The organism is Flavobacterium sp. AK-301, from assembly GCF_058310215.1.
The window spans coordinates 1-48,064 of the sequence record NZ_JBZEES010000017.1 but is presented as its reverse complement, the minus strand read 5'-3'; the positions used below and the strand labels follow the sequence as shown (position 1 = coordinate 48,064).

General features: G+C 33.2%; 40 protein-coding genes, 1 tRNA gene and 1 pseudogene. 15 read left to right on the top strand and 27 right to left on the bottom strand.

Annotation, left to right across the window (positions count from 1 at the left end):
- Window positions 1–299: 299 nt before the first annotated feature.
- The 6 genes from AC4FQX_RS14700 to AC4FQX_RS14675 form a co-directional block, all read right to left on the bottom strand.
- A complete protein-coding gene (locus AC4FQX_RS14700; RefSeq protein ID WP_491168477.1) occupies window positions 300–1,460 on the bottom strand; it encodes an aminotransferase class I/II-fold pyridoxal phosphate-dependent enzyme in 1,161 nt (386 codons plus the stop codon).
- 65 nt (window positions 1,461–1,525) lie between these two features.
- Window positions 1,526–1,807, bottom strand: a complete 282-nt coding sequence (locus tag AC4FQX_RS14695) for a FoF1 ATP synthase subunit delta/epsilon (protein ID WP_491168476.1) — start codon at window positions 1,805–1,807, stop codon at window positions 1,526–1,528.
- A 76-nt stretch (window positions 1,808–1,883) separates the two neighbouring features.
- Window positions 1,884–3,395, bottom strand: a complete 1,512-nt coding sequence (gene atpD / locus AC4FQX_RS14690) for a F0F1 ATP synthase subunit beta (protein ID WP_491168475.1) — start codon at window positions 3,393–3,395, stop codon at window positions 1,884–1,886.
- Window positions 3,396–3,748: 353 nt separating this feature from the next.
- Window positions 3,749–5,596 carry a glutamine--fructose-6-phosphate transaminase (isomerizing) gene (gene glmS, locus AC4FQX_RS14685; RefSeq protein WP_491168474.1) on the bottom strand — a complete coding sequence of 616 codons (1,848 nt, stop codon included), beginning with the start codon at window positions 5,594–5,596 and terminating at the stop codon, window positions 3,749–3,751.
- Window positions 5,597–5,604: 8 nt separating this feature from the next.
- A complete protein-coding gene (gene bamH, locus AC4FQX_RS14680) occupies window positions 5,605–7,161 on the bottom strand; it encodes a BamH family beta-barrel-assembly machinery protein (protein WP_491168473.1) in 1,557 nt (518 codons plus the stop codon).
- Between the two features lie 21 nt (window positions 7,162–7,182).
- Window positions 7,183–7,989, bottom strand: coding sequence for a glycogen/starch synthase (locus AC4FQX_RS14675; RefSeq protein ID WP_491168472.1), 807 nt, complete (start codon window positions 7,987–7,989; stop codon window positions 7,183–7,185).
- 109 nt (window positions 7,990–8,098) lie between these two features.
- Between AC4FQX_RS14675 and panC the strand changes: the two genes are divergently transcribed.
- The 7 genes from panC to AC4FQX_RS14640 all read left to right on the top strand — a co-directional run bounded on the left by panC (window position 8,099) and on the right by AC4FQX_RS14640 (window position 16,176).
- Window positions 8,099–8,947 carry a pantoate--beta-alanine ligase gene (gene panC / locus AC4FQX_RS14670; protein ID WP_491168471.1) on the top strand — a complete coding sequence of 283 codons (849 nt, stop codon included), beginning with the start codon at window positions 8,099–8,101 and terminating at the stop codon, window positions 8,945–8,947.
- A 13-nt stretch (window positions 8,948–8,960) separates the two neighbouring features.
- Entirely contained in the window at window positions 8,961–9,311 is a 351-nt protein-coding gene (gene panD / locus AC4FQX_RS14665) for an aspartate 1-decarboxylase (RefSeq protein ID WP_491168470.1), read from the top strand.
- Window positions 9,312–9,320: 9 nt separating this feature from the next.
- Window positions 9,321–10,283: a lysylphosphatidylglycerol synthase transmembrane domain-containing protein gene (locus AC4FQX_RS14660; RefSeq protein ID WP_491168469.1), complete on the top strand. Its 963-nt coding sequence runs from the start codon at window positions 9,321–9,323 to the stop codon at window positions 10,281–10,283.
- 89 nt (window positions 10,284–10,372) lie between these two features.
- Entirely contained in the window at window positions 10,373–11,524 is a 1,152-nt protein-coding gene (locus tag AC4FQX_RS14655) for an alpha/beta hydrolase (protein WP_491168468.1), read from the top strand.
- A gap of 1 nt (window position 11,525) precedes the next feature.
- Complete coding sequence (gene radA / locus AC4FQX_RS14650) at window positions 11,526–12,890, top strand: DNA repair protein RadA (protein ID WP_491168467.1); 1,365 nt, start codon at window positions 11,526–11,528, stop codon at window positions 12,888–12,890.
- A 185-nt stretch (window positions 12,891–13,075) separates the two neighbouring features.
- Window positions 13,076–14,182, top strand: coding sequence for a serine hydrolase domain-containing protein (locus AC4FQX_RS14645; protein WP_491168466.1), 1,107 nt, complete (start codon window positions 13,076–13,078; stop codon window positions 14,180–14,182).
- 359 nt (window positions 14,183–14,541) lie between these two features.
- The gene (locus AC4FQX_RS14640; RefSeq protein ID WP_491168465.1) at window positions 14,542–16,176 is read left to right on the top strand and encodes a DUF4139 domain-containing protein; all 1,635 of its coding nucleotides are present in this window, start codon (window positions 14,542–14,544) and stop codon (window positions 16,174–16,176) included.
- A 190-nt stretch (window positions 16,177–16,366) separates the two neighbouring features.
- Here AC4FQX_RS14640 and AC4FQX_RS14635 read toward each other — a convergent pair whose 3' ends face one another.
- Window positions 16,367–17,326, bottom strand: a complete 960-nt coding sequence (locus AC4FQX_RS14635; RefSeq protein ID WP_491168464.1) for an OmpA family protein — start codon at window positions 17,324–17,326, stop codon at window positions 16,367–16,369.
- 17 nt (window positions 17,327–17,343) lie between these two features.
- Window positions 17,344–18,105, bottom strand: a complete 762-nt coding sequence (locus tag AC4FQX_RS14630) for an exodeoxyribonuclease III (RefSeq protein WP_491168463.1) — start codon at window positions 18,103–18,105, stop codon at window positions 17,344–17,346.
- Between the two features lie 220 nt (window positions 18,106–18,325).
- Here AC4FQX_RS14630 and AC4FQX_RS14625 point away from each other — a divergent pair, with 220 nt between their 5' ends.
- Both AC4FQX_RS14625 and AC4FQX_RS14620 read left to right on the top strand, forming a co-directional pair.
- Window positions 18,326–20,134: a GNAT family N-acyltransferase gene (locus AC4FQX_RS14625; protein ID WP_491168462.1), complete on the top strand. Its 1,809-nt coding sequence runs from the start codon at window positions 18,326–18,328 to the stop codon at window positions 20,132–20,134.
- A gap of 478 nt (window positions 20,135–20,612) precedes the next feature.
- Window positions 20,613–20,972: a DUF805 domain-containing protein gene (locus AC4FQX_RS14620; RefSeq protein WP_491168461.1), complete on the top strand. Its 360-nt coding sequence runs from the start codon at window positions 20,613–20,615 to the stop codon at window positions 20,970–20,972.
- A 47-nt stretch (window positions 20,973–21,019) separates the two neighbouring features.
- On the opposite strand, the gene AC4FQX_RS14615 is transcribed toward AC4FQX_RS14620, so the two are convergent.
- Together AC4FQX_RS14615 and AC4FQX_RS14610 are read right to left on the bottom strand one after the other, a co-directional pair.
- On the bottom strand, window positions 21,020–21,331 hold the full coding sequence (locus tag AC4FQX_RS14615; RefSeq protein ID WP_491168460.1) for a TM2 domain-containing protein: 312 nt from the start codon (window positions 21,329–21,331) through the stop codon (window positions 21,020–21,022).
- Window positions 21,332–21,598: 267 nt separating this feature from the next.
- Window positions 21,599–22,552: a 2-hydroxyacid dehydrogenase gene (locus AC4FQX_RS14610; protein ID WP_491168459.1), complete on the bottom strand. Its 954-nt coding sequence runs from the start codon at window positions 22,550–22,552 to the stop codon at window positions 21,599–21,601.
- 283 nt (window positions 22,553–22,835) lie between these two features.
- Between AC4FQX_RS14610 and AC4FQX_RS14605 the strand changes: the two genes are divergently transcribed.
- Entirely contained in the window at window positions 22,836–23,324 is a 489-nt protein-coding gene (locus AC4FQX_RS14605; protein ID WP_491168458.1) for a DUF4265 domain-containing protein, read from the top strand.
- Between the two features lie 88 nt (window positions 23,325–23,412).
- Here the strand turns inward: AC4FQX_RS14605 and proC are convergent, their stop codons facing one another.
- The 12 genes from proC to namA all read right to left on the bottom strand — a co-directional run bounded on the left by proC (window position 23,413) and on the right by namA (window position 37,229).
- Window positions 23,413–24,189: a pyrroline-5-carboxylate reductase gene (proC, locus tag AC4FQX_RS14600; protein WP_491168457.1), complete on the bottom strand. Its 777-nt coding sequence runs from the start codon at window positions 24,187–24,189 to the stop codon at window positions 23,413–23,415.
- Window positions 24,190–24,257: 68 nt separating this feature from the next.
- A complete protein-coding gene (locus tag AC4FQX_RS14595; RefSeq protein ID WP_491168456.1) occupies window positions 24,258–24,920 on the bottom strand; it encodes an ATP-binding cassette domain-containing protein in 663 nt (220 codons plus the stop codon).
- A 291-nt stretch (window positions 24,921–25,211) separates the two neighbouring features.
- On the bottom strand, window positions 25,212–25,604 hold the full coding sequence (locus tag AC4FQX_RS14590; RefSeq protein WP_491168455.1) for a hypothetical protein: 393 nt from the start codon (window positions 25,602–25,604) through the stop codon (window positions 25,212–25,214).
- A 915-nt stretch (window positions 25,605–26,519) separates the two neighbouring features.
- Window positions 26,520–27,872 carry a magnesium transporter gene (mgtE, locus tag AC4FQX_RS14585; RefSeq protein WP_491168454.1) on the bottom strand — a complete coding sequence of 451 codons (1,353 nt, stop codon included), beginning with the start codon at window positions 27,870–27,872 and terminating at the stop codon, window positions 26,520–26,522.
- Complete coding sequence (gene rsmA / locus AC4FQX_RS14580; RefSeq protein WP_491168453.1) at window positions 27,862–28,674, bottom strand: 16S rRNA (adenine(1518)-N(6)/adenine(1519)-N(6))-dimethyltransferase RsmA; 813 nt, start codon at window positions 28,672–28,674, stop codon at window positions 27,862–27,864. Before rsmA ends, mgtE begins: the two co-directional genes overlap by 11 nt.
- A gap of 60 nt (window positions 28,675–28,734) precedes the next feature.
- Window positions 28,735–29,046, bottom strand: coding sequence for a DUF4286 family protein (locus AC4FQX_RS14575; protein ID WP_491168452.1), 312 nt, complete (start codon window positions 29,044–29,046; stop codon window positions 28,735–28,737).
- 38 nt (window positions 29,047–29,084) lie between these two features.
- Window positions 29,085–30,860, bottom strand: coding sequence for a tetratricopeptide repeat protein (locus AC4FQX_RS14570; protein ID WP_491168451.1), 1,776 nt, complete (start codon window positions 30,858–30,860; stop codon window positions 29,085–29,087).
- Between the two features lie 105 nt (window positions 30,861–30,965).
- Window positions 30,966–32,237 carry a serine--tRNA ligase gene (serS, locus tag AC4FQX_RS14565; protein ID WP_491168450.1) on the bottom strand — a complete coding sequence of 424 codons (1,272 nt, stop codon included), beginning with the start codon at window positions 32,235–32,237 and terminating at the stop codon, window positions 30,966–30,968.
- Window positions 32,238–32,539: 302 nt separating this feature from the next.
- Entirely contained in the window at window positions 32,540–33,766 is a 1,227-nt protein-coding gene (locus AC4FQX_RS14560) for an MFS transporter (protein WP_491168449.1), read from the bottom strand.
- Window positions 33,767–33,937: 171 nt separating this feature from the next.
- Window positions 33,938–34,888 (bottom strand): aldo/keto reductase, encoded by a 951-nt coding sequence (locus AC4FQX_RS14555; protein WP_491168448.1) that lies wholly within the window; start codon window positions 34,886–34,888, stop codon window positions 33,938–33,940.
- A gap of 85 nt (window positions 34,889–34,973) precedes the next feature.
- Window positions 34,974–36,038 (bottom strand): Gfo/Idh/MocA family oxidoreductase, encoded by a 1,065-nt coding sequence (locus AC4FQX_RS14550; RefSeq protein ID WP_491168447.1) that lies wholly within the window; start codon window positions 36,036–36,038, stop codon window positions 34,974–34,976.
- A gap of 120 nt (window positions 36,039–36,158) precedes the next feature.
- The gene (gene namA, locus AC4FQX_RS14545; RefSeq protein ID WP_491168446.1) at window positions 36,159–37,229 is read right to left on the bottom strand and encodes an NADPH dehydrogenase NamA; all 1,071 of its coding nucleotides are present in this window, start codon (window positions 37,227–37,229) and stop codon (window positions 36,159–36,161) included.
- A 344-nt stretch (window positions 37,230–37,573) separates the two neighbouring features.
- On the opposite strand from namA, the gene rseP reads away from it, so the two are divergent.
- From rseP to AC4FQX_RS14530, 3 genes are all read left to right on the top strand, one after another.
- The gene (gene rseP, locus AC4FQX_RS14540; RefSeq protein WP_491168445.1) at window positions 37,574–38,917 is read left to right on the top strand and encodes an RIP metalloprotease RseP; all 1,344 of its coding nucleotides are present in this window, start codon (window positions 37,574–37,576) and stop codon (window positions 38,915–38,917) included.
- An 84-nt stretch (window positions 38,918–39,001) separates the two neighbouring features.
- Window positions 39,002–39,075, top strand: a tRNA-Asn gene (locus AC4FQX_RS14535).
- 147 nt (window positions 39,076–39,222) lie between these two features.
- Window positions 39,223–39,801 carry a DUF2971 domain-containing protein gene (locus tag AC4FQX_RS14530; protein WP_491168444.1) on the top strand — a complete coding sequence of 193 codons (579 nt, stop codon included), beginning with the start codon at window positions 39,223–39,225 and terminating at the stop codon, window positions 39,799–39,801.
- A 321-nt stretch (window positions 39,802–40,122) separates the two neighbouring features.
- Here the strand turns inward: AC4FQX_RS14530 and AC4FQX_RS14525 are convergent, their stop codons facing one another.
- The 5 genes and pseudogenes from AC4FQX_RS14525 to AC4FQX_RS14505 form a co-directional block, all read right to left on the bottom strand.
- A complete protein-coding gene (locus AC4FQX_RS14525) occupies window positions 40,123–40,533 on the bottom strand; it encodes a Fic family protein (RefSeq protein ID WP_491168443.1) in 411 nt (136 codons plus the stop codon).
- A 397-nt stretch (window positions 40,534–40,930) separates the two neighbouring features.
- A pseudogene (locus tag AC4FQX_RS14520) lies at window positions 40,931–41,835 on the bottom strand (virulence RhuM family protein).
- Window positions 41,836–42,045: 210 nt separating this feature from the next.
- Complete coding sequence (locus AC4FQX_RS14515; protein WP_491168442.1) at window positions 42,046–43,782, bottom strand: bifunctional metallophosphatase/5'-nucleotidase; 1,737 nt, start codon at window positions 43,780–43,782, stop codon at window positions 42,046–42,048.
- A 146-nt stretch (window positions 43,783–43,928) separates the two neighbouring features.
- Window positions 43,929–44,411 carry a septal ring lytic transglycosylase RlpA family protein gene (locus AC4FQX_RS14510; RefSeq protein ID WP_491168441.1) on the bottom strand — a complete coding sequence of 161 codons (483 nt, stop codon included), beginning with the start codon at window positions 44,409–44,411 and terminating at the stop codon, window positions 43,929–43,931.
- Window positions 44,412–44,486: 75 nt separating this feature from the next.
- On the bottom strand, window positions 44,487–44,924 hold the full coding sequence (locus AC4FQX_RS14505) for a hypothetical protein (protein ID WP_491168440.1): 438 nt from the start codon (window positions 44,922–44,924) through the stop codon (window positions 44,487–44,489).
- 205 nt (window positions 44,925–45,129) lie between these two features.
- On the opposite strand from AC4FQX_RS14505, the gene AC4FQX_RS14500 reads away from it, so the two are divergent.
- Both AC4FQX_RS14500 and AC4FQX_RS14495 read left to right on the top strand, forming a co-directional pair.
- A complete protein-coding gene (locus AC4FQX_RS14500) occupies window positions 45,130–45,522 on the top strand; it encodes a hypothetical protein (RefSeq protein WP_491168439.1) in 393 nt (130 codons plus the stop codon).
- Between the two features lie 85 nt (window positions 45,523–45,607).
- Window positions 45,608–47,851, top strand: a complete 2,244-nt coding sequence (locus AC4FQX_RS14495) for a cation:proton antiporter (protein ID WP_491168438.1) — start codon at window positions 45,608–45,610, stop codon at window positions 47,849–47,851.
- Window positions 47,852–48,064 lie beyond the last annotated feature (213 nt).

The following is a 48,064-nucleotide window of genomic DNA, read 5'->3' as shown; positions in this document are numbered from 1 at the left end:
TAAACTCAAGGCTGAAAATAAAAAACAGCTAACCAATAGTAGTATTCTTTTCATACGGTAATCGACTTTAAGTGAAATTTTTCTTAAAAAACAAACTTAAGTCTTTTGAAGCAAACTCCTATAGGGCTATAGCCGTTTTTTTACAAAAAACACAAATTAATTAAGAATATTATACTAAAAAACACCTTAAAGCAAACAAGTATGCTTAAAAAATACAATTTTGTTAAAGAATTATCGGTTATAAATTATTGTTTTTTCGGTTTAAAGTTCTGATAAGTTGAAAGTCTAATGTCAAAAGTCTAAAAATTGGCGGAGCGACTAAAAACACTTAATAAACCCAACACCTCAACTATCTCTTCGTTAGAATTATAACTATGTAAACAAAAACGCAGTCGTTCCTGACCTTGGGGAACTGTGGGTGACAGGATAGGCTTTACATTAAAACCTTTACTCTGAAGTGTTGCTGCTATCGCTTTTACGGTATCATTTCCGGGTATAATCATACAATGAATTGCAGAATTACTACGAACAAAAGCAGGTGAAAGACATTGTAATTTTATTTCCTGCTTAAAAGTTATAGTATTTTCTTTCAGCCTGGTTAAAGGGCTGTCTTTTATATCAAAAGCATCCAGATATTGATAGGCTTTTAAAATAGTGGCAACGGAATGCGGTGGCAATCCTGTGGTATAAATAAAACTTCGTGCAAAGTTAATCAGATATGACTTTAGTTCTTCTGAACCTAAAATCGCAGCGCCGTGGCACCCCAAACCTTTTCCAAAGGTCATTATTCTTGCAAATATTCTGTCTTCTAAATGTAAAAACTGAATAAGCCCTTCTCCTTTGTCTCCAAAAACACCTAAGGCATGGGCTTCGTCAACAACAAGATAACAATTGTATTTTTCTGATACTCTCACTAATTCTTCCAGATTAGGGGAATCACCATCCATAGAGAAAACAGATTCGGTAACAATATAAATAGTCTTATCAGGATTGCGGTGCAGGATATTTTCTAAATCTTCAAAATCATTATGTTCAAATTTATATGCTTTTGCATGTGACAACTGAATTCCGTCTCGTATGGAAGCATGGATCAATGCGTCATAAAGGATAATATCGCCTCTTTGCGGAACGGAACTAAAGAATCCAAGGTTTGCATCGTATCCGGAATTAAAAAGCAACGCAGCTGCTGAATTGTGAAAACCGGCAATAAAAGTTTCCGTTTCAGTATAAAGGGAATGATTTCCGGATAATAAACGAGACCCTGTTGCTCCGTTCTGAACCAGACCACATTCTGTGAGATACTGATAAGCGGAATGAAAAACAACTTCTGACTGGGATAATCCCAAATAATCATTAGAAGCAAAATCAATCTTATTATCAGATACAGGCAACTGACGAAAAGTATTAGATTCTTTTCGAACTTGAAGTTTATTAATTATAGTATCAGGTATCTTTTTCATATTTCCAAAAATAAAAAAAACGCCGAACAAATGTTCGGCGTTTTCTAATTTATAAAGAAACTATTTTAGTCAACTAAAATAATTATTCTATTATCTTTCATTTCAAGTGTACCGGATTGGATAGCCAACGTATATCTCTGATCATCAGACTTTTTAAATTTTGCTTCAAACTCTTTATTCGGCTTAAAATCAGGAGTAGCAATTTTGATATTCCCCACTGTTAATATTGAAATAATATTAGCATGGTGATCTAACATTTGAAACTCTCCGTTTATTCCGGGAACGGCAACTGAAGTTACATCTCCTGTGAATAAAGTGGCTTCTGGTGATACGATTTCTAAATGCATAATTAAAGGTTTTAGATATTTAGTATTGAGATCTTAGATATTAGTATTGAGATGGTTATACCTTCAATTCTAAATACTATGATTCTGCAAGCATTTTCTCTCCGGCTTCAATTGCTTCTTCAATTGTTCCTTTTAAGTTGAATGCTGCTTCTGGTAAATGATCTAATTCACCGTCTATAATCATATTAAATCCTTTGATCGTATCTTTAATATCTACTAATACTCCTTTTAAACCTGTAAACTGCTCTGCTACGTGGAAAGGTTGTGATAAGAATCTCTGAACACGACGTGCGCGTGATACGGATAACTTATCTTCTTCGCTTAACTCTTCCATACCAAGAATTGCAATAATATCTTGTAATTGTTTGTATTTCTGTAGAATTTCTTTTACTCTTTGTGCACAATCATAATGCTCAGCTCCTAAAATATGTGGTGTCAGAATTCTTGAAGTAGAATCTAACGGATCTACTGCAGGATAAATACCTAACTCAGCAATTTTACGAGATAATACGGTTGTTGCATCTAAGTGAGCAAATGTTGTTGCGGGAGCCGGATCTGTTAAATCATCCGCAGGAACATAAACTGCTTGTACTGATGTAATGGAACCTCTTTTTGTAGAAGTAATACGTTCCTGCATCGCACCCATTTCTGTTGCTAATGTAGGCTGATACCCTACTGCAGAAGGCATACGCCCTAATAAAGCGGATACTTCAGAACCTGCTTGTGTAAAACGGAAAATATTATCTACGAAGAATAACACGTCTTTTCCTTGTCCTTCTCCTGATCCGTCACGAAAATATTCAGCGATGGTTAATCCGGATAAAGCTACACGTGCACGTGCTCCCGGTGGCTCATTCATCTGTCCAAAAACGAAAGTCGCTTTTGATTCTTTCATTAGTTCTTTATCTACTTTAGATAAATCCCATCCTCCATTCTCCATAGAGTGCATAAAATCGTCACCATACTTAATGATACCGGATTCTAACATCTCACGAAGTAAATCATTTCCTTCACGTGTTCTTTCTCCTACTCCTGCGAATACTGAAAGACCTCCGTGTCCTTTTGCTATATTGTTAATTAACTCCTGAATCAACACTGTTTTACCAACACCGGCACCTCCGAAAAGACCAATTTTACCTCCTTTTGCATAAGGCTCAATTAAATCAATTACTTTAATACCTGTAAATAAAACTTCTGTAGAAGTTGATAAATCTTCGAATTTTGGTGCCTGACGGTGAATCGGCATTCCGTTTGTTCCTGTTTTTGGTAAATCTCCCAAACCGTCGATTGCATCTCCAATAACATTGAATAAACGACCGTAAACTTCTCCGCCAATAGGCATCTGGATCTGAGTCCCGGTACCTGTAACTTTCTGACCTCTGCTTAATCCATCAGTAGAATCCATAGAGATAGTACGAACAGTATTCTCACCTACGTGTGACTGTACTTCAAGTACTAATAACGAACCATCTTTCTTTGTGATTTCTAATGAATCATAAATTTTTGGAAGTTCGGCATCTTGTGTATTGAACACTACGTCAACCACAGGACCGATGATCTGTGCAACTTTTCCTATTACTTTAGACATTACTTATGTATTTATTAAACAGCTTATTAAGATTATAAAAAATAACCCTTTTTCTCAAAGCGCAAAGATAGTTTTTAAAATGAAAAATTAATAACTTTTCCGGTTTTTTTTATCAATACATTACAGCATTGATATATCTCTGATTTAAAGAAATCTGAATTTCAACTGATAAAAGCGAAAACGTTGTAGAGATGCACAGTTTTGCATCTCTACAACGTTTAATTATTCAATTTTTGACAATCAGATAACCGTATTACATCTGTAGAGACACAGCTGTGTGTGTCTACAGATGTAATACGGTTCCATTATCCGGTTATACAATTATTCGGTTCTGCCGTAATTCCAAAAATCAATTACTCAACAGTAACCGATTTTGCAAGGTTTCTAGGCTGATCTACATTACAACCTCTCATTACCGCAATATGATAGGATAATAATTGCAATGGAATCGTAGTTAACAATGGTGATAAAGCATCACTTGTTTCAGGAATCTCAATAACATAGTCTGCTAATTCTCTTACCTGAACATCTCCTTTTGTTACTACGGCTATAATCTTTCCGCTTCTTGATTTAATCTCCTGAATGTTACTAACCACTTTTTCATAATGTCCTAATTTCGGAGCAATTACAACTACGGGCATGTGTTCATCAATTAAAGCAATTGGACCGTGCTTCATTTCTGCAGCAGGGTATCCTTCTGCATGGATATATGAAATTTCTTTTAATTTTAGAGCACCTTCTAGTGCTACGGGAAAATTATATCCTCTTCCAAGATATAAGAAATTCGTGGAATCTTTAAAAACGGCTGAAATTTCTTTTACATTATCATTTGACAATAAGGCTTCTGATACTTTTTCCGGAATCAGTTCCAGCTCTCCAAGATATCTGTGAAAATCAGAACTTGAAAGTGTTCCTTTTGCTTTTGCTAAACGTAAAGCAATCATTGTTAAAATAGTAATCTGAGTCGTGAATGCTTTTGTTGATGCTACACCTATTTCCGGTCCGGCATGTGTGTAAGCTCCTGCGTGTGTTTCTCTTGAAATAGAAGAACCAACAACATTACAAACACCAAATACAAACGCTCCTCTTTCTTTTGCCAGCTTAATCGCCGCCATAGTATCTGCTGTTTCACCGGATTGTGAAATTGCAATCACAACGTCTTTCGGTCCGATAATCGGATTTCTGTATCTGAACTCAGAAGCATATTCTACCTCTACCGGTATTCTTACAAACTCTTCAAATATATATTCTGCTACTAATCCTGCATGCCATGAGGTACCACAGGCAATAATAACAATACGTTCTGCGTTTAGAAACTTCTCAAGATTATCTTCTACACCGGACATCTTCACAATACCCTGATTAGCAAGAAGTCTTCCGCGATAAGTATCTTTTATTACATTCGGCTGCTCATAAATTTCTTTAAGCATAAAGTGTTCGAAACCACCTTTTTCAATTTGCTCTAAATTCAATTGCAACTGCTGAATATTAGCATCTACTACACTGTCATCTTTAATTTTTCTGATTCTCAGTTCTTTATTAAGTCTGACAACTGCCATTTCTTCATCTTCTAAATAAACAGCATTTGAAGTATATTCAATAAAAGGTGTAGCATCTGAAGCAATGAAGTATTCTCCTTTACCAATCCCTATTACTAAAGGACTTCCTAAACGAGCCACAACTATTTCATCTGGTTTTTCTTTATCAAAAACAACAATAGCATAAGCACCAATCACCTGATTTAATGCTACTTGTACTGCTTTTCCTAACTTAAGATTCCCTTGTTTTTTTACTTCTTCAATCAGATTCACCAATACTTCTGTATCTGTATCGGACTTAAAAGTATATCCTCTTTTAATTAACTCCTGTTTTAACGAATCATAATTTTCAATAATACCATTATGAACGATAACTAAATTACCGGAATTTGAAACATGGGGATGAGAGTTAATATCATTTGGCACACCATGTGTAGCCCAACGTGTATGCCCTATACCTATATTTCCGGTTGTAGTAATTTCTTTTGCAACTCTAGCTTCAAGATCGGATACTTTTCCTTTTGTTTTAGACAGTTTTAAATCCTTACCATCATATAAAACAATACCCGCACTATCATATCCTCTGTATTCCAGTCTTGTTAACCCGTTTATAACAACCGGGTATGCGTCTCTATGACCGATATAACCAACTATTCCACACATATCTTTAACTAATTAGGTTTTGTGTAATAAATCTTCAATTTTAATTTTTTATTTTCCGGCACTGCAGCTGCGGAACCGTACAATACTGTTCCTAACTGATTAATAACCGAATAAGCCGGAAGCTGAGTAATTGTTCCGAAAGGTGTCTTTAAATAAGCATTAGATATCTGATTAATATCTTCTGTAACAACTAATCCCAATCGAACATTAGCAGAATCTTTATTAACAATAGCATTAATATGTTCTGTTAATCTTATTTTATATTTTGTGCCTCTTCCATCACTGTCTTTCTCAATAATACCACCTAAAATCGTTTTATTAAATTTTGTTTTTACATTAGTGGTTCCATCATAATAATAATCCACTATGGGCGTATTCTTCTTAGTATCGTATAAATAAATTCTGATCGGCTCTCCTTTATCCTTATCATTGCCGGCCATTGCTGTTTTATCTATATAAAACTCCAGATTTGCTTCATTTATCAGCCATTTTTTTGCTCTGATTTCTTCTAACTGAGTAGCATCAAATAAATCGATATAAGCCACAGAGCCTTCTCCTCCTTTTAGATATAATTTATCATCTCCTAATGATGGATTTGATCCTGCTAAAGCACTTGTATATTCTGATTTATAAGTATTATCAAATAAGTTTACTGAGTTACCGGTTAGATTCAGAACCATGGATTTTTCAACTTTCGGATCTGTTGCTACCACTGCATCTACTTTATATTTAATCGTAACTGTTCCTCCTGAAAAATTAATCTTGTTCATTGCATTACCGTCCAAAGCACCTGCTGTATTTTCAACCTGAAAATACAATCCTCTTAAATAATCATGAAAAACATTATTATTAGCCAATTTCCCTGCTGCTGCTGCACCAAATATTTTTTGCTGAAAAAACGCTTTATTTAAGATTAAACGCATTCCCGGCTTTACTGTTTTTTCTTCTTCTCCCTCTTTTATTATCTTATGTTCAGCAGAACTAAAGACAAATTGTTCGTTCTGAGCTTTATCAACAGCATCATTTAGTGGTTGTCCTAACTTATTAGAATTAATCATTACATTCTGATCGGAATAATAACGTTGTTTATCGAAAGTATTATTCGGATCAAAATCTCTTAAATAATACCCGGATTCATAAACACTTAACTTAATAGGGGAATTGCCATATATAGAATCTAACTTATATTGTTTAGAACCATCTTCTGTTGCTGGTTTTAATGTACTGAAATAGGGAATATACAATATAACCTCTTCAATAACAGGATTATTACCAATTGTAGGCGCTACTTCTGCCAGCGTTAACTGCGTTACAAAATTAGCTGCTGTTTTTCCAAATGCGGGATTATTATAAATTCCAAGTGAATTAAGCGGAAGGTTATTGGTTTGTACCGGTCCTGTTGCTGCATTAAAAGCGACGATCTTATAAGTCGAATCTATATCAAATTTAAAATGATCTTCTCCTACAACATTAGATCCAACTGAATTAAAATCTTTATCGCAAGAAGCGAAAAGAGCAATAACAGCGACTAAAACTAACTTCTTTATAAATGAAATATTATTCATATAAGTATGTAGATAAATTTATTATAAAACTTGGTTTTTATAGAAATTAGTATATGCTTCTGCGAATTTATCTTTCTCCATGTAAGGCAAGAAAGGTTTTCCTGATGTTTCAATCATCTTTAAAAGAGAATCGGACAAATCTTCAGAAGCAATAATTATAGCATCTGAATGCTTTAATGATGCCTTCATTATATTTTCATAATTTGGTTCTTCCAGATCAGCGACTGCATCGGCAGGAATATGATCAAAAAGTACTTTTTTAATCATATTAATATCCAGTATCCCATCAAAGGACTGACTGTAAACAGAGGTAACTATTTTTGTGTCTGAAAACAATGCTTCATCTTTATAATAATGTTTCAGATAAATCGGCAACATTGCTGCTAACCAACCATGAACATGAATAATATCGGGAACCCAATTTAATTTTTTTACAGTTTCAACTACTCCTTTTGCAAAGAAAATAGCTCTTTCGTCATTATCAGGATACAAAACTCCTTCTTCATCTGTAAAGGTGGCTTTCCTTTTAAAATACTCATCATTATCAATAAAATAGACCTGAATTCTTTCTTTTGGTATGGAAGCAACTTTTATAATAAGTGGCATATCTAAATCATTCACAACCAAATTCATCCCGGATAACCTAATAACTTCGTGTAACTGATGTCTTCTTTCATTGATGTTTCCATATCTGGGCATGAAAATTCTTATTTGTCCTCCTTGATCATTTATCATCTTCGGCACATCATAAGACATTAAAGAAACCTCATTCTCAGCTAAATAGGGCACCACTTCAGATGATACATATAATATCCTCTTATCCTCCATATCGTATTTTAGTTTTACTTATTGTCAACAAAAAACACGCAAAATTACAAAATTTTATGCAGTTAATAACTAATATCTTAGTTTTGCAGTCAATTTTAATTAATAGCACATGCTCATTTTCAATAATCAAGCAGGTTTAAAAGAGCATTTAAAATCTGTATCTACCTCAAAATCAAGCATTGGATTTGTTCCAACAATGGGAGCATTGCACAAAGGGCATCTCTCACTAATCGCACAATCCACAGAGGAGAATACGATAACTGTAGTCAGTATCTTTGTAAATCCAACACAATTTAACAATTTAGAAGATTTAGAGAAATATCCCAGGACACTTGAAGCGGATATAGAAATCATAAAAACTCTGAATCCAAATGTTATTGTTTTTAATCCGAGCGTTGAAGACATTTATAATGGAAATACAAAATCAGACCTCTTCAACTTTGACGGACTGGAAGACCAGATGGAAGGAAAACATAGACCGGGACATTTTGACGGTGTCGGAACTATTGTTAAAAGACTTTTTGAAATTGTAAAACCGGACAAAGCTTATTTTGGCGAGAAAGATTTTCAGCAATTACAGATTATAAAAAGAATGACTGCTAAAGCAAATCTTCCTATTGTAATCATTGGTTGTCCGATCTTAAGGGAAAAAAGCGGACTGGCCATGAGTTCAAGAAATGAACGCCTGACAAAGGAAGCCAGAGAAGAGGCTGCTGTAATTTACAAAATACTATTGCAGGCAAAAGAGCGTTTTAGTACTGAATCTGTAAAGGAAACGGAAAATTGGGTAGAATCCGAATTCAAAAAACGCCCTCATTTTCATCTGGAGTATTTTGAGATCGTTAACGAATCTGATCTACTACCTTATACTGAGAAAAAGAACAAAGAAAAGGCACGTGCCTTTATTGCTGTTTTCTTGAACAATATTCGATTAATAGATAATATTTCATTAAATTAATTACATTTGTACCATGCAAATTGAAGTTGTAAAATCTAAGATTCACCGTGTTACGGTAACGGGAGCCGATCTAAACTACATCGGAAGCATCACTATTGACGAAGCTTTAATGGAAGCCTCAAACATCATTGAGGGGGAAAAAGTAAGTATTGTAAATATCAATAATGGTGAACGTCTTGAAACCTATGCGATCAAAGGAAACCGAAACAGCGGAGACATTACTCTGAATGGTCCTGCTGCAAGAAAAGTTCAGAAAGGTGACATCATCATCATTATTTCGTATGGACTTATGGAATTTGAAGAAGCAAAATCCTTCAAACCTGCTATTGTTTTTCCTAACGAAAAAAACAACTCTCTGACATAAAATAATCTTTTGAAAAAAAAAATATCAAAATGGTTATCAATTCTACTCCCACTTTTACTGGGAGTTTTTTTAATATTCTACAGTTATCAGAAATTCACTCCTGAACAAATCGAAGAAATAAAAAGTCAGTTCAGAAACGCAAATTACAATTATATTTACCTTTCTCTGGTTATTGGATTCATGAGTCATTTTTCACGTGCTTATCGTTGGAAATACACGCTTGAACACTTAGGCTATCAGTCCAAGATTTATAATAATTTTATGGCAGTCTGGATTGCTTATCTAATGAACATGACCATTCCCAGATCGGGTGAGTTTTTTCGTGCTTTAGTTCTGAACAAATACGAAAAAATCCCTTTAGACAAAGGATTTGGAACTATTGTTTCTGAAAGAATTGTAGATCTCCTATTTTTGTTATTATTTATTTCTACTGCATTATTATTACAATTCAATACTCTTAAAACTTTTTTACTGAAACAGATACCTGTTCAGAAACTAACTATCTTACTGATAATAACACTCTTCACCGGAATTGCTTTTATTCTGATATTCATGTACTCTAAATGGAAAATCATAATAGTAATAAAGCAGAAGATCACAGGGCTACTGGAAGGATTATTAAGTGTTTTTAAAATGAGGAAAAAATGGCCTTTTATTTTACATTCTCTGTTTATCTGGGCTTCTTATATACTGATGTTCTATGTTACTATTTTTGCTCTTCCGGAAACAAGCAATATTAGCTTTGGAGTAATCATAACTTCTTTTGTTGTAGGCAGCTTGGCAGTGTCTTTTACTAATGGAGGTTTTGGCGCCTACCCTTTTTTGATAGCGGAAATATTGTTCCTTTATAATGTTCCTGAAACCGCAGGAACCGCTTTTGGATGGATTGTATGGGCTTCCCAAATAATTATGGTTGTTGTTTTTGGCTCTTTGTCTTTTTTACTTCTTCCTGTTTTTAATAGAAATAAATAATTTCTTATCTTGCTCCTCTAAAATTTATTTCATTGGTTATTAAACTATAGCCAATCAAAAAATTAATGAATTACTAAATAAAAAGCCACATGAAATCCTTAGTTTTACTTTTCGCTTTTCTGTTTTCTTCTACTTTATTTGCTCAGAAAACAACAGAAGTTTTTTCTTCTAAAAAATTAAATGAAGACCGACAAATTACAATCGGACTCCCTAAATCATATAATTCTGATACAGACAAAAAATACCCTGTCCTTTTTTTATTAGATGGTGATTATCTTTTTGATCCTTTTTACGGAGTAACGAATTATGCCGGTTACTGGGATGATCTGCCGGAAGTAATTGTTGTAGGTATTTCTCAAAATAGAAATAACGAACGTAACGCAGATAGCTTTGTTAATGCTACTTCGGGTCTTCCGGATGATACCGGAGCCAGTTTCTATGATTTTATCGGAACAGAGCTATTGCCTTATCTGGATAAAAAATACAGAACTGCTCCTTTTAGAATTATTGCCGGACATGATACAACTGCAGGTTATCTAAACTTTTTTTTATACAAAGATCTGCCTTTATTTAATGCTTATATTGTAATGAGTCCTGATCTGGCTTTAAATATGAATGAAAGAATCCCTGCAAGACTTAACGCTGTTCAGCAACCTTTATTTTATTATCTGGCTACTGCTGATGGTGATGTCAAAAAACTTCAGGCAAGCACCAGACAACTGGATAAGAGCATAAAAGCAATTAACAACAAACCGACTTTAAGGTATCTCTTTACAGAATTTAAAGGAACTCATTATTCTTTAGTTTCACAGGCAATTCCTGATGCTTTATATTCTATTTTTGATTATTATCAGCCTATTACTATTACTGAATACCAGGAAAAAATTGCTGTTCTAAGTAATAATCATGTAGAATACCTGGAGAAAAAATATAATATCATAGAAAAAACACTGGGAATGAAAATCCCGATCCGAATTAATGATTTTAAAGCTATTGAAGCAGCGATAATAAAAAATAAAGCTTATCCGGAATTTGAAAAACTGGCTATACTGTCTAAAAAAAGTTATCCAAAATCAATGTTAAGTGATTATCATATGGCCCAGTTCTATGAAAACACAGGGAATCCAAGAAAAGCCATAAAAACGTATCTGAATGCTTTATCAAAAACTGAAATCGGCGATATTACAAAAGAAATGATGTATGACAGAGCTGAAGAGATAAGAAACAGAACCGATAAATAAAATGGCAAAAGTAAAAACATCTTTTTTCTGTCAAAATTGCGGTACTCAGTATTCCAGATGGCAAGGTCAGTGTAATGCCTGTAAAGAATGGAATACTATCGTGGAAGAAATCCTTCAGAAAGAAGATAAAAAAGACTGGAAAAGCGCTTCTTCACCGGATTCTAAAAGGGTATCAAAACCTTTGAGAGTCACGGAGATCGACAGCTCTGAAGAGGTACGGTTAAACACTACTGATAATGAATTAAACCGAGTTCTGGGAGGTGGTATTGTTCCCGGATCGCTTATTTTACTGGGAGGTGAACCGGGCATCGGAAAAAGTACACTGCTTTTGCAAATCTCATTAAAACTGCCTTACAAAACCTTATATGTTTCCGGAGAAGAAAGTCAGAAGCAGATTAAAATGCGTGCAGAACGTATCAATCCGACAAGCGACAACTGCTATATTCTGACGGAAACCAAGACACAGAATATCTTTAAACAAATTGAAGCAATTGAACCGGATGTAGTTATTATTGACTCTATCCAAACTTTACATACGGACTATATCGAATCTTCTGCAGGAAGTATTTCTCAGATAAAAGAGTGCACTGCTGAACTGATAAAATATGCAAAGGAAACCAATGTTCCTGTTATTTTAATAGGTCATATCACAAAAGATGGTACTATTGCGGGACCTAAAATACTGGAACACATGGTGGATACTGTACTTCAGTTTGAAGGAGACCGAAACCACATGTATCGTATCTTACGTTCTCTTAAAAATCGTTTTGGTTCTACGGCAGAACTGGGGATCTACGAAATGCAGGGAAATGGATTAAGGGAGGTATCGAATCCTTCGGAAATACTGATCTCTCATAAAGATGAACAGTTAAGCGGAACTGCTATTGCTACCACATTAGAAGGTATGCGCCCTTTAATGATTGAAATTCAGGCTCTGGTAAGTACTGCCGTATATGGAACACCTCAACGAAGCACTACCGGATATAATGCAAAAAGACTGAATATGATCCTGGCTGTTTTAGAGAAAAGAGCTGGTTTTCGTTTAGGAGCAAAAGATGTTTTCCTGAATGTTACAGGAGGAATCTCTATTGATGATCCGGCTATAGACTTAGCTGTTGTTGCTGCCATTTTATCTTCTAACGAGGATATTCCTGTGGGTAAAGACTTTTGTTTTGCCGGAGAAGTAGGCTTATCAGGAGAGATAAGACCAGTGAATCGTGTGGATCAACGAATTCAGGAGGCTGAAAAACTGGGATTCTCCACTATTTTTATTTCAAAGTACAATAAAATAGCAGTAAAAAACACTTCTATTGAAATCAAAATGGTAGCAAAGATTGAAGATGTGGTAGGAGAATTATTTGGATAATTTTACGTTCTCAGTATACGATTTTTAGTATATATCTCGTTTTTAATTTAATTACTCTTAATGTAATTAAACTCTTATAAATAATAACTCAATCTATATATATGAAAAATTTAAAACGAATACTATTAATCTTTTTTATTCTTATCACAATAAGTTTAATTTTTCTCTTTATCAAAAACCCTTATTTGATTAAAGTACTGCGTTATCAAAGTCCAGGAATGGAAACTTATAAAATATTTTCTCAAAACGTTGTTCAACCAAGTAGTACTCCGTTTCATTTTATCAGACCTGCTACACAAAGAAATGATCTTGATACTGTACAAGTCTATAATTCAAAGCACCAGCTTGTACCCTTTTCAGATTATCTGAAAAAAGTTAATGCTAAAGTATTTATGGTCATTCGTAATGACACCATTTTATATGAAAGATATACTGATGGTTATACAGACAGTACTTTAACACCTACTCTCTCTATTTCTAAAAGTATGCTATCTATTCTGACAGGAATTGCTTTAGAAGAAAGGAGTATTCAAAGTCTTGATGATAAAATAATAAAATATATCCCTGAATTAAAACAGAATCCTGCTTTTGACGACATTACTATTCGTAACCTGCTTATGATGCAATCCGGTTTAAGTTATAAAGAAATGGGACGAAGTTTTATATCTAATGTTTTTTCAGATGAAGGAAAATATTACTACACTGATGATGTTAAAAAAGAACTGCGACAACTTAAAAAAGACACTTTACCGGGTACAAAATGGAAATACAAAAGTATTGATCCGTTATTACTGGGCTGGGTACTGGAAGAAGCTACAGGAAAAAGCATTGCTACGTATTTTGAACAAAAAGTATGGCAACCTATTGGTAGCGAATATACCGCAAGCTGGGGATTAGACCACGAAAAAGGCTTAGCGAATACAGCAAGTAAATTCCAGACTTCGGCAATTGATCTTGCAAAAATAGGGCGTCTTTATTTAAATAAAGGAAACTACGATTCGATACAAATTGTTCCTGAAAAATGGGTGACAGCATCTACATCTATTGGTGATAAAAAACCTCTGAGCTCAAAATACTGGCAGGAATCAGCACATAATTATTTTTTCTGGATCCCTCAACAGGGAGAAAAAGGAGATTATTCTGCAGAAGGAATGGGGGCTCAGATACTATATATGGATCCAAAAACAAATACAATTATTGTTCAGTTTTCAGATAAAGGAAAACCAGATTATCCTTATCGAAAAATAAGTCGTTACCTGTCCGGGATCCCTTTTCAGTATCCTAAACAATAAAATACCCCTAATAACAATAAAAAAGAGTTGACGGATTCTATTCTGTTAACTCTTTTTAATCACAATCTACAGGCAATACATCTTAAATAGTATTCCGTAATTTTAGATACTATCTGAACCTATTCTCTTCTTCCTGCTACAATTAAATTCTGAAGATTCTCTTCTCTCTGTTCTAATTACTTAAATTTTGAATATCCGTATTGTAAAATTTACGAGGTTTCACCTTTTCTTTCAAAAGTACGTTTTTCTGATTAATACATTTGCACTATAATCTTGCATAAAAATTAAAATAAGGACTCTAAAAGTTATAAAATGAACGAAATAAGCTAATTTTATATAAACTAAAAAAACGTTACGTCATGAAACGAATATTTTTGTCTTTATTGTTCGTGTCGAGTATTTTCTATGCACAACAAAAACCGGTATTTACTGATGCAAAAGTAAAAGCTGCAACAGTATATTTTAACGCTGCAGAAATTACCCAGACCACTAATATTACTCTTCCTGCAGGAACACATGAAATTGTGGTAAAAAATGTAGCAAATGATCTAAGTGAAAGCTCTGTACAGATCGGCGCTCCTTCGTCTATAACGGTATTATCTGTACAATTTACAAACAGTTATATGTCTGAATATGAAACTGATGAGGGATTACCGGAAACTAAAAAGGTAAGAGACAGTATCTCTTTGGTTAAAAAAGAAATATTAAGAACTCAGAATTCTAAAAACTCAGAGAGCAAGACTATTGAATTACTGGATAAAAACCAACAGATAAGTGGTGTTAATTCCGGACTGAATATAGCGGAATTGAAGAAAATGGTGGAGTTCTACACAGCAAAACGAACTGAAATCAGCAACAACATTGATTTTCTTACTGAAAAGGAACAAAAACTGAATGAAACACTAAAAAGATTAAACAACAAACTGGAAATCAACACCAGTAAAGAGGAAAAATCTTCGTCCGGGAAACTGATTCTGCAGGTAATGAATAATACGACGGGAAATATTCCTCTGGAAATCTCTTACCTTACCAATACTGCGGGATGGACTCCTTTTTATGACCTGAAAACGGATAATATCAACGAACCGATCAGTATGATATATAAAGCGCAGATCATTCAGAATACGGGAATAGACTGGAAAAAAGTAAAACTAACGCTTTCCAGCGGTCAGCCAAATCAGAATAATCAGGCTCCATTACTGAATTCATGGTTTTTGAAATATGGATATAATAATTCAATATACGAAAACATAAGAAACGCACCGGTACACACACAAAACACATTGGGCTTAGGAAGAATACCTGCAGATACACCTATGAAAGAGCAGGTTACCGGGCTTAAGGATTCTAAATCAACATCAAATCAGCTGGTGGTAAATGAAAATCAGCTGAATATTTCTTTTGATATTGATATTGCTTATGATATTGCTTCAAATGGTAAAACACACAATGTAACGCTAACTGAAATAAAATTACCGGTATCTTATAAATATTATGCTGCTCCAAGAGTAGAAAAAGAAGCTTTCTTATTAGCAGAAATCAAAGATTATTCGAAATATAATTTATTGAAAGGAGAGGCTAATATTATTTTTGAAGGGATGTATATTGGTAAAACTTTTGTGGATCCAAATCAGACTTCTGATACTTTAAGTTTAAGCTTGGGAAGGGATAAAAAAGTAAGTATTAAGAGGGAAAAAATGGTAGATAAATCAGGGACAAAATTTCTTTCTTCTACAAAACAGCAAACTTTTACATATGAAATTACGGTTCGAAATAATAAAAATCAGGCTATTGAAATGGTTCTGAAAGATCAGTACCCTTTAAGTACGGATAAGGATATCATAATTGAATTACTACAAAGTGATAAGGCTAAAGTAAATCCGGAAACCGGAATTCTAATCTGGAATCTGAATCTGAAACCAAATGAGACGAAAAAAGTTCGTTTAAGTTATTCGGTCAAATATCCGAAGAACAGAATGATTGATAATTTATAAAGTGAGATATTTTTTTGGTTTAAAGTTAGCTGATCGGTAAACAAATTGAAAGTCTGAACGTCAGCCGAACAGCTAATACCATTTTTACTTTTCACAAAAAATATTTTACAAAAAAACACCTGATCCGTTGTAAACAGATCAGGTGTTTTTTATATCTCAATACTCAATACTAGTATCTCACTACTATTGTTTAAATATCATTTAGCAATTTAGAGATTTCATCTAATTTAGGAGTCAGAATAATTTCGATTCTTCTGTTCTTCGATTTACCTTCTGTTGTTTCATTAGTTGCAATTGGTGCATATTCACTACGTCCTGCAGCAGTCAGGTTTTGCGGGTCTACTTTTTTATTCTGAACTAAAATATCTACAATAGCAATTGCTCGTTTTGCAGATAAATCCCAGTTACTGTTCAATATACCGGTTCCTCTGTAAGCATCATTATCTGTATGTCCTTCTATCAATACTGATATATCCGGATTATCACCTAATACTTTTGCTACTGCAACTACTGCTTTTTTACCTTCTGTTCCCACTGCCCAGCTTCCTGAATCAAACAACAATTTATTTTCCATAGAAACGTATACTTTTCCGTTTTTTTGTTCTACAGTAAGTCCTTTTCCTTCAAAACTGTTCAATGCTTTAGATAATGTTTCTTTCAGGCGTTTCATGCTTGCTTCTTTAGCAGCAATCATTCCTTCCAGTTCATCTACTCTCTGAGAACGGGACTGCAACTCTGATTTTAATTTATCTAATCTTTCCTTTTCTGCAGCAAGGGCTTTTTCTTTTGCCTCGAGCTGTGCTAATAATTCTCTATTTTTATTTAAATTACTTTGTAATGCTTCACTACTGTTTTTTTCTAATGCTTTATACGAATCCTGAAGTGTTTTCAGACTGTTACTGGCAGCAGTATAATCACCTTGTAATTTTTCTCGCTCTTCTTTTAACTTATCTAACTGTGCTTTCAGATCTTTTAATTCCAACTCTGACTGATTTTTTGTTTGAGAAAGATCCTGATTTTCATCTGCTAATTTTCTATTCTCTATTTTAAGATCGGCATATTTATCTTCTAAATCTTTATAGATTTTCGACGAAACACATGAACTGGTAAGGATTAAGACAGATAATCCAAATAAGACTTTTTTTATCATTTTGTACATTTTTTATTTTATTCTATTTCAACTACTACCGGACAATGATCAGAATGTTTTGCTTCTGATAATATAACGGCTCTTTTCAATTTTTCTTTTAGTGGTTCACTAACTAAATTATAATCAATCCTCCATCCTTTATTATTGTTTCTGGCATTTGCTCTATAACTCCACCAACTGTATTGATGCGCTTCTTTATTAAAATAACGAAATGAATCTATAAATCCATGCTTCATGAACCCGTCAATCCACTTTCTTTCTTCAGGCAGGAAACCGGAAACTTTTGCATTTCTGACTGGATCATGGATATCAATTGCTTCGTGGCAAATATTATAATCTCCGGAAATCACAAGATTAGGAATTTCAATCTTTAAGGCATTAATATACTCTTGAAATTGATCCATATAAGAAAACTTGTAATCCAGCCTATCAATATTAGTTCCTGATGGCAAATATAAACTCATTACGGAAAGTTCATCAAAATCTACCCTCAGATTACGTCCTTCTTTATCCATACTTTCTATACCAGTACCAAACACAACATTATTTGGTTTTATTTTGGATAATATTGCAACACCACTATATCCTTTTTTTTCTGCTGAAAACCAGTATTGATAAGGATAGCCTGCCATTTCAATATCCAAAACAGGAATCTGATCTTCGGTAGCTTTAATCTCCTGCAAACAGATCACATCGGGATCTGCTTGTTGTAACCATTCTATAAATCCTTTTGAAATCGCGGCTCGTATACCGTTTACATTATAAGAAATAATCTTCATCCGCTATTAGTCTTTTATTATTTCCAAAAATAAGTAAAAAGACATAAAATATAAAATTTGACGTACTATAGTTACAAATAAACTTCAAAATATTATCTAAAAAGATAACTTCTAATTTAAAACCCTTTGCTGTTAACCTTTTTTTTAGATTAAAATCTTAAACACACACACTGTTTCGCAAGTTTTGCTATCTTTGTTGCTCGCTCAAAAATGATGATAAATGGGGTTAGTTACCGCGAAAGAGGTTGCAAAAGCAATACATACTGACAAATACGGGATCATGGGAACTTTTTCCGGATGGTTACTCATGAAGATCCTTAAAGTTTCTACACTAAACAAGATATATGACCGAAATAAACATCTTTCAGATGTAGAATTTCTTAATGCTATATTAGATGAATTTCAAATCAAGTTTGAAATTCCTGAAGAAGATTTAAAAAGACTACCTAAAGACGGAGCCTATATTACTATTTCCAACCATCCACTTGGAGGAATAGATGGTATTCTGTTATTAAAGTTAATGCTGGAAAGAGAGCCTGATTTTAAGATTATTGCTAACTTTCTATTACACAGAATAGAGCCTTTAAAACCATATATAATGCCGGTTAATCCTTTTGAAACACACAAGGATGCAAAATCAAGTATTATCGGAATTAAAGAGACATTGCGCCATTTAAGTGATAATAAACCTTTAGGGATCTTTCCGGCCGGTGAAGTTTCAACTTATAAAGATGGTAAACTTGTAGTGGATAAACCATGGGAAGAAGGGGCTATTAAACTAATTCGAAAAGCAAACGTGCCTGTAGTTCCAATCTATTTTCATGCGAAAAACAGTAAATTATTCTATTTTCTGTCAAAAATGAATGACACATTACGTACAGCAAAACTACCTTCCGAATTACTTACTCAGAAAAAAAGGATAATTAAAGTTCGTATTGGCAAACCTATATCAGTTAGTGAACAAAATGAACATGAAACTTTAGATACTTATTCAGAGTTTTTAAGAAGAAAAACCTATATGCTGGCAAATCCATTCGAAAAAGAACAGAAAAAACTGATTACTACACCTAGTTTAAAAATCCCAAAAAGTCCGAAAAAGATTGTTACAGGTGCTAATCTTGAAACAATGCTCAAAGAAGTAGACTCTCTGAGAAAAAAAGACCTAAGATTACTGCAAAGTAAAAACTATGAGGTCTTCTTAGCTAAAGCGAGTGAAATACCTAACATTCTACATGAACTGGGAAGATTACGCGAGATCACTTTTCGAGAAGTAGGAGAAGGAACTAATGAATCTATTGATCTAGACCAGTATGATAAATATTATCATCATATGTTCTTATGGGACGATGAAGCAAAATGTATTGCAGGCGCTTACAGAATGGGTATGGGATCTCATATCTATCCTAAATATGGCATTGAAGGATTTTATCTACATGATCTTTTTGGTTTTGAACCGGAATTATATGAGATGATGAACAAATCAATAGAAATGGGAAGAGCTTTTGTCATCAAAGATTATCAGCAAAAACCTATGCCGCTTTTCCTTTTGTGGAAAGGGGTAGTTCACACTACCTTACGCTTTCCGGAACATAAATTCCTAATCGGAGGGGTAAGCATCAGCAACCAGTTCTCTGATTTCTCAAAATCATTGATGATTGAGTTTATGAAATCACATTACTATGATCCTTATGTAGCACAATATATTCATCCAAAAAAAGAATTCAAAGTAAAACTAAAAGATGCTGATAAAGATTTTGTTTTTAATGAAGCAGAAGCTGATCTGAACAAATTCGACAAGATCATTGATGAAGTAGAACCGGGAAACCTTCGTTTACCGGTACTGATTAAAAAATACATTAAACAGAATGCAAAAGTGATCGCCTTTAACGTTGATCCGCTCTTTAATAATGCTGTTGATGGATTAATGTATATCCGTATTGCAGATATTCCAGAAAGCACTGTAAAACCGGTTATGGAAGAATTTCAGGCAGAACTGGAAAAAAAACTAAATGAAAAAGAAGAACAATAATAAAAAACCCGACTTGTAGTCGGGTTTTTTATTTTACAGAACAACTCCTCTAATCTCAGAAAACAAACTTACTTATCCTTAGAACCTCTTATTTTCTATTTTAGAAAGATAAAATAAATATTTTTATACTGATTATCAAAGAATTAACACTAAAAAACAATACATCACTATACACCAATTCCTTTTTAACTTTTACACTCTTGCAAAGATTACTTATTTTCATTTCCTTTGCCCAACTCCCTATTAAAAACACCATTTACGATTAATCCCAAACTAATTATTAAAATGGCTGATTATCAGATACCGTTTTGTGTTTTTAGAAGTTTCTTTCTTTATTCAGAATAGTTGCCTACTACAAAATCACAAATTTATATCTGGTTATCCATATCAATTAATCTAAAATCAAAGCACAAAAATGTGGAGATCAGAAACCACAATAAAAAACGAAATAAATTGTACAGATTTAAAAAATTGAAAAATGAATTATTATTTTGATGTGTTGAAAAAATACACTGATTTTAATGGCAGAGCAAGAAGAAAAGAATACTGGATGTTCTTCCTTTTTAACACGATTGCCAGTTTTATTTTGGGGTTTATAGGAGGGTTTATAAAATTTGAACTCATAGGTACTATTTACAGCCTTGCTGTATTACTTCCCTCTATCGCAGTTGCAATAAGAAGAATGCACGATGTTGGAAAAAGCGGATGGTACTGCCTTATTCCTTTGTACAACCTTATTCTGGCTTGTCAGGAAGGAGATCACGGTTCAAATGAATATGGTGATGACCCTAAGAATTCAGGGAACGAAATAGATGAAATTGGTACTCCTCAAGAATAAGTAATAAAAAAACCGGCTGACAGCCGGTTTTTTGTATTTTTAGGTTTCTAGAACCAACCTCTTTTACCTACCTGATATGTATTGTAAAAATCTTCATCTGTTTTTGTAAGATAGATTATTCCTTCAATAAAAGGAATAATACCTGCAATTCCACAAGTTACAAACGTGATTACAATCTGGATAATACCTTCTTTAGTATATCCTAAAATAAATTTATGAACCCCTAAAGACCCAATAAGAATCGCTAATAAACCAGCTAGTATTTTTTTGTTTTCTTTACTGTTTACTGTACTTGTTACACCTTGAGAAAACTCCTTTGAAGTTTCGTTAATCTCTTTTTCTAAATTTGAGTCTGACATATCTTATTTTTTTTTATGTTAAAAAACACCCAAAAGTAATACTTTTATTGGAATAATTTAGTAGTCGATTTTCAAAATTCTATATTATTCATTTTGTATTAATGTTTTACACAAAAAAACGACTAAAAACCACCAATAAAAACATTGATATAAATCCTTTTTAAGAAAAAATAATACTTTTTATTCTTATTTTTAGAATTAAAAAAGAAATACAAAAAAACACTTATTTTCTATAAAACAAACCTCTAAAGGCTCAAAAAACAATTCTTATCTGTAAATAGCTACTATTTTATCCACAATGACTTGTGCTAATTTCTCATGACTCTCAAAAGTCCAACCTGCAATATGTGGGGTCAGCAATACATTTTGTGCCTGAATCAAATATTCAAATGCTTCCGGCATCTTCCCTTCAGTAAACAAAGTTTCAAAAGAGAGCTTTTCATATTCCAGAACGTCTAATCCTGCTCCCAGTACTCTCCCTGATTGCAATGCCTTTACCAAATCTGCTGTAACAACACTGTTTCCACGAGCTGTATTAATCAACCAGAACGGTTTTTTAAAACTATCGATAAAGGTTGTAGTAATCATCTTATCTGTTTCCGGTGTCCATGGCGTATGCAAACTCAACACATCTACTTTTTGCTGTAATTCTTCCAGAGAAACCTGTTTCGCATTGTCATCTCCCACTTTATCCAGAATATCATAACACAATACAACAACATCGAAACCTCTTAGCTTTTTTGCAAAAGATTTCCCCATATTTCCATATCCAATAATCCCTACTGTTTTACCATCCAGTTCATGTCCACGATTTCCTTCTCTAATCCACTTTCCCTGACGAATTTCCCTATCTGCTTTATTCAGATTATTAAAAAGAGATAACAGCATTCCCAAAGCCTGCTCTCCTACCGCATTGCGATTTCCTTCGGGAGCAGCAATAAGATGAACACCTTTACTAATAGCATAATCACAGTCGATACTTTCCAGTCCGGCTCCTACACGGGCTATAAACTGCAAATTAACGGCTTTATCCAGAAAGGTCTTATCAATTTTAAAACGACTGCGAATAACAATCCCATGATATTCATGGATATTTTCTTCAATCTCTGCTTTTGAAGATCTGAAATCTTCATGATTACTAAAACCCAATGCTTGTAACTGTTCCCAAAGTAACGGATGGTTACTGTCTATATGAAGAATTTTAATGTTTTTATGTTCCAAAATATGATTTATTTAGCGTTTCAAAGATATGAAATTGTATTTATTACTTAGAGAAAAGAAGAAAGAGCCAAGAAGAAAGATGTTAAAGTATACAGTCGCAGTGTTCAGTAATCAAAACAAAACTGTTGAAAGTCAAAAGTCCAATATCTTAATATGAAATCAGTTTCCAGTATTCAAACGGCTTTGCGTCTTTGCGAGAAAAAAACCTTTGCGTACATTGCGGTTAAATCAGTAACCATTTTCAAATCCCCATTCAAATTCCTACATTTGAAGATTATAAAAAATGGAAATGACCAAAACGACAGATAATTTAGAAAAAATACTATTTCGATACTATAGCGATGTACTTGATGAAACTACTGTAGAAACTTTATGGGCAAAAATCATCGATACTGAAAAAGGCATCTACAAACTAGATTCTATTCCTTTTTATGGTCCACTGATTGCAACGGGAGATATCTTTTTTGCCGAATATGATCTGAACGAAGACCATATTACTTTCAGAGAGGTACTGGACTCTTCAGAAAATTCAATTGTACAAGTCGTAATTCTTAAAGAGAATATTGATACGGAGCATATCCAAACGGTTTTTAAGGAACTAAACTGTATATCTGAACTGGCAAACGATGCTTTTTTTGCAATGGAAATACTAAAGGAAACAGATTATAAGATTATAAAGGAACAGCTGGACAAATATACCGATCAGGAGATTCTGGATTATGCAGAGCCTTGTTTATCAGCAAAACATTTGGATGATATTGAAGAAATATAAAAAAGCCAGATTTACTTCAAAAGTAAATTCGGCTTTATACAGCAGAATTAAATAATTATATTAAAAAATGGAAATATAAATTAAAAATCTATCCTTTAATATTCTGCAATGAGGTTTTAATTCCTTTTATAAGAGAAGAACTGAAACCTCTATGTTCCATTTCATTCAATCCGGCAATAGTACAGCCTTTAGGAGTTGTAACCCTATCAATCAGCTGTTCCGGATGTACTTTTTCCTGCAACGCCATTTCTGCCGCTCCTTTTACCGTTTGTGAAGCAATTGCCAGCGCCGTCTGTGCATCAAAACCAATCTCTATTCCGGCTTGCATTGCTGCTCGTATATAACGCAACGCATAAGCGGTCCCACAGGCACCCAGAACGGTTGCTGCATCCATCATATTTTCAGCAATTTCAACTACAGAACCTAATATCGCTAATACAGACAAGAAGGGTTCTGTCACTTTTTTATCTTCTTCACGAACGGTTACACAGGTTGCAGAAGCACCAAACTGGATGGCAATATTCGGCATGATACGGATCGCAACAGTAGTTTTATCCAGTTGCTTCTGAAGAGCCTCCATGGAAAGCCCGCTAACTGCTGAAGCAACAATTTTATTTTTTAAATGGGGTTGTAATTCGGAAAGAATAGTCGTAACCTGATACGGTTTAACAGTCAGAATAACCACATCAGCATCTTTAACTGCCTCTATGTTATCAGAACATAAGATTACTCCGTTCAATTCTAAAAAACGTATGGATTCTAAATTTCGTCTTGTAACAACAAGTGTATTCCCTTTTGTAAACTTAGAGATTCCCAGAGCAATAGAAGACCCCAGATTACCTCCGCCAATAATAACAATTTTCATATCATGTGCTTTATTAATTAAAAAAATCAGAATAATTCAAATCTACAAAATTCTTATTCATAATATCTTTAGTCTTTTATATATCCATTAATAATTAAATCATTTCTATCATTTATCAATATTCTTTCTCCTTCTTTTATCAAAAACATACGATCTGCCATCTCTAAAACATCGGAATAATAATGATCTGTTAAAATAACACCTTTTTCTTTTTTTATAGAGTTTAATAATTCTTTTATAAGCTCTACATATAAAGGTTCCACCATTGAAAAAGGCTCATCAAGCATTAAGAATTCATGGTTTAAATTACTGATTAATACTATTTCAAAATAACGTAATTCACCTAACGATAAGTTTCGAATTTGTTTATCCTGTAATTTATTTATTCCCGGAGCATAAAATATTTTATCTTGTTTTTCTCCATTTTCAAAAGACATTCTTATTATCTCAGAAACTTTAAGGGTTTTAGGCAAAAATGTGTTTTGAGGCAAATAGGCAATTTTTTTACTGGAAATAATATCTTTCGGGGAAATTATTGTGTTATTAATCACTATTTCAATATTATCTGCTTTTATTGTTCCATATATGAGTTGTAATAATGTAGATTTTCCACTTCCATTTCTACCAAATAAAACTAAAATTTCATTTGTTTTCAATTCTAAAGAAATAGCATTAAGAATACATTTTTTTTTATAATATTTAGTTGCTTTTTTTATTTCTAATGTATTCATAATTCTGATTATTTGATTAGTAAAAAAACAGTAACACCTATGATAATATTAATAAACACAACCTTAGATAGTAAGTTTCTCTTTGAATAACCTAAATTATAATAAAAAAAATATTCGTTTTTGTAAAAAAAATTATAACTCAAAAAACCTACAAGTGTACCCATTGTACAAAAAATAATTGGAATATATTTTATATTCCAAAATACAATACCCATTAGAACAGAATAGATTAAATTGAACAAATTTAGATCTAAATAATATTTAATTAAATTTTTCATATTGTCTTTTGGACTATTTATATTTCTGCAAAATAAATAAAATATCTTTATCACTTTTATCACTAAATCCCTCAGGATGATAGCTTTTAGACTCCCTAGACAACATTAACCTTATGGTGTTCTTATCAATAAACTCAAACAAACCTCGCATCATTACTAAGACTCCATCTTTATACAACGTCATATCAAGCCAAGCAGGCGTTTTAGTTCTATCAATACTTAAATTAAATGGAGGTGAAGATAGATTATCACTATACATTATAGCTGTGTTATCAGAATTAAAATCAAATCCACTTATATGATTTTTTTCTCCAATATTTTCCCATTTACCTATAATATTTTGATCTTGAGAATACATTGTTGATGTTAAAAAAAGAATTAAAAGGATAATTATTTTATTTTTCATGGTAGTTTATATTTAATAAGGTAGGCAAATAATTTCACCTACCTTAAATTTAAAAATAATTATAATTATCGGCAGTGCCCTCCAAATAACCAACAAACAAAACCAGCCCAATCACTCTCAGGTAATGATACTTTACTAGTTTCAATTTTTATTTTCTATACAGTTAATACACTTTCTGTTTTTTTAACTATAGAGTTTACAGCAAAAGAATTTGCTGAAATCATTATAGTAGCCAATATTCCGAAAAATGTTTTTTTCAATTTATTTATTATTTACATCACCTACCTTCAGTTTTAAAGTCGCTGTTTCGGTATTAACTCCGACTATTTTACATATTTCTTTTTTCAAAAACATCCTTGCAAGGTTACTTTAAAAATATTAGCTACTATTTTCTCCGTAATGTTTTAAAAAGAGTTTTGCTAAAACATTAAAAAAACAAGCAAACTAAAGTGTTTTTTGATAAAAAATTTATCAAAAATCGTTAAAAAACACAAATTAAACAAAAAAAATCAGCAAAACTGAGATTTCACAATCATTAATACATTATTATAATTTTTAATAATAACTTCTAAAAAACCTCTGTAAATAAAAACATATCATATAAAAATTGTATATTCTACCCATTACTATTTAATATAAACAACCTTCTATTCTACAACTAAAACAGAATATAATTTTATAGAAACACAATTAAAAGAAGGAAGATATCATGGAGCTATTTATGATATAAATCTATTTATATTATTTCCTAAAATATTATATATAAGTATCAGGTCTTTTTTAATAAAAAAAGAGAGACGGAAGTAAGTCATTTATTTACTCAAAATAAATGACTTTAAAATTTAAACCATTGATCAGACTTTAACTAATTTTCAGTTTCAACAAATTATATCAGATAATAACTGTTTTACCTTTTTAAAAGCCCAGAATCAGTTTTGCTATAGAAAAATAAATTAATATTCCACAAATATCATTACTTGTTGTAATAAAAGGTCCTGTAGCCAGTGCAGGATCTATTCCGATCTTATTTAACATCATCGGGATAAAAGTTCCTATTAAAGAGGCAATCACAATTACAGACACTAATGCTATTGTAACAATAAAGCCTATAACTGCCTCTACATTTAATAAAAAATGACTCCCTATCAGTAAAATAACTGCTAGAATAACTCCATTTAATAAACTTAAACAAATTTCTTTAATAAGGCGCTTTATCAGAGAACCTTTTAAAGTATTATTTGCTAAACCCTGTACTACAATTGCGGAAGACTGTACGCCTACATTCCCCGCCATAGCAGCAATCAACGGTGTAAAGAAGAATAAGGCCCCGTGCACCTCCATCGCGCCTTCAAACAAGCCAAGCACCCTTACGGTAACAAAACCTCCCAACAGCGCTAAAACCAACCAAGGCAGCCTTGCACGTGTTAACTCAAAGATACTGTCATCTGCCTCAACATCCTGAGAGATACCCGCAGCCAACTGATAATCTTTATCTGCTTCATCTTTAATAACATCAACGATATCATCAATGGTAATTCTTCCCACTAATCTGCCCAGTTCATCTACTACCGGAATGGCTTCCAAGTCATATTTCTGCATAATACGCGCTACCTCAACATCGGGTGTGGTTACTTTTACATAATCTACTTTTCGGATATAAACATCGCTAATTGGGGTTCTGGTCGAAGAGGTAAGCAAATCTTTCAGGGATAAACGCCCTTTTAACCGATTCTCATCGTCTACTACGTAAATGGAGTGTACTCTGGAAACATTCTCTGCCTGCGCTCTCATTTCTTTAACGCAGGTTAGTACCGTCCAGTTCTCATTGACTTTCACTAACTCTTTTCCCATTAATCCCCCTGCGGAATCTTCATCATAACGCAACAGATCAACGATATCCTTAGCATGCTCTACATCAAGAATCTCAGAGATTACCTCCTGTTTCAAATCCTGAGAAAGTTCAGCAATAATATCCGCCGCATCATCCGTATTCAGCTCGTCAAGCTCTTCTGCAATCTCTTTTGGAGAAAGTCGGCTTAATATATTCTCCCTTAAATCTTCTTCTAGATCCAGAAGGATCTCAGAGGTTTTCTCACTATCAAGCACCTTGAAGATATAGGTTGCTTCTTCAAAATCCAGTTCGTTTAAAATCTCTGCAATATCAGCATGGTGCATGTCCTTAAGTAAGACTTCAAGCTCCTTGTCATTCTTACTTACGATCAATTGTTCTAACTGAACAATCATGTCTTTACTGATTTTAAACTCCATTACTTTCTATTTTTTGAGTAAGTTCTATAAATTGTTCCACATTAAGTTGCTCGGGTCTGAGATCAAAAATTTTCTCTTCTCTCAGTTCATCAGGTAGATTCAATGATTTCAAACTATTACGTAATGTTTTTCTTCTCTGATTAAAGGCTGTTTTTACAACAGTAAAAAGCAGTTTTTCATTACAAGGTAAATGATAGTTTTCTTTTCTAATCAGACGCAATACACCGGATTTTACTTTGGGTGGCGGTGTAAAAACATGTTCGTCTACTGTAAAAAGATATTCGGCATCATAAAATGCCTGTACTAAAACGGATAAAATCCCATAGGCTTTTGTTCCTTTCTTTTCACAGATGCGCTCTGCTACTTCTTTCTGGAACATTCCGGAAAACTCGGGAATTTGTGCTCTGTACTCTAATGCTTTGAACACAATTTGTGTAGATATATTATATGGAAAATTTCCAATTATAGCAAATTGTTCGTCTCCAAAAACACCTTTGATATTATATCTTAAAAAATCTTCGGAGATAATCCGATCAGATAATTTCAAATAATTGGTCTGTAAATAGGTAACTGACTCCTGATCTATTTCGATAACATAGGTAGTAACCGGTTTTTCCAGCAGATATTTTGTCAGAACGCCCATTCCGGGACCTATTTCTAGAACTTTATCGTACCCGTTAAGCGTAAGAGTATCAGCAATACCTTTTGCTACATTCTCATCATTTAAAAAGTGTTGTCCAAGATGTTTCTTGGCACGAACCTGTCCATCTTCAACAAATGGTTTTTTATTTCCTTTACTCATGGGTATATTTTGCTATTTGCAGATTACAGACTTATTTATTAAAGAGCAATATTTAACGGATCAGTGTTCACTTATAATTTCCAGCTCGGTTTTAAAGGTCAGCATCTTATCTGCAAACAACACTAATCCTTCCTGATTTAGTCTTGGGGCATCTTCTTTATAATAGCGTTCCAAAGTTGCTTTACTATCGGTCATAAACTGCACAGAATACGTTATTCCGCCCATTTCTTCTTCTATCAACACCTTTACCATTCTTGCCCCGGAAAATTTACCTGTAGCAATCATTTCGGGAATATGTTTTTCATTTATCCATTTTAACCACTGGTTATGGATACTCGGATCAATACTGAAAGTTATATTATATACTATCATTTTATCTTTAGATGTTTCAAATTGTATTGTATTCTTTATTAACTATTCGTATCTCCTCTCAGCTGCCTGTACTTTCTTCTGGCATCAATAAAGTAAATACTGTCCTGATGATTAAAAAGTATCTTTTCATATAATGCTTTTGCTTTTTCCGGGTCTTTCAGATGATCGTTATAGATCTCCGCCGAAAAATAAAGGGCTTCATCAATATAAATTCCGTCACTGTGTTCATCAATAATTCTCTGATAATGACGTAATGCTTCGTCATAATTCCCTAATTTTTGCTGAATCTCTCCTATTTTCAACAACGTCTCATCTTCTATCTCTTCTCCTTTATGTTGTTGTAAAATTAATTCAAATTGTACTAATGCTAAAGCGGTTTTATTCTGATATAACAGATAATCTGCTTTTGCAAATTTTTTCAGAGCTACTTGAGTAGAATCGGCTACAGTATTATCATTGATCAAAAGATACAACTCCAGTGCATCATTCGCAATTAGTTGTGAAAAAGAAGCTTTTAATTCTTTCAGTTGTTTTTTTGCCCAGTCAAAATCTCCTTTAAAATAGCTTGTTTTGGCTACTTTCAGACTTGCTTCATGTCCAACAGCATCATTTTTCAGATCTTCTTCAATCTGAGAATAATAAATTAGTGCCTGATTAAATTTCTCTTCATACAGCAATATATCTGCCAACTCCATTTTGACATCAGCTACCTGATATTTATTCAGATTGAGATTCAGAGCATTCTTTAAAATCGCTTTTCCTTCCTCGGATTTATTCAAATTAAAGGTTACAAAATGTGCCTGTAATAATTGTAGCGATAAAGTATAAGAATTAATTCCAAACTGACTGATTAACTTTTCCAGTTCCATCGTAATAGCAATATTATCCTTTTCTTTTGCTTCTTCAATTCTCATTGAAATCAAAAAATAATGTGCCTGAATTTTCAGATCGATACTTTCTGTATTTTCTAATATATAGGTCAGAATTTCTTTTGCTGTTTCTTTTTCATCTTCTTCAATGGCTAATTGTGCCAGATTGACGATATTCGAGAAGGTTTTAGGATTACGTTTATAAATCGCTTTTTCCTGGATAAATGCTTTTTCATAATCTTTTTCCTGTACATAGTACCAACTCAGATAATTATTCCAGAAAATATCCTGGTTTTTCTGAGCTCTTAAAAGTAACGCTTTTCTGAGAGCGGTACTGAAAATAGCATCTACATCTTCACTCAGAAAACGGGAAAGCTGATTTTGAACGGCAATATTATTTTCGGGATAACGATAGGAATAATCCAGAAACTTACTAATCATCATATCCGTATTACCCTGCTGACCGTAAATCAGCCCCATCTGATAATCAAAATTAAAATTCGGATTAGATTCAAGAGCTAAAGCATAGGCTTTTAAAGCATAGTCCAGTAATACTTTGGATTCGAAAGAATAGGCGGTACTGTAAACAATATTCGGATTGGTTTTAATCGCTTCGAGCGCCAAATCATAATATTTCTGTGCTTTGCTTTGCTCTTTCTGTAACTGGAAATTATACCCCAGATCAACAAATAAAGCAGATTGCCTAAAGGTGTTTAATCGTTTCTGAATGGTTTGTTCTGCTTTGTCAAATTGTTGTAACTGCTGGTAGCATTCTACTACTTTAGGATAAATATTTGAACTATAATTTACGCGATAAATCTCCTCATAAATCGTCAGTGCTTTTTGAAATTCTCCTTTATCGAAATAATCTTTGGCTAACTGTTCGCTCTGCCCAAAAACAAGCATCGAAAAAAACAGAGTAAAAAATAGAAAAACAGTCTTCATCCTTGAACATTTTCTCAAAGTTACAGAAACTTTTAATAGCCTGCTAACCCATAATGTAATGTATTGGTCAGCAGACTATTTATATTATAAATCAATGGTGATCTTTTAATTGATGATATCAAAACCTGTATATGGTCTTAACACTTCCGGAATAATAATCCCTTCTGGTGTCTGGTAATTTTCAAGAATTCCGGCAAGAACTCTTGGAAGTGCTAATGAACTTCCATTCAATGTATGTGCTAACTGATTTTTACCGTCTTTATCTCTGAAACGCAATTTCAGACGATTAGACTGGAACGTTTCAAAATTAGAAACAGAACTAATTTCTAACCAACGATCCTGCGCTGTAGAAAATACTTCAAAATCATAGGTCAGAGCGGACGTAAAGCCCATATCTCCGCCACATAAACGTAAAATTCTGTACGGCAATTTCAGCTCCTCGAGAATTCCTTTTACATGTTCTACCATTCCGTCCAGTGCAGCATAAGAATTATCGGGATGCTCTACTCGTACAATCTCTACTTTATCGAACTGGTGTAAACGGTTCAGACCTCTTACATGTGCTCCGTAAGAACCTGCTTCTCTACGGAAACAAGGTGTATATCCTGTATATTTTACGGGTAATTCACTTTCCTGTAAAATAACATCTCTGAATAGATTGGTAACCGGAACCTCAGCAGTAGGGATCAGATACAAATCATCTACTCCCACGTGATACATCTGCCCTTCTTTATCCGGCAGTTGTCCTGTTCCGTAGCCTGAAGCTTCGTTCACTAAATATGGCACCTGCATTTCGGTATAACCTGCTGCAGTATTTTTATCCAAAAAATAAGAGATCAACGCTCTTTGCAAACGGGCTCCTTTTCCTTTATAAACAGGGAAACCTGCTCCTGTGATCTTGGTTCCCAATTCGAAATCTATAATATCATATTTTTTCACCAAATCCCAGTGTGGTTGAGCCCCTTCGTGTAATAGGGGAATGGTTCCGGCAGAAAACACTTCTAAATTCTCTTCGGGTGTTTTTCCTTCGGGAACAATATCAGCCGGTAAATTAGGTAAAGTATATAATTTCTGAGTCAGTTCATCAGAAACAGTTTGTAAGGTTTCTGCTAACTCTTTGGTTTTTTCTTTAGACTGAGCGGTTTTTTCTTTTAGAATTTCTGCTTTTGCCTTTTCACCACTCTTCATTAATTTGCCTATATCTCTGGATAGCTTGTTCGATTCTGCCAAAATGGTATCTAATTCAACTTGTGTTGCTCTGCGTTTTTCATCAAGTAATACGATTTCTTTCACAATAACGCTGACATCCATGTTTCTTTTTGCCAGTGTTTTGATGACCTTCTCCTGGTTTTCTCTAATAAATGCTATCTGTAACATATTTTCTAATAATTTATAAAGTGAGCAAATTTAACGAATTGTTTTCAGAATTCCGTTTAGGGTGTAAAATGTTATTTGTAAAAAGTAAAATGTGAGGTTCGCAGGAGTAATTGATAGACAATTAATAATTTCTTGCAGAATTATTTTTCTTTCTGACACTCGTGAATATTTTTAACCGCAATGCACGCAAAAGGTTATTTCTCACAAAGATGCAGAGACGCAAAGCTATTTGAATACTGAGAACTGAATTACTGAATACTTTAACGTCTTTCTTCTTGTCTCTTTCTTCTTTTTTCTAAATACTACTCGATTGCCTTCATTTTTGCAACCAGAAAACTAATACAGAATCCGAATATTGCGATACAGGCAAATGAAACTCTTAAATTCGTCAACTCTGCAATATATCCTATAAACGGAGGGCCTAACAAAAACCCTAAGAAACTCACACTGGAAACGGTTGTCAGTGCAACACTTGGCGGTACAGATTTATTTTTACCGGCAAGACTGTATACAATAGGGACTACTGTGGAAACACCTAAACCAACCATCATAAAGGCAATTGTGGAAGATATCAAATAAGGAAAAAAGACCGAAATCAACAATCCTGTAGAAATCAGAACCCCACTTATCTGCATTAATCGTGTTCTTCCGATACGAACAATTAATTTATCTCCCAGAAAACGACCGGAAGCCATCATAATCATAAAAGAGAGGAATCCTAAAATAACAAGTGCTTCTTCTGCCAGAACCACTTTTTTAAAATAAACACCACTCCAATCAAACATTGCTCCTTCACTAGCCATACTGCAAAAACCAATAATACCTAACTGCATTAACATACTGTCTGGTTTAGAGAAACGTTTTTTCTTCTGAACAACGGTTGATACAACTGTTTTTACTTTGGTAAGAAATTTATAGTTCAGTAACACCAGACCCCAGACTATAACTGCCATAATCCAAAAATGGACATAAGGTGTTACTTTCAGATACATCATTAAAAAACCAAACAAGGCTCCTGTGAAACCGGCAATACTCCAGACCCCGTGAAAGGAGGACATAATGGGCCTTCCAAATAATTCTTCGGCATAAACTCCCTGTGTATTAACGGCTATATTGGATAAATTACTACACAATCCGAACAGCATCAGAAAAATAGCTAAATGCCATGCTTCTGTCGCCAGTCCGAGATTCGTTAAGGAAAAAGCATAAAAGGACAATGCCAGTACTACTATGGTATGGCTTCCAAATTTTGCAATTAATTTCCCTGAAAAAGGCATGGTTATCAATTGTCCTAACGGTAATGCAAATAAAATAGTCCCCAAATCTCCTTCATCTAAATGTAACATTGTCTGAAGATCAGGAATACGGCTTGCCCAGGTGGAAAAACACAGACCCTGGCCAAAAAAGAATGCTGCCACCGCCAGTCGGACACGATTTTTATTATACGGATTTCTTACGGATGCATCGGAAATCGCAGCATTAGTCCCGGAACCGGAACTTCTATTTAATTCTTCTGTATTTGGGTTCATTAACTTCTAATTCTAAAGTAAAGCAGTTTATTTTGTATTCTGAATTTCGACACAAAACTACTACTTATTGTAAAATGAGAGAAGTAAAATGTAAAAAGTTTTCAGTATCCAGTTGTTGTAATATCCGGTAATCACATTTTACATCTTACCTCTCACAAATAACATGTAAAACTACCATGCACTTGCCTGATCCAGTAAACTTATTCCCTTAGCATCAAGATGTAACTGAGGCGCCTGAATCATAGCATCTAACTGCTTTAAACTAGTCGCACTCACAATAGGTGCAGTAACGGAAGGACGGGCAATTAACCATGCCAGAGCAACTGTTGCAGGTGTGCTGTTATACTGTTTTGCAACCTGATCCAACGCATCGAGTATTTTCAGCCCTCTTGCATCAAGATATTTTTTCACTCCTTCTCCTCTTGCACTTTTTGAAACATCTACTTCGGAACGGTATTTTCCAGTCAGAAAACCACTGGCAAGGGAATAATAGTTAATAACACCCAGTTTATTATCTAAACAGACCTTTTCCAGTTCTTTTTCAAAAACTTCTCTTTCATACAGGTTATAATGCGGCTGAAAGGTTTGATATACCGGTAAATTTTTTGCTTTGGCAATTTCCAGTGATTGTTTTAATCTTTCGGGAGAATAATTAGAGGCTCCTATCCAGCGTATTTTCCCTTCTTTAATTAACTGCGCATAAGCTTCAAGAGTTTCTTCAATCGGTGTATTAACATCGTCATAATGAGATTGATACAAATCAACATAATCAGTCTGTAGTCTTTGTAATGAATCTTCTATCGACTGAATAATATATTTTTTAGTCAGTCCTTTTTTACCACCACCCATATCGGCTCCTACTTTTGTAGTAATAATCAATTCTTCACGATTTTTACGTTCTTTCATCCAGTTTCCGATTATCTTTTCGGATTCTCCACCTTTATTTCCGGGTACCCATACAGAATAAACATCTGCTGTATCAATAAAATTAAACCCTGCTCTGGTAAAAGCATCTAGTATTTCAAAAGATTGTTTCTGATCAATCGTCCAGCCAAAAACGTTCCCTCCAAAAGTAATAGGCTGTACATATAAATCTGAATCTCCTAATTGTCTTTTTTTCATTTTATTATATTTTTAAAATTATTTGATAACCTAAAACATATTATGTTTAATACCTTTTTTAAAATCTACTAAATAAAAAAACACGTTAAAACACGTTTTTACCAGTGTCAATCAATGAAATTATTCTGTTTTCATTATTACTTTTTTCAGATGCTTCAATTATTTTCATCGTCTGTATTCCTTCAGATGCTGTAACGGGAACTTCTTTATCCTCCGTGATCGCCTGATACATCAAATCATAATACTCATAATAATTTCCGGAAAGAGTGGGAATATTCTCTTTCAGAATATCTCCATCTGTTTCGGTATGTAGTATTCCTTCAAGATGTTTCGGTTCTTTGCCCCATTCTGGCAAATTCAGTTTTTTACCCGCTTTCAGATCGTCTTCCTGTACATCTCCTCTCTTCTTTAACAACGAACCCTTTTTTCCATGAAAAACATAGGACGGAATAGGTTCTCTGGCAAAAAAAGTTGCCTTTAATCGTACTCGAAAAGAAGGATAATACAACAATAAATCAAAATAATCCGCTACTTCTGTATGCCGTCTGGTTTTTCGCAAATCAGCAAAAACAGCTTCGGGCATACCAAACAAACATAAAGCCTGATCAATAATATGGGAACCTAAATCCATTATGATTCCCGCCCCGGCATTCTTCGTTTCTTTATGTTGCTTAGGACTTAATAATGGATTAAAACGATCAAAATGAATTTCACCCTCTACAATATCACCCAGCAGCTTTTGAGAAAGAATATTCTTGACGGTTTTAAAATCACTGTCCCAACGACGATTCTGATATATGGACAACTTTACTTTTTGCTGTTCTGCAATTGTCTTCAACTCTTCTGCTTCTGCAACTGTAGTGGTGAATGCTTTTTCTACTATAACATGTTTACCAGCTAGTAATGCCTGTTTTGCATATTGATAATGTGTTTCGATTGGTGTATTAACCACTACCAAATCTACTTTATCCTGAAGTAAATCAGATAGCATAGGATAACTTTTCACACCGGGATAATCCTGCTGAATCTTTTTTTTACTTCTTTCCCAACTTCCGATTAATTCAAAACCGGGATGCTGCTCTATAAACGGAGCATGAAATACTTTACCGGACATACCGTAAGAAAGTAAAGCTGTTTTTATTTTTTGCATTTGTTTTTTGTTTAACCGCGAAGAGCGCAAAGACTTACGCTAGGTTCGCAAAGGTTTTATTTGTTTCTCGCAAAGTCACAAAGGTTTTGAAATACCATATTGCGAATATCATAACCGTTTTTAAATTAACTTAGCTCTCTCATACTGGCTTGGCCATATAATATCTTCTTTCAGTTCCTGTGCTGCGGTTAAAGGAAACTGGGGGTCTCTCAATGATTCTCTTGCAATCAGGATTAGATCGGCTTTCCCTTTTTCAAGGATCTCTTCTGCTTGTTTTGCTTCTGTAATCAGACCTACTGCTCCTGTTAGTATTTCCGCTTCTTTTTTAATACGCTCTGCAAAAGGCACCTGATAATTCGATTGTATCGGAATTTTCTGATAGGACACTAATCCACCTGATGAAGTATCAATCAAATCTATTCCTTCTTTTTTAAGAATCTTTGCTAATTTTACAGAATTATCTGCATTCCATCCTCCGTCTGCCCAGTCTGTAGCAGAAATTCTGACAAACAAAGGATACTTATTTGGCCATACTTTTTTAACCTCATGTACTGTTTCTAAAAGTAAACGAATCCTATTATCAAAACCTCCTCCATATTCATCTGTTCTTTTATTACTTAAAGGAGACAAAAACTGATGTAACAGGTATCCATGTGCGGCATGAATTTCCAGTACTTTATAACCTGCCTTTACCGCTCTTTCTGCAGCTGATTTAAAATCATGTAAAAATTTTACAATTTCTTCTTTTTCCATAGCAACCGGTACCGCATCGCCTTCATGAAAAGGAATGGCACTCGGAGCAACAGTTTCCCATCCGCCATCTTCTTCGGATAACATTTTTCTGTCTTTCCATGGAACATCATAACTCGCTTTTCGACCGGCATGTGCCAGTTGAATCCCAGGAACAGCTCCTTGCTGTTCGATAAAAGTGGTAATTCTTTTATATTCTGTAATCTGCTCGTCGTTCCACAAACCTAAATCTGCCGGAGAAATCCTTCCCTCGGGAGAAACAGCAGTTGCTTCTTGTATGATTAGTCCCGCTCCGCCAATTGCCCTGCTTCCAAGATGTACCAAATGCCAATCGTTCGCAAATCCGTCTACTGCGCTATACTGACACATAGGCGAGATCACAATCCTGTTTTTAATGATTATATCTTTTATCTGAATCGGAGTAAATAATTTTGATGCCATAACTATTGGTTTAAAATAACTGATTTATAATTCGTAAACTCTTCTGTTTCTGTACTTTTCTATATTAAAAAAAAGTGAAATAAGAATTGTACAAGTTAGGCATTCTGTTAAAATATCAGACAATCCTGTTTGATAATTAAACGTTAAGAAGTGAAATCGATTACACTATATTTTCTAAAACCACCCTTATACAAACATCATCACTTCATCTCACATCTTATAAAAATATTTCTCTTCTAACATATTAACAAACATTTAAAACGTTCTGACAAAATATAGTCGGATATATTAAAACAGAAAACCTTACTTTTGTGCGTTTATTTAATTGAATCTAAATTTTAAAAATGGAAATAGTTATCAAACTTGGTCAATTTTTCTTGAGTTTATCCTTATTGATCATCCTTCATGAATTGGGGCATTTTATTCCTGCAAAACTTTTTAAAACCAGAGTTGAAAAATTCTACTTGTTTTTTGATGTTAAGTTCTCTCTTTTCAAAAAGAAAATTGGAGAAACAGTATATGGTATCGGATGGCTCCCTCTGGGTGGTTATGTGAAAATATCAGGAATGATCGATGAAAGTATGGATAAAGAACAAATGGCTCAACCACCACAACCATGGGAATTCCGCTCTAAACCAACCTGGCAGCGATTGATTATCATGCTGGGTGGGGTAACAGTCAATTTTATTCTTGCTTTTATCATCTATATTGGAATGGCATATGCTTATGGTGATGTCTATCTAAAAAACAGTGAACTAAAAGACGGTATTGAAGTGACAAGTGCTGTTGGAGAACAGATTGGTCTGAAAACTGGTGATAAGATCCTTGAGATAGACGGTGAAAAGATCGAAAAATTCAATGATATTGTTGTTAAAATGCTGTTTGCTAAACATATTGTTATTGAAAGAAACGGAGCAGAACAAAAGATTGATCTGCCTGTTGATTTTATTGATAAATTAATGGACGGTAAAAGAGAACCTTTTATCGGTCTTAGACAACCTTTTACTGTGGCTGCTGTTGCTGACTCTTCTGCCAACAAAGATCTACTTCTTCCAAAGGATATTATTAAAAGCATCGACGGACAAGCAACAAAATATGCAGATCAGGTACGTGCTATCGTTAAAGATAAAAAAGGACAATCCATAAATGCGATTGTACTCAGAGATGAAAAAGAAGTTCCTGTAACCTTATCGGTTGATAAAGAAGGTAAATTAGGAATTTATCAGGGTGGATTAGGTATGGTAAGCCTTGAAAAGCTGGGAGTCTACAAATTCAGCAAACAGGAATATACTTTTGCGGAAGCTATTCCTGCAGGTATTATAAAAGGAAAAGATCAGGTATTAAGCTACGGTCAGCAATTAAAAGCCATCTTTAACCCAAAAACAGGTGCTTATAAAGGCGTAGGAGGCTTTAAAGCGATCTTTGACATTTTCCCGGAACAATGGGTGTGGCAAAATTTCTGGAGCATTACAGCGCTTCTGTCGATTATGCTTGGTGTAATGAACTTATTACCAATTCCTGCTCTTGACGGAGGTCATGTTATGTTTTTATTATATGAAATGATTACAGGCAGAAAACCAAGTGACAAATTCTTAGAATATGCACAAATGGTTGGTTTTGTTTTACTTATAGCATTGTTGCTTTTTGCTAACGGTAATGACATCTATCGGGCGATAATGGGCAAGTAAAAAAAATTGAAAAATTTTTATCTTTTTATTTGGAAGAATCAAAATTAGCCCTATATTTGCACCGCTTTACAAGGCAATATGCCTTCCTCCTTAGCTCAGTTGGTTAGAGCATCTGACTGTTAATCAGAGGGTCCTTGGTTCGAGCCCAAGAGGGGGAGCAACAAAAGAAAAAGACGATCAGAAATGGTCGTCTTTTTTTATGCACCATAGTTTTACTTTTCACATATCATTTTATATATATTTGTTTGAATAAAGTCTAATATAGATTTTACAGAACATAAACAATTACATAAAACCATAATAAAATGAAATGGGAAACTTATCACACAAAGACTATTACTGAAAAATACGTTTATAGATATTTAACTATTGAAAAACTAATAGACTTTCTTGATACAAATAGTATATTTTTAGCAAGACTTGACACATTTGAAGATAATTTAGAAAATATTGAACCTTACGATATAAATGAATTAACATCCCTATCCTTATCAAAACCTGAAGATGCGAATCCTGAAATTTCTGATTCTAAATGGAATGAAATAATAGAAAATAGCAAAAAACGATTTAAAGAAATTAAAAGCTATCTAATTAAAAAACAAAAAAAACGATTTGTAAGTTGTTGGATTTTGAATGATGCTGAATCCTTTGGGATGTGGGATACTTATGGGAAATCTGGTTTTGTAATAAGATTCGAAAGGGAGTGTTTTCAAAAAATTATTAAAGACACGAAAGATCTACAAAATGAACCTACAAATAAAATTAACCTATTAGTTGTAGGTAAAGTTTTCTATCAAAATTTTGAAAAAATGATGGACAACGAAAAGAAATCATTAATGAAATTTTCCGCTTTTAGAAAACACTTATCTTTCAAACATGAATAAGAATATAGAATAGTTGGATTTACAAATGAAATTGGAAATGAGACAGGATTAAGATTCAAACTACCAAATATTGAAACTCTAGATTTTGAAATATTTGCAAACCCAAGATTATCCTCTTTTCAATTCAATCAATACAAAAAAATAATAGATAAATATTCAGAAAAACATATATTAAAAGAATCAGAATTAAAAAATTGGCTTGAATTTAGAAATTTAAACCATTAAAACACTTACAACAACATTAGCTCACAACATTATAAAAAAGGATTTTTTGTTTAAAACAGTTTCAACAGACTATTCTGATCTGATAGTCTCAGACAATTAACAGAAATCAATAATAAGCTCATATCTCACATTCCTCCCCGCTTCTTTTTGAATAAGAATCTTTTTCTCTGCTAAATCCTGTAAATCTCGTGTTGCTGTAGCTCTGGAAGTTTTGGTAACAGACATATATTTTTTAGATGTCATTCCTCCTTCAAAACCTTGTGATCCGAAATCAAACATTTTCAACAAAACTTTAAGCTGTCTTTCATTAATAAGGTGCTTCTGTTTATCAAAGAATTTTGCTTTATTTAAAGTAAGCTGAATCGTTAATTTTGCGGCTTTCTGCGCTTCAAAAATCACTGAAGAGAAATAATAAATCCAATCTGTAATTTCCAAAGTTCTTTGTGCTTGTTTCAACTTTTGATAATAGAGTTTTTTATTCTTTTCAATAGTACTTGAGAGGCTCATTAATACAGGTCTGTTCAAAGATTGAGAAAGGTATTTTTCAGCAATAGCCCTTCCAATTCTGCCCAATCAGGAAATTGCCAATTGTATTTCATGAGGCAATTAATTAAAATAATCACCTCAGATATAATGATTTTCTGAGGCAATTAGAGATTTTAATCTTTACACAATTAAATAGAAAAACTATTTGATTCTTTTTTATATAACAAAATCCCTCATTAGCTATCCTTTTAAACAAATATTCAAAATCTATTTTTATAACAGGTTATTATATTTACGGGAATAAATCTCCACTAATTTAAAGCCTTTGGAGTAATAGTTCCCAGTTTCTTCTATATGCTGCATTAAATAATCAACGTAAATCCTTTGTAGAGACCGAAATAATACGAAAAAGGAATTCCTATTTATCTGATTTTCTAATTTCTTTATCAAAATCAGAAATTATTTTTTGTGTTTTATTAAAAAAATCATATTCTATTATTGCTTTTTTATTAGCTTGTATTTTGGATACTTTGCCTTTGCCTTCTAAAACTTTATAATCATTGAAATCCAAAAATTTATTAACACTTCTTGCTAACTGTTCCATCGTAAAAGTGTTTTCTCTCTCGATTAAACCTTCTATATAGTCAAAATAAGATGTTACTGTTCTCTCCAACTGTTTTATTTCCTTTTCTTCTAAATAATTTTTAGCAACTATAACATCCTGTTTTAGAATTCTACCATCAGGACTATTTTTCCATGTAATCAGACCCATATTCTTTTTTTGCTTATCAGCACTACTTTGTATAATTTCAGCTGCTGTTTTCCCTACAATAGCAAAATGGAATTTATTCTGAACCATCGCATAAAAATATTTTGTTACTTCTGCATTTTTATCATAGTCAATACAGCATTCTGCAAAAATATCCGTTACCTGCTGATAAATTCTTCTTTCACTAGCTCGTATAGAACGAACTCTTTGCAGTAACTCTTTAAATAATCTTTACCAAAAACAGCCTGACCTTGCTTTAATCTGTTATCATCAAGTACAAACCCCTTAATGATATACTCTTTTAAAATTGTAGTGGCCCATATTCTAAATTGGGTTGCTTTAGCCGAATTTACTCTATAACCAACAGAGATAATAGCATCTAGGTTATAAAATTTGGTATCATATATTTTACCATCTTCGGCAGTATGTTCCAAAATGGAACTAACTGAATTTTCTTCTAATTCTCCCGACTCAAAAATATTTAACAAATGTTTTGTAATAGCAGGTCTTTGTACACCAAACAACTCAGCAATAGTTTTTTGAGTTAACCACACCGATTCATTCTGAAGCAAAACATCAACTCGTATTTCTCCATTTGGTGCGGTGTATAAAATAAAATTTTTTTAAACTTTCTTCCATAATTTTCTATCTGTTCTCTTAATCCTATAATTACGGATCGCCGTTTTATGGACTAAAGTTAAGTCATTTTTATAAAAAAAGACGACCATTTCCGATCGTCTTTCTATATCCTAAATGATTTTAATTTATTCTTTACCTTTTTTAAACAGATATTCAAAATCTCTTTTTGCCGCTGGTTCTACAATATTGGCAGGGATAAATTTCCATTGATTTAAAGCCTTTGGAGTAACTGTTCCCAGTTTCTCTATATGTTGCATTAAATAATAACGTAAATCCTTTGTAGAAGCTGAAAGAATACGAGAAGGTAGTTGATCATGCGGTATCTTACTTCCGTTTGTAAAAAGATCTCCTCCTCCATTACCACGATAGGAGCTCATCGCTACTTTATATTTCTTTTTCAAATCAAAAGGTTTTCCATCAGCCATTTTTTCAATGGTCACTTTACTCCATCTTGGTTTCGTTACATCAACCGTATAAATAATCCCTGCTGCCGAGTCAAAGTTATAACTCGGATTCGCTAATTGCTCTTTTCCTGTTTTAGGATTGTTTTTAAATAATAGCAAATGATCATTAGCTGTTTTCATATGATTGGTCCAAATAAAATAAGACTGTTCTAAAAACCCTTTTATTTCTTCTCCTGTCAGCTCCATAGTATACAACATATTTTCATACTTATATAACTTAAACATATCACTTACGTATATATCTCCTGCTTTAATTTCTGTATTAAAAGAAAGAGGTGCGGCAAAAGAAATATCTGCTCCTGTAAGATCCAATTGCAATGTATGAATCAAATCAACAAATCCAGATGGTCCAAAATAAGCCGGCTGAGTTGAGATTGTTTCTGTAAAATTTCCAATCTTTTTAGAAACAAAATCTTTTACAGCGGTAAACTGAGGAGCAAAGGTTTTTATAAAATCAGCATCCGGCTCATAATTTTTCATATCTGTTAAATAGCCTTTTACATCTTTTGATTTTACTTTTCCCTTTTCTAAGATCAGCTTAATATCCACAGTCGCAACCACATCTCCATTGTTTGCCGGATTAATAACCAGGACAGAATCTCCATTGCTATTTTTAACGGTTCGGCTCTCCTGCAGGTGGTCATGTCCCATCATTACAATATCAAAACCGGGAACATTCTGCGCAATGGTTACACAAGCATTCTCTCTGTATTTATTTGCTACTACAGTGGGGGTTTGTCCAGCATGAAATACACCAACAATTACATCCGGTTTTTCTTTTGTTTTAATAATCTGCATATATTTCTCAGCAGTATCGATCATGTCTTCAAAAGATAATCCGGTCCATAAACTTTCCGGCAGCCAACTTGGTATTGCCGGAGTAATCATTCCCAATACCGCTACTTTTACTCCTTCTATATCAAATATCTGATAGGGCTTTAAATAGGTTTCTTTTGTTGCGGTACTGATAATATTTGCACCTAACACCGGAAATTTACATTCACTAATCCAACGGTCATAAACGGCATGTCCGGTTTCTACATCATGATTTCCCATTGTTCCTGCATTATATTTCATATAATTCATAATGTCTGCACAAAGATGTGTAGAAACGGTATCGATAAAATTATAATAATATGCTGTGGGCTGACCTTGCAGAATATCTCCGTTATCTAATAATAACAGATTATCTTTATATAGGGCTCTTTGTTCTTTAACAAAACTGCTTACACGGGAAAGACTTCCACTCCATGGCTTTTCGTCTATAAAATTATATGGAAAATAATTTCCATGAATATCACTGGTTTGTAGAATTTTAATATTTACTTCTTTCTTTTGGGCAAATATACTTATGCTGTAAAACAGCATCAAGTATGTAAAAATCTGGAATTGTTTCATTTTATATTATTTTTTAATGAGAAAATATAAAATTAAGAAAAACAGTTTTTAAACAATACTTTTTAAAGTAATAATTCAACAAAAAAGAGAGCTGATTTAAATCAGCTCTCTTTTTTGTTGAATTATTACTTCTGTTACTCTAAATCCTAATCTATAATCTCTATAGTTACTTTTAGAACCCCATGTAATTTATTTTTTGCTATATCAAAAAAAGCTTTTTTTGATAAATCTATCTCTCTTCCGGCAATAAAAGGACCTCTGTCGTTCACTTCTACAATTACCGATTTATTATTGGACTGATTCGTGATCTTCAGTTTTGTCCCAAAAGGCAGTTTTTTATGTGCTGCTGTATATTTGGAATTATTAAATTTTTTACCGCTAGCTGTTTTTCTTCCATTAAACTTATCTGCATAATAGGAAGCATGAGCGTCTTTTTTGTAAAACTTGAAATTCTCTTCTTTGACAACTGCAACCGAATCGGAATCTACTACTTTTTCTGCTTCTTTTATCAACTTTGATGATAAACAGGCAGACTGATCTGATTTACCTTCATAACTGTTAAAGGAAACTGTTATTGTAAATACTGCTAAAAGGAAAAAATATTTATACCGCATAATACCAACTTTCATAATTATCAATCTGTTACACAATTATTATGCCTAAAATAAAAAAGCCCTTTTGAAAGGGCTTCTACTATTTTTTGTTTAGAACCATACCTGCCATGGAATTCTGCTTAAGAACAAAATTAAAGCTATTCCGTAAAAGATAGAGATTAATTTAAACTTAATATGATCTGTAGATGCTTTTTTATGCTTAGACCATCCAATAGTAATCAGGGCAATACCTATAATCATTATTAACGGATGCTCTACAACATATAATCGTAAAGTAGCATCTTTCATAGTTATCCCCATACCTGCAGCTTTTGCTGAAGAAAGATAAGGAGACAAAAAATACATTACAATTCCAATCAATAACTGAATGTGTGAAAAAACTAATGCAAATAATGAAAGTTTGTAATCTTTACCTATAAATTTCTTTTTAGAACTAAAGCCCACTAACGCATTTACAAAAGCAATTACTAAAATAATTAAAACTAAATATGCCCATCCTGAATGGATCTCTTTAATTGTATTGTACATATATTTTATAAATTTATTGAAAACAAAAATAGGAATTAATAGTCAAATTCAAATCTGTTGTAATCTTACTACAACTCCAAAAGCTTAATTTAGAACCAATCTTAATAATAAAATAACCTTATTTACTGTAAAATAAGAAGTAATTTAAACATTTGAAACTGTTTTCCAATATAATTTTTCGAATAAAATCATTATATTTGTAACAATGAGAGAAAAAATAATTTTTATTTTTTGGATAAGTTTAATTAGTGTTATTGGTTTCATTAACGGCAATACGTCATCCCGATTCTCAAATGAAATCAGAAAAGAAGAAAACAAAATATTTTATTCTAAAACGAACCAACAAACCGTCTCATTCTGCTTTAAGAAAGGGCTAAATAAAGATAAAAAATCCGAGACTTCTGTTGATAATAATGAAACAAAACATACTTCAAAAATAAAAAAAACGTTCTCTGACTTTATAAAAAGGACAGTATCTTCTAAAAAAGAAAACGATCACTTATTTTTTATTCTAAAAGAGAATCTTCTTATCTGTAGATATGCTACTTTAAAACACAGATATACTGCTGTTTTTTTCAGTCCTATCGCTTTTTGGTAATCTGTATATTCTACTTTACAATTACCACCTATTATGAAATTCCATTTCATAATATTCTGTTTAATTAAAAAAATAATCCTACAATATGAATGAATTAGAAAACGCAACAACAATTTCTCAACATTTATATCCTCTGATCAGCGATCTGGGGTTAATATTAATGACAGCTGCTGTTGCAATTTTATTATTTAAAAAAATAAAACAACCTCTTGTTTTGGGGTATTTAGTAGCAGGATTCCTTGCAGGTCCTTATATTACCTTTTTTCCTTCTGTTAAGGAAATTCACAGTGTTGAAGTCTGGGCAGAAATAGGAGTTATCATCCTTTTGTTCAGTTTAGGTCTGGAATTTAGTTTCAAAAAACTAATGAAAGTCGGAGGAACATCATCAATAACAGCAATATTTCAGATTGTATTTATGCTTTTTCTAGGCTATTCAGTTGGACAACTGATGGGATGGAATATGATGGATAGTATATTCCTTGGAGCTATATTATCAATGTCTTCTACTACTATTATTTTAAGGGCTTTCGATGAATTGGGCGTAAAAGGAAAAAAATTCGCCGGTATTGTATTTGGCGCTCTGATCATTGAAGATATAGTAGCTATTTTATTGATGGTATTATTATCCACTATTGCAGTAAGCCAACAGTTTGCCGGTATTCAGTTAGTCGAATCTGTATTAAAGTTATTTTTCTTCTTAATACTATGGTTCATAGGTGGTATTTTCTTTATTCCGACCTTACTTAAAAAAGCAAAAAATCTCCTGACTGACGAAACTCTGCTTATAGTATCATTAGGGCTTTGCTTAATGATGGTTATATTGGCTACCATGGCTGGATTCTCTCCTGCTTTAGGAGCTTTTATTATGGGATCGATCATAGCGGAAACAACGAAAGCAGAAAGAATAGAACACATTATTAAACCGGTCAAAGATCTATTTGGAGCCGTTTTCTTTGTCTCTGTAGGTATGCTGATCAATCCCGCAACACTTATTGAATATGCCATCCCTGTTATTATACTAACCTTGGTTACTATTTTTGGTAAAACTTTCAGTACTACAGTAGGTGCATTACTTTCAGGGCAACCTCTTAAACAGTCTGTTCAGGCGGGAATGAGTTTAGCACAGATTGGAGAATTTTCTTTTATTATTGCTACACTAGGAATGACATTAGGGGTAACCAGTAAATTTTTATACCCAATCGTCGTGGCTATTTCAGCTATCACAACATTTACAACCCCTTTTATGATTAAGTCCTCTATACCTACTTATAATAAATTAGAAAAGATAATACCAAAACGATGGCAGAAAGCCATTACAAATTACAGTAATAATGCACAAGCAATTAAAACCACAAGTAACTGGCAGCGAGTAATAAAAGCAACTATAATTCAAATCATAGTGAACTCTGTAATTATTCTTGCAATTATCTTACTGGTTTCCAAATTCGCTGTTCCAATTGTAAGTCATATTCAATGGGGAAATATTATTATTACCATAGTTACTTTACTTGTTTTATCTCCTTTTTTATGGGCTTTATCACTAAGAAGAGTTGCTGGTAATGCCATTGACGAATTAAAAAAAGACAGAAAAAGCTATGGTCCGCTTATAATTCTATTATTATTAAAAGTCATATTAGCAATATTCTATATCGGTTTATTACTAAATTATTTCTTATCACCATTAATTGCCTTAATAGCTTTGTCTCTATTTATTATCTCTTTCATTTTATTTCCAAAAAAATTACAGTCATTGTATAATAAAATCGAAAATCACTTTCTTAAGAACTTTAATGACAGGGAAAGAGTAAAAGCATCCAATAACAAAAGTGAATTAACCCCATGGGATGGTCACATGACTAGTTTTGAGATTGCACAGGAATCCAATATATTAGGTAAAACACTGCAGGAATTAGGTGTAAGAGAAAAAATGGGAATTAACATTGCGATTATAAAACGAGGTGATATCACGATAAATATACCTAGCTGTAATGAGCAAATCTTCCCTGGAGATATTCTTTATGTAATTGGTAGTGATGAACAGGTAGAACAATTCAATAAATTCATTAATGAAAGTAATATTCCGGATTCAGACATAACAGCTACTGATATCGTATTAGAATATTTTACTCTTACAAATGAAGAGGTTATAGGGAAAAGCATTAAAGCTTCTCAAATCAAAGAAAAAACAAATGGACTTATTGTAGGTATTGAAAGGAATGGACAACGTTTTATTAATCCTGAATCCAATTTACTTCTGGAAAAAAATGATGTATTATGGGTTGTAGGAAATAAAAAAATGATAAAAGCACTTCTTTCAAAAGAATATTAATTTTAAACATCTAAAGTAAAAACAGGTTCGATTAAAATAATCTTAATCGAACCTGTTTTATTTATACTATAATTCTATATTTTAAATCGCTGTATTAAACGAAATATGTTTTTAGCTAGGGCTTTACTCATAACGACAAAAAACATCCTTTATGGGGATGTTTTTTGTTTTTCGGAAAGACATCCGCTCAAAACGCCTTTCCTAATCATCTTA

Coding starts and splice junctions, on each gene's coding strand:
- radA (WP_491168467.1), top strand. CDS start 11,526: ATGGCAAAAGTAAAAACATCTTTTTTCTGTCAAAATTGCGGTACTCAG.
- AC4FQX_RS14555 (WP_491168448.1), bottom strand. CDS start 34,888: ATGAAAAAAAGACAATTAGGAGATTCAGATTTATATGTACAGCCTATT.
- namA (WP_491168446.1), bottom strand. CDS start 37,229: ATGGCATCAAAATTATTTACTCCGATTCAGATAAAAGATATAATCATT.
- AC4FQX_RS14575 (WP_491168452.1), bottom strand. CDS start 29,046: ATGATAGTATATAATATAACTTTCAGTATTGATCCGAGTATCCATAAC.
- AC4FQX_RS14510 (WP_491168441.1), bottom strand. CDS start 44,411: ATGAAAGTTGGTATTATGCGGTATAAATATTTTTTCCTTTTAGCAGTA.
- mgtE (WP_491168454.1), bottom strand. CDS start 27,872: ATGGAGTTTAAAATCAGTAAAGACATGATTGTTCAGTTAGAACAATTG.
- AC4FQX_RS14630 (WP_491168463.1), bottom strand. CDS start 18,105: ATGAAGATTATTTCTTATAATGTAAACGGTATACGAGCCGCGATTTCA.
- AC4FQX_RS14560 (WP_491168449.1), bottom strand. CDS start 33,766: ATGAACCCAAATACAGAAGAATTAAATAGAAGTTCCGGTTCCGGGACT.
- AC4FQX_RS14525 (WP_491168443.1), bottom strand. CDS start 40,533: ATGAGCCTCTCAAGTACTATTGAAAAGAATAAAAAACTCTATTATCAA.
- serS (WP_491168450.1), bottom strand. CDS start 32,237: ATGTTACAGATAGCATTTATTAGAGAAAACCAGGAGAAGGTCATCAAA.
- AC4FQX_RS14615 (WP_491168460.1), bottom strand. CDS start 21,331: ATGTCAGACTCAAATTTAGAAAAAGAGATTAACGAAACTTCAAAGGAG.
- proC (WP_491168457.1), bottom strand. CDS start 24,189: ATGAAAATTGTTATTATTGGCGGAGGTAATCTGGGGTCTTCTATTGCT.
- AC4FQX_RS14530 (WP_491168444.1), top strand. CDS start 39,223: ATGAAATGGGAAACTTATCACACAAAGACTATTACTGAAAAATACGTT.
- AC4FQX_RS14570 (WP_491168451.1), bottom strand. CDS start 30,860: ATGAAGACTGTTTTTCTATTTTTTACTCTGTTTTTTTCGATGCTTGTT.
- AC4FQX_RS14595 (WP_491168456.1), bottom strand. CDS start 24,920: ATGAATACATTAGAAATAAAAAAAGCAACTAAATATTATAAAAAAAAA.
- bamH (WP_491168473.1), bottom strand. CDS start 7,161: ATGAATAATATTTCATTTATAAAGAAGTTAGTTTTAGTCGCTGTTATT.
- panD (WP_491168470.1), top strand. CDS start 8,961: ATGCAAATTGAAGTTGTAAAATCTAAGATTCACCGTGTTACGGTAACG.
- atpD (WP_491168475.1), bottom strand. CDS start 3,395: ATGTCTAAAGTAATAGGAAAAGTTGCACAGATCATCGGTCCTGTGGTT.
- AC4FQX_RS14550 (WP_491168447.1), bottom strand. CDS start 36,038: ATGCAAAAAATAAAAACAGCTTTACTTTCTTACGGTATGTCCGGTAAA.
- AC4FQX_RS14605 (WP_491168458.1), top strand. CDS start 22,836: ATGGAAATGACCAAAACGACAGATAATTTAGAAAAAATACTATTTCGA.
- AC4FQX_RS14640 (WP_491168465.1), top strand. CDS start 14,542: ATGAAACGAATATTTTTGTCTTTATTGTTCGTGTCGAGTATTTTCTAT.
- AC4FQX_RS14515 (WP_491168442.1), bottom strand. CDS start 43,782: ATGAAACAATTCCAGATTTTTACATACTTGATGCTGTTTTACAGCATA.
- AC4FQX_RS14700 (WP_491168477.1), bottom strand. CDS start 1,460: ATGAAAAAGATACCTGATACTATAATTAATAAACTTCAAGTTCGAAAA.
- AC4FQX_RS14655 (WP_491168468.1), top strand. CDS start 10,373: ATGAAATCCTTAGTTTTACTTTTCGCTTTTCTGTTTTCTTCTACTTTA.
- AC4FQX_RS14620 (WP_491168461.1), top strand. CDS start 20,613: ATGAATTATTATTTTGATGTGTTGAAAAAATACACTGATTTTAATGGC.
- rseP (WP_491168445.1), top strand. CDS start 37,574: ATGGAAATAGTTATCAAACTTGGTCAATTTTTCTTGAGTTTATCCTTA.
- AC4FQX_RS14675 (WP_491168472.1), bottom strand. CDS start 7,989: ATGGAGGATAAGAGGATATTATATGTATCATCTGAAGTGGTGCCCTAT.
- AC4FQX_RS14590 (WP_491168455.1), bottom strand. CDS start 25,604: ATGAAAAATAAAATAATTATCCTTTTAATTCTTTTTTTAACATCAACA.
- AC4FQX_RS14505 (WP_491168440.1), bottom strand. CDS start 44,924: ATGTACAATACAATTAAAGAGATCCATTCAGGATGGGCATATTTAGTT.
- AC4FQX_RS14500 (WP_491168439.1), top strand. CDS start 45,130: ATGAGAGAAAAAATAATTTTTATTTTTTGGATAAGTTTAATTAGTGTT.
- AC4FQX_RS14495 (WP_491168438.1), top strand. CDS start 45,608: ATGAATGAATTAGAAAACGCAACAACAATTTCTCAACATTTATATCCT.
- glmS (WP_491168474.1), bottom strand. CDS start 5,596: ATGTGTGGAATAGTTGGTTATATCGGTCATAGAGACGCATACCCGGTT.
- panC (WP_491168471.1), top strand. CDS start 8,099: ATGCTCATTTTCAATAATCAAGCAGGTTTAAAAGAGCATTTAAAATCT.
- AC4FQX_RS14625 (WP_491168462.1), top strand. CDS start 18,326: ATGGGGTTAGTTACCGCGAAAGAGGTTGCAAAAGCAATACATACTGAC.
- AC4FQX_RS14695 (WP_491168476.1), bottom strand. CDS start 1,807: ATGCATTTAGAAATCGTATCACCAGAAGCCACTTTATTCACAGGAGAT.
- rsmA (WP_491168453.1), bottom strand. CDS start 28,674: ATGAGTAAAGGAAATAAAAAACCATTTGTTGAAGATGGACAGGTTCGT.
- AC4FQX_RS14635 (WP_491168464.1), bottom strand. CDS start 17,326: ATGATAAAAAAAGTCTTATTTGGATTATCTGTCTTAATCCTTACCAGT.